We start from the raw sequence: 56,802 nt of genomic DNA, 5'->3' as shown, positions 1-56,802 counted from the left end.
TCGATGACCGCCTGCTCTACATACACGCTAAAGCCCTCATGCGGACGAAGATGCGGAGCGGGATCCGTCTCCAGCCGCGCCGCTCGCGCCCGAGCGAGCGCGTTCCGCAACTGCGTCTCCGCGGAGCGCCACCGGGCCGCCAACTCCGAACGCGCCTCATCCCAGCGCCCTTCGACCACGGCCTCGATCTCGCGCACGACTCGCGGCTCAAGCAGTCGCCGCGCCTCCCCAAGAAACTGGCTAAACGTCCAGGGCGGCGCCGCCGAAAGCGTCAGCGCGGGCAGGCTGGCGACGAAATAGTAGAAGCTCATGCCGCGCTGGATCCCTGGCCCCTTTGGGCGGTCCCTTCTTTCGCCACGCTGTACACGATGTCGGCCAGATGGGGGCGCAGGAAGTTCGCGAGTGCCTCCGCGATCGCCTCCTGTGTAAAGTTGTGAGTTACCCGCCCATCGGCCAGTTGTACCTTAAATCCGCGGAAGATCCGCTCATCGCCCCGGATAACAAGGCCTTGTTTCAACATTTCGTTATACCGGGCGCGGAAAAAATGGATCAGCCGCGCTTGATCGGTCGGGTTCAGCATCAGCTCGATGCGCCGCTCGCGATCTGTCCGCCCCACGTAGGCCTCGGCGAGCTTCACGAGCATTTCCTGGACGGTCTCATAGGTCAGCGCCTGCTCGGCTGCTTCGGCCGCGAGATTGGAAATGATGTTTTCCACGCCCTGCCCCACGGCAATCAGCAAATCGCGGGCGGCTTGGCGCAGGGTCTGGATCGACCGCTCGGTGAACTGACGCGCATCCTTTTCCGCCTGTTCAAGTCGGGCTCGGGCCTTTGCCTCGGCCTCCGAGACGATTTGGGCCGCTTGCTGCCGTGCCCGGGCGATAAGTTCCGACGCCTGCTTTTCGCCGGCGTCGACAGCTTCCTTCTGGATTCGCTCAAGTAGGTGTTGAAGTTCTTCCGCCATGTCCGCCTCGCGAACCGCGATCACAGCGCCAGCCGTCCGGGCGCGGTATCCGTCGGAAAATACCAGATCAAAAACTATCCCAATTTCCCCATAGATTCAACGTGGAATTCTTTGATCGGGATCGCACTGCCGCATATCCGACCCAATCCGCTTCGATGCAACAGCTTTTCAAGATGAGTCCTTTTCGATTACCTTGGTTACATGTTTTCCTCTCGCGTTCATTCGCGCGGGCCATTCCGCGGGATGCGGCGCCGCATGAGCCTGCTGCTGCTGATTGTCGGATCGATGGCGCTCATTTTCGGGCTCTTCTTCCTCGGCATTTCCCCGCTGACTCAGCCGTCCCAGCGCAGCGGGCTCATCGCCTATGGTGGATGGATGGCATCCGCGGGCGTCCTCTTTCTGGCCGCGCGTTTCACGCTGTTCATTCTGCCGGACTGGATCCGGCGGCGAAATTCGCCAAGCTATCGCCGGCGCCGCGAAATGTACGCACGACAGGGCCCTCGACCCGCTCCCGATTCGGCCAGGAAAACAGCCCGTGCAGGAGCCGCTCTGCTTTGGGCCCTGGCGCTCACCGGAATCCTTTCTGCGCTGCTGATCCAGGCCCACGCGGCTGCCCGTGAACAGGCGGCGCGCACCCGGGCCGCCCTCGATCGGACCGCGCTCCGGCAGGCCGCTGCGGAAGCCGTCCGGCTGGCGGTCCAGCGCCTCGCCGACGACGAAGACCTCGCGGCCGACCACCCGTCCGAACCGTGGGCCCTTCCCACCGAATACGAGACGCCGCTCGGCGTCTCCATTCGGTGCGTGATTCGAGATGAACAATCGAGGATCGATCTCAACAATGCGGCTGCGCCCTTTGCGCCGGGCCACCGGTCGCCCTCTGACATCCTCGCCGACCTGCTGATGCAGTGCGGTGATTTTTCGCCATCGCTCCGCGTGGGTGCCCTGCGCGACTTTGTCGACGAAGATCGAGACGGGCCGCGGGAAACCTCTTTTTACCGCCGGTCTGAAGAATCCTGGTCCAATCCCGATCGGGTTTTATACGGCTTCCGAGAACTCCTTCATGTCGTCGGATGGACAGAAGACTTTGTTGCGCCCGCCGCAAGGGTCTCGGTCGGGCGCAGCTTCGATGCCCTTCTGGCCGACCATGTGACCGTGATTGCTGTTCCTCGCGACCGTCCGATTCCGATCAACATCAACACGGCGACCCGTGAAGCCTTGCGCGCCGTGCTCGGTTTCGAGCAGGATCATCTCGCGGATCTGATTATGACGCTGCGATCGATTCGGCCCATTCGGTCGACCGATTCGCTTATGGTGGCCGCGAGCCCCGAGACGTTTGACCGCCTGCAGCCGCACCTGGACGTTCGCAGCCGATACTTTCGAATCCGCGTGCGAGCCGAAAAGGCTGGACGCCGTCACGATGTGGAGGCACTGGCCATCCGCGGCGACGAGGGGCACATTCGTATTGCGCAATGGGTGGAGGACGAATGGGCGATTTGATGCCCCGCTGCCGGCGCGAATGGGGCGTTGATCTGTCGGGTGGACGGCTAATTGCCGTGCAGGCGGCGGGCGTTCGGTCGGGCCGCTCTTCGGATCTGCCGCCAAACGCCCTGTTAGCCGCGCCGCTTCCCGCCTATGCGGGTATTGTCCAGCGCCTCTCTGTTCGAATGCCATCGCGACGGAAGGCGCGCGCCGTGATGCCTTCGGTGCTGGATGTGGAGCTGCCTTTCCCGATCGAGACCTGCACCTGCGTGTTTTTTGACTGGCAGCGGACGGAGGACGGAGGCCAGTCGGCACTCGCGGTTGCCGCGCGGAATGAAGACCTCGCCGCCTGGCTTGAGCGGTGTCGGGCGGCGGGGATCGACCCGATTGTCTTGGAGCATGAGGGAGTCGCGCTTTGGCGCGCCAGCGAGGACCTCTTCCCGCCGAGCGCCCGTCAGGACCGATTTATTGTTTATCTGGGCGCCGACCGCATTGCGTTGGCTCGCGGAAATAGGGCCGGATTGGCGGCCGCAACCGGTCTTCGTATGGGTGCGGAAGACCTCGCGCCGAACTCGCCCGCGATCCATCGACTGGCCGTTTGGCGTGGTGAGCAAGGCGCCGCAGGCGAGGGAGGTACGCCTCATATCATCTGGTGCGGGCCCGCCGCTGCTACGGAGTCGGCCCGGGCGGCCATTCGTGCAGCTTTGTTTCCGGGAATCGCCCCGAGGGAAATCTGCGCGCCGGAACCCGAGTCGTTTCTGGCGCGTGCGTTGGCCGAAGGTTGGCGGAGGGGGTCCTCATCGGTGACCAATTTGCGGCGCGGCTCGCTGGCGCATCCGGAATGGCAGCGACGGGAGCGAGTCGCCGGGCTGCGCGCAGCCGCGGCGTTCGCTGCATCGGCGTTCTTATTTGCCGCCGTGGGTCATGCCGGCTCATGGGCGGTCGCTCGCGAACGCGACGCCTGGCAAACCCGCCTGCTGGCGGAGGCCCGCCAGCTCGCCGGAACGGACCGGCTCCCCCGAGGCCAGGAGGCCTTCGCCGCGCTGCGAGCAGCCGAACGCGATGCAGCCGGATGGGCGGCCTTCGCTCGGTATCGGGAGGCCAGCGCATCAGCCATCCTGTTTCGAGCCGTTACGGCGGCAGCATCCCTCGGCATCCACTTGGAAGATGCCGCAGCCGCCGGTCGGGCAATCACTCTTCGGGGCAGCCTCGCGGATTGGAATGACGGCGATCGACTCGCTGCTGCCCTTGCCAATATGGGCCTTCGTCCAAGCCTCGAGCGTCGCGATGCCGGCGCCGATGAACGGATCCATTTCATCCTGCGCGCCGAGCCGTGAAGATCCATCGTCAACCGGTACTGCTGGCCGCCATCGTGGCGGCATTCGCGATTCTACTCACAGGCTACGGGGCGCGCTCCCTTGTTCAGATGCGGGCACTCGTCCAGCAAACCGAGCGCCGTCAACAGGACTGGCTCCGCCTGCGGGAATTCGCCGCCCGGAGAGAATCGGAGCGGGCCGCCTGCGAGGAAATCATCCGGCGAGGACCGGCCCCGCCGCTGCCGGAATGGTTCCGCGATCGATATCCGTCCTGGCGGGCGGAATGGCAGGAACTCGACCCCGTGCGAATCGAGGGCGACAAGGTTTTGCGACGGATTCGGGGCGTGTTCCAAGCGGTGCCGCTTGCGGAGCTCGCCGAAGCTCTCGCCGCGTTGCAGGGGGAAACTTCGAGCTGGCGCGCGGTGGAGATCGAGGTGGCCGCTTCGGATGCCCCCGGTCGGGGACGCGCGTCAATCACATGGGAGGCGCCGGCGCGGTCGGCGCAGACGACGCCATGAGCGGTCTGGCTGAGTTATTGAAGCGGCGCGAGCTCCTGGCGAACCTCACCGCGCGCGAACTGAAGTTACGATACCGAGGATCCGCTCTTGGCGTGTTCTGGAGTCTGTTGATTCCGCTGTTCATGGCGCTCATTTACGTGGTGTTCCTCCGCCTACTCGGCGGGCGCGGCGTTCCGCTGGCGGATGTGATCATCGGCGTATTTGCCTGGCAGTTTACCGTCCAATGCGTCAACTCTGGGCTCACCAGCATCACGGGGAATGCGAATCTCGTCAAAAAGGTCGCCTTCCCGCGGTTGATTCTTCCCGTTTCATCGACTCTCGCCAACGCGGCCAGCTATCTAATCGGCCTGGCCGTGCAGATCCCGCTTGTCGCCATTCTTTCCCATATCGACGGCAAGACGTTCGACGCTGCCGTCGTGTTCTGGCCCGCAGTCTTCGGCATCCATCTGCTGTTCAACCTTTCGCTGGCGTTTTTGCTGTCGGCGCTCAATGTATACATGCGCGACATCCAGCATCTGGTCGGCCTTGCCCTGAGCGCGTGGTTCTTTGTAAGTCCGGTGATGTACAACCTCGACCTTGTCCTTCGCCACGCGGGCGAGCATCCGTGGATCCCGCAGCTCTTTATGCTAAACCCGATGGCGGTCATTTTGACGGGTTATCGCGCGTGCTTGTTCGGCGGCGTCGATTTCCCCTGGTCGCTTTCTAGCTCTGCCTCGCTGCTTTTAGTGCTGCTGCTGTTTGCCGTCTCGTACCGAGCCTTTCAGAAACTTCAAAAGGACTTCGCCGACCTGTTGTGAACGCGCCTCCCGCCATCGAAGTGGAGAACCTAGGAAAGCGCTACCGCATGCGCGGCGTGGCGCGCGCCTCGATCCGCGACCTGCTGGTGAGGGGCTGGCGCCAGGCGGGGCCCGAGGGATTTTGGGCGTTGCGCGACGTCACCTTTTCCGTTCCGAAGGGGGCAAGCATCGGCGTCGTGGGGCCGAACGGCTCGGGAAAAAGTTCGCTGCTCGGGCTCATCGCAGGGACGATCACGCCGACCACCGGCACGGTCCGAACTCGTGGGACCCTTTCGTCACTACTCGAATTGGGCGCCGGTTTCCACCCCGACCTCACGGGACGGGAAAACGTCTTCCTGAACGCAGCCGTCCTGGGCATCCCGCGGGAGGACATCGCACGGCGGATGGACCACATTATCGAGTTCGCGGGCTTGCGCGATTTCATCGACATGCCCGTCAAAAACTACTCGAGCGGGATGTACGTGCGTCTCGGCTTTGCCGTCGCCGTGGAAACGGATCCCGACATCCTACTGGTGGACGAGGTCCTCGCGGTCGGCGACCTCGCCTTCCAGATGAAGTGTTTTGACCGGATCAGAGACTTCCAACGACGCGGCAAGACGATCCTGCTGGTCTCACACGACCTCGTCGCTGTCGAAAATTTTTGCGATGACGTGAAGCTGATCCACCAGGGCCGTCTCGTCGCCCAAGGCAATCCAAACGAGGTGATCCTCTCCTACCTCAAGACCTACATGGCGCGAATCGGACACCTGAACGTTGAGGAGCACGGCACGCGCGAGGTGGAATTTGTGCGCGTGCGCCTGCTCAACGAGGAGGGCGTCGAAACCTCAACGTTCACGACCGGCCGCGCGATGCGGGTCGAGATCACCTACCATGCGAAGCGGCGGGTCGAAAATGCGGTCTTCGGCTTTTCGCTGAAGACCGGCAATGGGTTTTTCCTCTACGGGACGAACACGCAAATTATGAACGTCGCCGTGCCGCCGCTCGAGGGCGAGGGCACGGTGTGGCTCACGTTGAAGCCGCTCTCCTTGATGGCAGGCAAGTACTTCCTGTCGCTGGCTGTGCATTCGTGGGACCATGCCGTTCAGTACCACCGCCGTGAGGATTGGTATCCCTTCGCGGTGCAGAATGAGTCTTCGGCCCATGGCATTTTCCAGTTGCCGTGTGAGTGGACCATCAAGCCCTCCTACTGACATGAAACCGTATCTTGAACGGCGCGCCGGATGAGACCGCTGCGGCGAATTGTCTTCTGGCTGTTTGTGATCGCCTACGTGGCGGCCACGCCGGTCGCGATCCTGTATGCGCTGGGATACATTTGGAAGCCTGGCTCGGATGTGGGACTCGTAAAGACGGGGCTTATTGCGCTCGCATCCACTCCGGAAGACGCGACGATTTTTCTCGGCGGCAGGCGGTACACGCGGCCAACGCCGGCCACGATCCGTGACCTCCTTCCCGGCGCCTATGAGATCAGACTGTCCCATCCAGGCTATGAGGACTGGGGGTTTCGTGCCCTTGTGCGTCCGGAACGCGCGACGGTGCTGGACCGAATTCTCCTGCTGCCTTCACGGCGCGCCCTGCGAGCCGTTGCAGACGGCCCATGGGACGACCTGCACGCCGCAGCTCAGGGCAGGGACCTCTTGCTGCGTCGGGGCACGGCGTGGTTCGTGCTCGACGCGCGTGATCCTTCATCCCCGCCACGCGAAATCACGAACCTTCTCCCCGGACCCCCGGACGAAGTCGCACTCGATCGACAAAACCGATTGGAGTTTTTTGTGCGGATCAAAGAGCGCGTTTTTCGGATCGATCTTGAGGAAAACGCGATTTATCCCGACGTAGCTCCGCCAGCCCGCCGCATCGGAACCCACCGCGGCCGTCTCGTTATCGAAACCCCGGATGGCACCCGGTTACGGCTAAATCGCCGGGGCGAGGCGATTGCCGAGCCACCGATTCCGCCGAATTTCTTTGGCCGCGGCCACAGCCCCCTTGCGCCTGATGCGGACGAGGCTCGCTGGCTCTTTGCCGATGGTCGGCGTCTCGGCATCGTCGAGCGCATCGAAGACGCGGACGAGGAGCTCCCCCGGTGGAACGAGCGGATCCTGCACCAACACTCCTCTCCGATCCAACGCGCAGGGTGGGCCCATGACGATTCCCATGTTCTCTTCTCCTCCCGCGGCGCGCTCTGGCTGCTCGCGCTCGATCGAGGCGGAGCGGGGCCCCCGCGAGTCGTCTGCGAGATTTCCCGAAGTGGAGCCTTTCATTTTGATGAGGCGTCCGGCCGCATCTTTGCCATCGATCCCAGTGGCCGGCTCGGGGAACTCAACCTGGTCCCCCCGCGCCTGCTGATCCCGCTGCCCGTCCGCGGAGAGGACATCCCATGAAAATCATTTACTCCCGGCACAACCTCGACAGGCGGGACGCGCGCCTCCAGCGCGCTTTTGAAATTCTGCCGGGGGCAATGAGCTGGACGCTCCTGCTCGGCATGGCGGGTCTTGCGATCTTCGCCCAGCAGACCGCGGCGGCGATCGTCATCGCATTCAATTTCTACTGGTTTCTCAGGATCACACATTCGACGATCTTTCTGCTCTTTTCGTTCGCGCTGCTGCGCGCTGAACAGCAGGCCGACTGGCTAGCGCGACTCCGGTCTCTTCGGACCGGCTCGCCTCCTCCGGAGCATCCCCTGTCGCGTTGGCTTTTCGATGAGCGACGTCGCTACTGGCAGGCTCGTGGAGAACGTCCGCTCGATCCGGAGGACGTGCGGCACGTCGTTATCATTCCGATTGCCAAGGAGGGCGCAGATGTCGTGGAACCTGGTCTGCGCAGTCTTGCGGCCCAGTCCATCGGCGCATCCCAACTCCTCGTCCTGTTGGCCGTGGAAGAGCGCGCGCCCGAATCCGTGCGCAAGGAGGTCGAGGAGATGGCGAGGCGCTTGCGGGGCGTGCTGCCGGACCTTCATGTAGTCATTCATCCGGACGGGATCCCGGGCGAAGCCCGGGTGAAAGGCGCAAATGCCACCTATGCCGCGCGCCGGGCGGCCTCGATTCTTCGGGAGCGGGGCATCCCGTTCCACCGCGCGACCGTGTCCTGCTTCGATGCCGACACGGTCGTGCCGCCCCACTATTTTGCCTGCCTGACCTATCATTTCTGCATCGAGCCGAACCGCTCGCGGGCCAGCTTCCAGCCGATTCCCGTGTATCACAACAACATCTGGCTCGTCCCCGGATTCGCGCGAGTGCTCGAGGTCGGCTCGTCCTTTTTCCAACTCATCGAAGCAACAAACCCGGACACGCTCGTGACGTTCTCAAGCCACAGTATGAGCTTTCAGGCGCTTCATGAGGTCGGCTACTGGCCGGTTGACATGATCTCGGACGACAGCGCCATCTACTGGAAGGCCTATTTGCACTTCGACGGCGATTACCGCGTCGTGCCCATGTTCATCACGGTGTCCATGGACGTGGTGACCGACACCGGCTGGGCGCGCACCCTCCACGGCCTCTATAAACAGAAGCGCCGATGGGCGTGGGGCGTCGAAAACGTTCCGATGATTCTCCGTGGCTTTTTGAAAAAGTCCGCGATCCCGCTGCGCGACCGCTTCTGGCACACTGTCAAAATGCTCGAGGCCCACCTTGCATGGACGACCTGGGGCTTCATGCTGACCGTGTTCAATTGGCTGCCCGCGGTGGCCGCGGGTCGCGAATTCTCCCATTCCGTGATGTATTACACGGCGCCGCGAATCAGCGCCCTGATTTTCAACCTGGCCGGCATTGCGCTGCTGACAACGATCGTTCTGAGCCAGTTGTTGCTTCCCCCGCCGCCGTCAAAACGGCCCATTCTGGTGCGCCTACAGCATGCCCTGGAATGGCTCCTGGTCCCAGTGATCACCGTGCTGTTCAGTTCCATTCCCGCGCTGGACGCGCAAACGAGACTGATGATCGGCAAGCGAATGGAATTCTGGGTGGCGGGCAAAAGCGGCGCGGCGTCGGAGACGGTCGCGGGGACACAAATCCCGGTTACGAATGAGCCGTCTGTCGAATCCGACCCTTCCCCGCGCAGGTAACCCCTCCCGTCACGATTCGAAATCTCGTCAGCCGTTTCATCATGATGGCGGCAAGAGCCCCCGCAACGCACAACACGCTCGTGTGCGCTTCGGGCACGATTTCCAAACGATTGATGAAAATGCGGTACGACTCCGCAGACGATGAAAAATTGGTTCCGAAAGTTCGCCCGACTAAAAAGGATTCCGGTGCATTGCTGAGCGATCCGCTCCAAGAGTAGGTTCCCCCGCCGATCATCGTGACCGTCGCCAGGTAATTCGTGGGCCCAACCATGGAGAAGGTAAATTGGCCCCCTTCATCGCTCACTGGAATCCCGGTATCGGAGCCATCGTTGAGAGCGTCGGAAAACAGATACGTCAACGAATTGCTCGCTCGATAGAAGACGAAATAATATTCGTCGAGCGCGGAGTTGCCCAACCCAATACCCTGGCCGGTTTCTTCCGAGGGGTCGTCGAACCCCGTATCAAACGCAACATTAAGGGATTGGCCCGGCTGAAGGGGCCCGCCCGTGAAGGGGCGATAAGCGACCATGAACAATCCAAGTTCCGAGGCTAGTCCCCACGCCACGCCGGCCGTGTCAATATCTCCGTCCGCGTTCGAATCGCCGTCGCCATTGACCGTTGAGGATTGCACAAACGTGAGCGTATTCGTGCCCGCATAGGGGATCACCCACGGGGCGAATCCATAGCCGCCGTTCGCCCCGTTCGTCCATCCCCCGCTATACGCCGGGTCGGACGCGTCGTCATAGGCTAGATTCGCTGCTAAGCAGCAGCTCGCTCCGAGGAGGATACCGAAAATCCATTTCATAGAGTTCCCACCCACTTCTATTAGAGTTTCTGCTTTTCCCTTAGACAAGTGAAAATATCCATTGTAGAGCGAGAGGGGCTGTCTGTCGGATTCAGGACCGCTATTCGACCCGCTCAATGTCCGCCCCAAGCTCCCGCAGTCGTTCGTCGGCGCGCTCATAACCGCGATCAATGACCTGCGCGTTGTCGATGACGCTCTCCCCGCGGGCGCAGAGAGCAGCGATCAGCATCGCCATGCCCGCCCGAATGTCCGGCGAACTCATGTGGATTCCGTTCAGGCGAGCCGGACCCTCCACGACGACGCGGTGCGGATCACACTGGACAATGCGGGCGCCCATCTCAATGAGCCGATCCACAAAATACATCCGGCTCTCGAAGAGCTTTTCGAAGAAAAGAATGCTGCCACGCGCCTGCGTGGCGAGGACGATCGCCACGCTCATCAAGTCGGATGGGAACATGGGCCACACGCCGTCTTCGACCTTAGGAACCGCGCCGCCAAAATCCCGCCTTACGCGGAGGCGGGTTTGGGCGGGCTGATGGACGGCGTGGCCTTCGGCTCGCCAGGTGATGCCTAGGCGCGAAAAGACCCGGCCGATCACAGCCTGAACATCCGTGTCGCCGAAAGGTCGAACCGTCAACTCCCCACCCGTTACGGCGGCAGCGGCCAGGTAACTCCCGGCCTCGATGTAGTCGGGACCGATTTCGTGCTCGGCGCCTCCCAGCCGTTCCACACCCTCGATGCGCAATCGATTTGTGCCCAGACCTTCGATGCGCGCCCCCATTTTCGCCAAAAGGATTCCGAGGTCCTGCACGTGCGGCTCACACGCCGCGTTGAGGACGGTCGTTTCTCCTTCGGCCAGAGCGGCCGCCATCATCAGATTTTCTGTGGCGGTGACACTCGCCTCCTCGAGCAGCACACGCGTCCCGCGCAGACGCCTTGCCACAAATCGGAGGCTGTCGCCGCCCTCGAACTTTGCGCCCAGGGCGCGCAAGGCGGAAAGGTGAGTATCCACGCGCCGCCGCCCAATCACGTCACCGCCCGGCGGCGGAATGGTGGCGCGCCCAGCTCGCGCCAGCAGCGGTCCGGCAAACAGGATGGACGCGCGAACCCGCTTGCACAACGAGCGGTCCAACCGGGTGCGGCGGACACGCCTCGCGCACAGGACAACCGTCCTGCCCTCGACGCGGATATCGACGCCGACGAGCTCTAATAGTTCCAGCATCACATGGACGTCGGCAATCATCGGCACGTTCCGCAGGGTCACAGGCTCGTCGGTCAGCAGGCAGGCTGTCAGCATCGGCAGCGCGGCATTCTTGTTTCCCGCTGGCGCGAGTTCACCGGACAAGCGGCGTCCGCCCCTGATGACGAATCGGCTCACGGTCACTCCGCCTTTACGCGGCTGAAAATGCCCTCGAATGTGAGGGGTTCATCGCGCGCGATATATTCCCAGCCGGTCAGGAAGCCGAGCCGCGCGCCGAAATCGCGGGCCTTGCGGAAGGCTTCAAAAGAATCATCGCGGACCAGATAGACCAGGTAGTGCGCGTTGGTGTTGAGCGAGTTCAGCAGGCGGCGGAAGGGATGGTCGGCCGCGGAATCCTCCGGCGGGGGAAATCCGGGGACGCCGGCGCGCGGAATCAGGGCGATGATGCCCATCATCATAAAACTGTTGTCGAGCCGGTAAAATTTGTTGCCGACATCCATCGTCATCGCTTCCTGAACCTTTTCCGGATCTCCGCTGAGTGCCAGCGACCGGATTTGAACACTCGCGGTCCGGATGACTTCCGAAATTTCATTCCGGTCGATCGGATAAATCTGGTTGGCCCGACACTCGATGAAGACCGGCGTATTCGTTGTCGCCAGGGCGAGCGGAACTGGCCGTACCTTTGGCGTCCGCATCGAAAGGTCGATCACGATTACGAGGACCATGAACAGGGCGACAATGGTCACTGTAATGATGTCACAAAACGAAGTGACGTTGAGTTCAGGATTTTCCCTGCGAGGCCGGCTCGCCACGGTCAATACTCCGTTGATAAAATCCTCAACTCCCTAAGGGCCTGGCGCCAGTCGAGCACGGCATTCGCGTCGAGCACATCGGCGCCACAGACGAGGTCACGGCGAAGGATCTCTTTTTTTAGATGCCGATACACCGGAAGCGCGCCAGGCCGCGCCATCAGAATGATGTATTCCTTACCGTCCGAACCCGCCACCCGCGCGAAAAGCCGCTCGATGGGATTTCCGGGCTGCCGAAGCTCATCGAGCGACACCCACTCGCCGCCGGGGATGATCATCGCCCCATCGGGTCGGCAGTCGATGTAGACGGGCTTGGCCTCGGGGCGCTTTTTTCGCTGATAGGTCGAAAATAGCGAGTCGAAGGTCAGTGCGCGGAACTGCTGGGGGTTTTCGACAATCGGCATCATGACCGTGATCAGAACCAGACAGATCAAGCTCATCATGATCACGAGGGAGTCGAGAAACGGCGTCATCTCGATCTTCACCTCGCGTTTGGGCGGCCTCGGCATGGCGGCGTTTACCCGGCTCGTGCTTCCGTCAGGATGATCTGGCGCGGCTTCGAAAGGCGCCGGATCAGATCGTCCGTTGTCTGCAGGTGCCGCCGGAGATCCGCAAGGGCCGCGCGGAATTCCACGCTTCCCGCGATGTCAGCCATGGCAACTTCGACAGCCCGGGTTGCCTGGAGCAGCGATTCGATGCGCGTGCCGACGTCGATCAACCTCGTCATTTGCTCGGCCAGTCCGCGTGCGGCCTCGTCGGCTCCCTTCGCCGCGAGCGACGTCGCCTCCCGCAGCGACTGCACCGCTCGGCCAAGCTGTTCCGATGCGTCGCCCACCTGTCTGCGGAGGTCGTCGGATACCTCCTTCCAGCGCGCGGCCTCGCGTTCGCTGGCCTGATCGAGCGTGGCCAGGTAACTCTGAACGGCGGCCGCCTGCTGTTCGACCGCACGCGCTCCACTCTGTTCGATGGCCCGCGCCTGGCCTTCAAGCCGATTTGCGACCATCTCGGCGCCCAGGCGGAAGCGCTCGGAGACATCCTGAAGCCGGGCGGCGAGCTGTTCGCCCAACTCGCCGATGCGGACCTCGTAGCGGATCTGGAACTGGCTGTACTTGTCGTTGATCATGTCGCTTGCCCGGGTGATGGCCTGGGCAAACACCTCCTCATACCGTTGTGGACTTGGCAGGCGTCGGAAGCCATCCTCGATCGACGCGATGAGGTCGCGCAGCGGCGCGGAGAGCGCCTCCGCCATATGGCCGATGTCTTCCCGCATGGCAGTGATCGCCTCGACGGGAAACTCCGTTTTGCGGATTGACGGCATCCGCGAGGTCAGCCGCTCTTCGATCAGCGCATCGATCTCGCCGAGAAGCTGCTCCTCGCGGCGCTCGGCTGCCATGCTGGGGAACGCAGCCGCCCCGGCCGTCCACAATCCCACCAGGGTCGTGTAAAACGCCACCGCGAGACCCTGCGTGATCAGGCCGACCTGGAATTTGATGTCCTCCGCGGATACATCGCCGCGTAGAAATTCCGCAAAGCCACCAATGCCATAGCTGACGCCGTAGACCGTGCCCAGAAAGCCCAGCAGCGGCATGGCCCAGATGAAGAGACGATTGGCCCGAAATGACGCGTCCGAAGCGAATACATCCATTTCACTGTTTTCGCGGGCATACTGGCTGGTGCGCTCGAGGTCGCGGGAGTTGATCCACATGGCCAGGACCCGCATCACACGGGTGTAGACCATTCGCTTTTCCCATTTTGGAATTTCGGCGATCTCGTTGTAGACGCCCACCAGTCGCGGCAGATCGGTCATATCCAAGTCGTCCGGCAGCGGAATGTCGCGCAATGCTCGGAATTCGGCCCGAATCTTCACGCGCTTGAGCAGGACTGTCATCGTCGAAAGGCAAAACATGAACATCGTCAACCCTTGGAACACGAGCCGTGAGGTATCGATTTCTGTCCGCCCCATGAACAGGTCCCGAAGAAATGTGTCCTCGAGGGTGTAGATCGCGCCGAGAACGGCAAAATCCATCCCAATCGCCAGAAGGACTACCAATCCCATGTTGACGGAGGTTCCGGGGCGTTCCCCGCTGGGAAATGAAACTTTCGGTTCGCTCATGGTCCCCTCGGCGCGACGTACGAATATCGACTCTTTTTCTCCGCCCCGAAAGGGGCGGCCATCGCGGAAGATCCTAAAAGAGGTTCAAGGGTTCGCAAGGCGGTTTCTCGGACGCGCTTCGGTTCGGCGTGGACGCCGTTGGTCCAAGCCCCGTCAATCCGCGCCGCGCGGGGCGGGCAGGCTCTCGGCGTCCAGTCCGAGCTCTTGCAGCGCCCGAAGGGTCGATGGCCCCACCGCCAGCCACTCGCGCCGCGCCCGCCTCTCGTCGGGGTAGCGCTCGAAATAGGCTCGGACAGTCGAGGTGCTGGTGAAGATCACACGCGTGAAGGGCAGACGCGGCAGAGGCCGCGGCGGTTCGGGCACATTACGGTAGAAGATCACCGGCAGCAGTTCAACGCCCCGTTCACGCAGCGCCTCTTCTCGTTCGGGCAGTGGGGCTGCATCCGAACATGGGTAGAGGTAAACACCGCCCGGCTCAGCGGGCAGCCGGTCGCGCAGGCTGCGAATCCCGCCGTAATGGTCGGCCGCGCCGTCCGCCCGCAATCCGTAGGCCCGCAGGTCCGCGGCCGTCGACGGGCCTACTGCCAGCAGCGTCTTACCGGCCAGCGCGCGCACGTCCGACGCGGATAGCAGCGCCTCCATCACGGCGCGAACCGCGAAGCGCGAGGGAAACAAAATCCCGCGCACACGGGCCAGCGACTCAGTGAGCCGCGCTGCACGCTCCTCCAGCGACAGTGCCTCAAGCCGGATCATCGGCCAGTGGAGGAGCGGCCCGTGCTCAAGGAAATGGTCAGGGTCCGTGCCGGTAAACAACGTGTACCGCGGCGGGGGAAACGCGCGGAGCCCAACAAGGAAGGTCGCCGGCGTATCGATGGATTCCTGAGGCAGGTCCGACAACGCCAGTCGCCGAATCCGCTCATCGTGGTACCCGATCCGCTCCGCAACGAGCACATCGGTCTGATCCGGCCAGCCGGCCTCCCGAAGTTTTTGCGCTACCTCGGCAGCGCTAAGAACGCCCATATAAATGGCCAGCGGCCCGACCTCCGGACCGGTGAAAGGGGCGTCCTCGAATCCGTCCCCCGGGCGGGCCGTGGCGAGCGTGATCCTGGGATTATGCCCGCGGTGCGTGAGGGGCGCGTGCGCGCGGGCCGCCGCCAACTGGGCAGCCGTTGGCGCGGGAACCACATCAAACCGGATATTCCAGTTGGTCAGAAATTCGATTTCCTCGCCGAGGTGGCCATAAATCCCTGGATCTCCGCCATGAAGCCGCACAACCAGCTTCCCGGCTTCCGCCTCGTGAAGCATCCGCCGGTGAATTTCAAACTGGGGCGTGGACGGGCCGCCTCCGGTTTTGCCGACAAAAACTAGGCGGCCGGCATATCGCGACAAAATTTCGTCCGGGACGAGCCGGTCATGCAAAATCACTTCCGCCCGCTCCAAATACCGCTCCGCGCGGTGGGAGATCAGGTCGAATGCGGCCGGGCACCCGACGATCGCGACCAAGCCCGCGGTGCGTCGGACATCCACCGCACGCAACAGCTTCAGAAGATCCTTTCGGTCCTCGCGGACGACAATCGCAAGGCGCCCCTGCTGCGGAACCGGTTCAAATGGAAGGAAGCGGGCAATGCGCGCGGAAAGCCCCAGGCGCTCGAGGGCGCATGCGGCCATGATGACGGCGTCAAACTCACCGCGATCCAGTTGCTGGAGGCGCTGCTCAATCGAGCCCCGAAGCGGTTTGAGAACCGCATGAGGAAACAGTTTGCGCGTTTCGGATTCGCGGCGCGGGCTGCTGGTGCCGATCACCGCAGGATTTTCGGGATCCACGCCGTGCCGGACGACGAGCGCCTCCCGGATGTCCCGGGCGGGCAGCAGCGCTGCCACTGCGAGCCCGGGGACCGGCCGCTGCGGCAGGTCCTTGGCGGAGTGGACTGCGATGTCCGCACGGCCCTCCAAAAGGGCCCGGTCGAGGTCACGTGTGAAAAAGTCGTCTGGAAGTCGGGGATCGGTCAGAGGGGTTTGCAGGTCGCGGTCTCCGGGTGTGTCGAGAGTGGCCCGTTCAATATGTGTCCGCGGGTCGAGCAGCGGGCGAATGGCTTGAAGCGCCTCCTCCGTCTGCACCCGGGCCAGCCGGCTGCCACGCGAGATGACGATCAGACGCGGGGCGTCCACGCCCGGGCTCCGTCCCGAATGATGCGGGCTGCGACCTCGGCCCGCCGCCGGCGATCCTCCGTATTGACCTGGGCCATAGCCTCGATTTCCTGGAGTCCGATGTAGGTAACAGCCGGCAGGGCCGCGACCTCCGGGTGGCAATCGGGCGGCGCGCCAAGGTCCACAATCACTAGCGGACGCGCCGCCTCCGCCAAGTGATGGGGGTATACCAGCGGATGCGGAGCCGCCGTGGCCGTCACGATTCCGCTCACGCCGTGAAACAGATGGGCAATCTCATCGAGCCCCACCCCGAACCCGCCGAGGCGCACGGCAAGCTCGATGGCATTCCGCGGACAGCGGCTGGCAATACGGATCGGGCAGTTTCCTCGCTTCGTCAAGTAGCGGGCGACGGCCCCGGCCAGCGATCCGGCGCCGACCACCGCGACATGCGCGCCCGGCGGGAGACGGTCCAGCAGCGTCCGCGCCGCCAGTCCGCTCAGCGAGGTCATGTTGCTGTCGATCCCGCTGACGCGCCGCGCCTCGCGGGCAAGGGCAATTGCATCCTGGAAAATTCGATCGAGCACCCGAAGCTCGGCGCCGCCGTTTTCGCGGAAGATGCGGTAAGCGGATCGCACCTGCCCGATAATTTCCAGCTCGCCGAGAATTCGGCTCTCCAGCCCGGCCGCGATTCGGGCAAGCCGCTCAAACGCGTCGCGCGAGGACCAGATCTTTGTGAGGCGCACCGTTTCCAGGCAGGGAAACCCGAACCCGAACGTCTCGAGGCGCTGGCAGGTATTTAACACCAACAGCGGATTCGGGCAGCGCTGCAAACGGTTGACGATCTCCTCCCGCGAATGCGGCGCATCAATCTCGAGCTGGCAACCGACGAAGTTCATCCTCGATCAGGGCGCGCAAAAGCGCCTCGTCGTTTCGCAGCACCGCCTCCATAAACGATGGGTGCCGAGCGATACTTTTTAGCACATGGATCCGTCGGTGTCCACTCGGGAGGGACCTCCGCAGGTCGCTCATCAGCCGGCCCGCCATAGCCCAACCCTCCCCGAGTTGACCGGACAGCCATCGCCGGAGCGAAGCGGAGACTGCCGGAGCGTCGCCCCCACTGCTGATGCCCACGATCAGGGGACCCACCGGAACCAGGGACATATAGAACGCGTCGCACAGATCCGGCTTGTCACAGGCGTTAAGGGGCTTACGGTGGCACTCGCACCAGTTGGCGATTCGATGGGCGAACACCGGGTCCCCGCAATCCTCCAGCACGAAGTCGGCATACTCCACATCCCGCTCTAGGCAATGTCGCTCGTGCAAACTGATCCGAAGATCGGCGCGCGCCAGGGCGCGCAGGTCGTCATCCGGCGCCGGGACGCAGACGTGGATCTCTCGCCAGTCGAAGGCCATGGCGTGGCGGACGCGAGTGAGAGTTTCCGGACCTCCACCAGCGATTAGGAGCTTTCGGCAGGTGGTCACCCACGCGATGGGGAAGGCCTTGTAGCGCGTCCGGGGCGGGCGGCTGTCCAACGCATCTGCCGCTTCGCTCATGGATATTCGAGCCGCGTCTCTTCGAGCCAGGCCTGTCGATCGGGGCCGATCATTTTAGATGATGTATTCCGCCTCATCGGTGGCGGGCATTGATTTGGGCGGCTCGAGGATCATCCCGGCCGCAACAGTCGCATTCGTCGCCTCGTCGATCAAAATGAAACTGCCGGTGTACCGGTTTCGCTCGTAGGGGTCGAAACAGATTGGAGACATTGTCCGCAGGCTGATCCGGCCTACGTCATTGAGCCCGAGCTCGGGGGCGGGACGTTGAGCCTGCAGGGTGGTAAAATCAAAACGGGACCGGATTTCGCGCACAATGCACCGGGTAAATCGCGTGGTATGGCGAATGGCGTACTTCCGATTCGGGCGCAGCGGTTCCTCGTGCATCCAGCAGACTCGGGCCTCCAGGTCGGAGGCAACGTACGGCAGGTTGTCGGGATGTGCGAGCATGTCGCCGCGGCTCACGTCGAGGTCGTCGGCGAGCAGGATCTGGACGGACATCGGGGCGAACGCCTCGTCCCGCGGGCCGTCATAGGTGTGGATCCCCGCGATGCGCGAGACCTTTCCGCTGGGCAACACCTTGACCGGGTCGCCGACTTTGAACACGCCGCCCATGATCTGGCCCGCCAGCCCGCGGAAATCATGCCAGCGGTCATCGCGCGGCCGCACGACATACTGCACGGGAAACCGGGGCGAGGTTAGGTCCCAGTCTGTGCCGATGTAAACTTCTTCAAGGTGCCTCAACAGCGGCGGGCCCGAATACCAGGGCATGTTCGCCGAACGCTCCACCACATTGTCGCCCAGCAGCGCGGAAATCGGGATGAAGGCGATGTCTCGGATCTCCAGCCGCGCGGCGAAATCCATGAACTCCTCGCGGATCGCATTAAAGGTCGCCTCTGAGAAACCGACCAGGTCCATTTTGTTCACGCAGACGACAAGGTGCGGGATCCGCAGCATCGACGCGATGTAGGCGTGCCGCCGTGTCTGCTCGACGACCCCAAGACGCGCATCGACCAGAATAATCGCGAGGTTCGCGGTCGACGCGCCAGTGACCATGTTGCGCGTGTACTGGATGTGCCCGGGCGTGTCGGCGACGATAAACTTTCGGCGGGGCGTCGCGAAATAACGGTAGGCGACATCAATCGTGATGCCTTGCTCGCGCTCGGCGCGGAGGCCGTCGGTGAGGTTCGCGAGGTTGATGGTGCCCTCGCCGGTCAAGTCTGCGGACCGCTTGAGCGCCTCCAGCGTGTCCTCAAAAATCAGCTTTGTGTCGTAGAGCAGACGGCCGATCAGCGTGCTTTTGCCGTCGTCGACACTTCCTGAGGTCGAAAACCGAAGCAGCTCGGAATGTTCGTTCAGCGCATGCGTAAACATCTGGCTCCTGCTCCCTCCGCTTCAAAAATAGCCCTCGCGCTTCCGGTCCTCCATCGAGGTTTCGGAGCGCTTGTCATCGGCCCGGCTGCCGCGCTCCGTAACGCGCGCGGCGGCGATCTCGGCAATGATCTCCTTGACGCTCGATGCCCTCGACTCAATACAGCCGGTGCACGAAATGTCGCCGATCGTTCGCACGCGGACGTCGAGCTCGCAGACCTCCTCATTCGGCTTCAGCGTGATCAGGTCGCTGACCGGCAGCCACTGCCCGTCGCGGCGAACCACTTTCCGGCGATGGCTGAAATAGATCGATGGAATCTCGAGGTTCTCACGGTCGATGTACTGCCAGACATCGAGTTCGGTCCAGTTGCTAAGCGGAAACACGCGCATGTGCTCGCCCGGATGAATGCGCGTGTTGTACAGGTTCCACACTTCCGGACGCTGGTTCTTAGGGTCCCATTGCCCGAAGGTGTCGCGAAAGGAAAAAATGCGCTCCTTGGCGCGGGATTTTTCCTCGTCGCGCCGAGCTCCGCCGATCGCGCAATCGAATTTGAACTCCTCGATGGCGGCAAGCAGCGTAGGCGTCTGAAGGCGGTTGCGGCTCGTCTCGCCGGGCGTAGGGCGCGCGATCCCGCGCGCGATCGCGTCCTCCACGGTGCGCACGATGAGTCTTTCGCCCAGCTCGGTGGCGCGGCGGTCGCGGAATTCGAGCAGCTCGGGAAAGTTATGACCCGTGTCAATGTGAAGCAGCGGGAAGGGAAACTTTGCCGGCCGAAAGGCCTTTTCCGCCAGTCGCAGCAGGCAGATCGAATCCTTGCCGCCGGAAAACAGCAACACAGGCCGCTCGAACTCGGCAGCAACCTCCCGCATGATGTAGATCGACTCGGCCTCAAGCGCATCCAAATGTGACAATCGGTATTTCATCGTCATCCCTGTTCCCCTCGTAATCGTCCGGGCGAACCTCTGCGGTTCACCGAGGGCGCAGGTGCAATCCGCACTCTTTGTGCTCGGGATTCTCCCACCACCAACGTCCGGCGCGCGGATCCTCGCCCGGCCGGATCGCGCGCGTGCAAGGTGCGCATCCGATCGACGCGTAACCAACATCGTATAGCGCGTTGTAGGGGATAGAATGTTCGCGGACGTAGGCCCACACCCTGTCCAGTGTCCATGTGGCGAGCGGATTGATCTTCGCGATCCCCCCGTGCGCCTCGTCGCGCTCCACCGGCTCCAGCCCGCTGCGCGTCACGCTCTGCTCCCGGCGCAAACCAGTGATCCATGCATCCAGCCCCGCAAGCGCCCGCTGCAGCGGCTCCACTTTCCGGATGCCGCAACACTCCTTGCGGTTCTCCAAACTTTCCCGAAAAGAAAACAGGCCCTTCTCCCGCTCCAATTTCTCGACAGCCTCGTGGCGGGGAAAGTACCACTCGATTTTCACGCCGTATCGGCGGCGGAGCGCTTCTGCGCATTCATAGGTCTCGGGGTTCAGACGGCCCGTGTCGATTGCAAACACGCGCGCGTCGGTCCGAATCGCCATGAGCATGTCGAGGACGACGGCATCCTCGATGCTGAAGCTGCACGCGAGGGCGATCCGCGGATGATATAGCTCAAGCGCCCTCTCCAGCACCGCGCGGGCGTCGTCGAGGTCCACCCCGGCCCACGCGTCCTGAAAACCGGCCATCTTCATATCGAGTAATTCTGCGCCGCTGCATCCCGGCGCTGCTGCTCCAGCTCGGCCAGGCGCGCAAGGGTGTGACGCCGAAATACAGCGCGGAGCGATTCATCCGCCTCACGCCAAATCGGGGCAAAGACATCCGATTCGGCCTCGCGAATGACGTGAGGCCCCACTTGCTCGCTGTTTGTAAAAAACGGCCCCTCAAATAGGTCCAGGATCTCGCCAATGTGGATCTGTTCGGCCGGCCTCCCCAGAAAGTAGCCGCCCGTTTTGCCGCGCAGCGAATCGGCGAGCCCCGCCAGCTTCAATTGGCGCATGATCGCCTCCAAAAAACGGACGGGAATGTTTTGCGCCGACGCGATCTCGCTGATGGTCAGCGGACCCCGCCCTTCCTGCAGCGCCAGCTCCAACATCGCGCGAAGCGCATAATGGCATCGATTCGAGATCATCGGGCGTATGGGCTAGACGCCGATCCCCTGAAACAGAACCGTCGACAAATACCGCTCGCCGGCATCTGGCAGTACGACCACGATCAGTTTGCCGGCAAACTCATCCTGTCGGGCGAGCCGGTCCGCAACGGCCATTGCGGCGCCGCAGGAGATCCCTGCGAGAATACCTTCTTCAGTCGCCAGTCGCCGCGCCATCTCCACCGCCTCCTCGCTGCTGACCTGCTCAACCCGATCAACCATGTTCAGGTCCAGTGTGTCCGGAATGAATCCTGCACCAATCCCCTGAATCTTGTGCGGCCCGGGCTTGAGCTCCTGATTGTTCAGGCGCTGGGTGATGACCGGACTTTCCCGCGGCTCCACCGCAACCGACAAAATTTGCTTGCCCATCTTCTTCTTGATGAACCGCGACACGCCGGTGATCGTCCCTCCCGTACCGACCCCAGCCACCAGCACGTCAATCTGGCCGTCTGTGTCCTCCCAAATTTCCGGGCCTGTCGTTTTCTCGTGAATGGCCGGATTCGCCGGATTCTTAAATTGCTGAGGAAGGAAATACTTTTCCGGATCGGACATCGCGATTTCTTCCGCCCGCTTCACTGCGCCGCGCATGCCTTCCGGTCCCGGCGTCAAAACGAGGTTCGCCCCAAACGCCGCCAGCACGCGCCGTCGCTCGATGCTCATGGTCTCGGGCATCGTCAGCGTCAGCTTGTAACCCCGCGCCGCAGCAACGTAGGCAAGCGCGATTCCCGTATTCCCGCTGGTGGGCTCAACAATTTCCATGCCCGGCTTCAACACGCCCCGTTCCTCGGCATCCCAAATCATGGATGCGCCGATTCGGCATTTCACGGAATACGCGGGATTCCGGCCCTCGATTTTGGCCACCACGCGCGCCTTCGCACCCTTTGTGATGCGATTGATTTGAACCAACGGCGTGCGCCCAATCGAAAGCGAATTGTCTGCAAAAATTCTTCCCATGACTGGATCTCCTGAATTTCCGACTAAATATATAGAGTTAGTCGGGATTGTCAAGCATTCCACAAAATTTTATCAGACTGCCATAATCAGCATTTGAGATATGGCAGCAAGCTATCTTTCGCCCCCTCCAGCGTCGCAATGAATGGAAGACGGCTGGCTGTCATGAGTCTGTAAAATAGTTCCTCATATACTGGCAGGCATCGATCCCGTTCCGGTGGCGGGAAAACCGATGAGATGGACGATGGTACTGCGAGAATGCGGCGCAAAATCTCTCACGAGGTCGTGTTCGATATCGGGTTGAAGATCGGAAACGAGTTTAGAACGACACAGATACCATTTCCGATACCAAGTCAGATACCGTTTTTCTACGACCGCGTAACGATGGTGAATTTTTAGGCCAGGCCTCTGCGGCTGGACGATCCCGTCGAGGGCCCGCTTCCACGCGGGCCTTTCCCGGACAGGGTGGAACCTGTCCCTCCAAATCGGAACGCAGAGGACGACATCCCGCCACCTGGAAAGTAGGACGGCTCCTCACGCGCCCTTTGTGGAGCGTCCGATTCCACCTGGACCAACGATTTTGGACATGGCGATCCCTGCCCCTTGTCGGCTACCGCAATCACCTAATCGACATCCGGCACGCGGGTGCCCTCGACCCCCGACCAAAGCCCGTTGAGGTTTACCCATGTTCAAGCCATATTCCCCTCCATGGTCACGCCACTCCACCAGGTCGAGCGCGCGCGATACCTGCGCCAAATGCGGCTTCCCGAAATCGGCGAGGAAGGCCAGATCGCGCTCAAGCGGGCGAGTGTGCTCGTGGTGGGTCTCGGCGGCCTGGGTTCCCCGGCCGCATACTACCTGGCGGCGGCCGGCGTGGGACGCATCGGCCTCATGGACCCCGACACCGTCGACGCGTCGAATCTTCATCGGCAAATTCTTTACGGCGAGCGAGACCTCGGCCGCCTCAAGGTCACCGCCGCTCGGGATCGTCTCGCCGATCTTAATCCGCACATCGAACTCGTTGAGCATCCCGAGCGATTCTCCGAGCGAAACGGGATGGAGCTCGCCCGAGCCTACGACATCGTGGTGGACGGCGCCGACAATTTCGAGACGCGGTATCTGGTGAACGACGCGTGTGCGCTGGCGGGCAAACCGAACGTGCATGCCGCCATCCAGCGATTCGAGGGCCGAGTCGCCGTGTTTTGGGCGGCGCATGGCGCCTGCTATCGTTGCCTCCACCCCGAGCCGCCCCCTGCCGGCGCCATACCTTCATGCGCCGAAGCGGGCGTCCTCGGCGTTTTGCCGGGACTGTTGGGCTGCTTACAGGCGATGGAAGCCATCAAGCTTATCCTTCGTCGCGGCGATCCGCTGGTGAACCGGATGCTCATGGTTGACGCGCTCGGGATGCGCATCCGCGAACTTCGCCTGAAAAAAGACCCCGCATGCCCGCTTTGCGGGAACTCGCCGACGATCCGCAGCCTCCAACCGGTCATGCAACCCGTCTGTTTTCCTGCTGTAAAAATTCGGGAGATCGAGCCGCGAGAATTGAAACGGTGGCTCGACGAGGGCCGTCCAGTGAACATCCTCGACGTCCGCGAGGACAGCGAGCGTGCCATTGCGAGGCTTCCTGCTACGCATGAAATCCCGATGCGCGAATGCCTCAATCGAATTACAGAGTTGGACCCGTCCCGCCCCACCGTCGTGTTCTGCAAGTCCGGCGGGCGAAGCGCGATGGTCATCCGGCAACTAATGTCGACAGGATTCCCCGGGGAGCTGTTCAACCTTCGGGGCGGTTGCCTCGCGTGGTCCGAGACGGTCGACCCCTCTGTTCCGAAATATTGAGAACCCTACGGATTGGCCACGCCGTCCGCGTCGCGCCGGGGACCGGCTTGAGGGACATTCGCGGCGTCTACGAAACTCTGCGAATAGGCGCGTGCGCCCGCAAAAAATTGAACCACGGCTCGAGCCCCTCGCCCGTCTTTGCGGAGAGCTCGAAGATCCGAGCCGCGGGCGCAGCGGTCCGAATGTTGGCCAGCGCGAACTCGCGGTCGAAGCCTGCTGCCAGGGCGAGGTCGATCTTGCTCAAAACGACGGCGTCCGCGCTTTGAAAAATTGACGGATATTTGAGCGGTTTATCTTCGCCTTCCGTAACTGAGAGCACCACGACGCGCAGGCGCTCCCCGAGGTCGAAGCTCGCCGGACACACGAGGTTGCCGACGTTTTCGATGAACAGCACATCGACGGGCGCATCGCCCAAATTTTCAAGCGCGTGTTGGACCATGTGCGCGTCTAAATGGCAGACCGTGCCAGTGGTCACCTGCACCGCCGGCGCGCCGGCCGCACGGATCCGCTGAGCATCCCGATCCGTTGCCAGATCGCCCACAATCACGGCCATCCGGAATTCCCCCGACAACGCGCGCACCGTCGCCTCAATGAGCGACGTCTTGCCCGCGCCGGGCGAGGAGACGATGTTGAGCGCCAGCGTGTGACGCGCCTTGAAATAGCCCCGATTCTGCTCGGCCAGTCGTTCGTTTAGCGCCATGAGCGATCGGTGCAACTCGATCGTTCGCGTCTCCGCTTCGTGGTGATGTTCGTGAGCGTGGCCGTGCCCGGCCGTTTCGCCGGCCTCGCCGTGATGGTGACCGTGGGAGACAGCCTGCGAACAACCGCAATGGTCGCACATGTCAATTCACCTCAATTTCCGTAAGCGCCAGCTCGCGTCCGGCCCGCACTTCGCCAGAAGGCGTCCCGCACAGGGGGCATTCATAGCGGAGCGGCGCGGCCTCGAACTCCCGTTGGCATTGAGCACAATAGCATCGCACGGCGATGACCTCCACCTCAAGTCGCGCCCCTTCCGCCCGCGTGCCGGCCGAGATCGCCTCGAAGGCAAATCGAAGCGCCTCCTCGACCACCCCGGAAAGCTCCCCCACCTTCACGCGAAGTCGAACAATCCGCTCTGCCCGTTCTCGCGCCGCAGCCTCCAGGGCGGCCTCCAGAATACCCTGAGCGATGCCCAGCTCGTGCATGTGCCCAATCTCAGCCTCCGAATCTGATTTTTCAACGACAACCCGACGTCAAATCGATCGATCATCCCTTACCGATCGACGCGAGCGTCTAGGGTCGAGCCGGAGATCTATAAAAGGTCTGCCCGAGGCCGGCATCGTTCCCGCGCGCGTCAATGCGCGGCCAATGTCGCCTTGTCTGACCCGCGCGGGGGCTAGCTCGCGCCCACGGCCGATGCCATCGAATGGTAGATGTCGGCCAACGTCTGGTGCAGCGGAAAGATGGGAGACCAGCCCGTTTCGCGCCTAATTTTGTCAGCCATGAGGAGAGGTTGCCGGTCGGTGGGGCGCCAGCGCGCCGGATCGATCTCAATGCGGGGCGATACGCCTGCAATTCGACACAACTCCTCCAAAATCGATCGGACCGGCCCGGCGATTCCGGCCGAAACATTGTACGCTTCTCCGCCTCGCCCCCGCTCCAGCAGCATCCGATACGCGCGCGCCACATCGCGGACATCCATGAACTCGCGCACGCAATCCAGATTGCCCACGCGGATGACGGCAGGCTGGCGGCCCGACGCAATGTCCGCCAACTGCCTTGCGAACGAAGGCGCCATGAACTCGGCGGACTGGCCGGGGCCAATGTGGTTGCATGGCCGTGCGACCATCACGGGCAGATCATAATGCCGGGCATATAGCAGGCCGTTGAGGTCCGAGGCCGCCTTCGAGACGGCGTAAATCGACTGCGGGTCAAGCGGCGCCTGCTCGTCGCGAGGCCGGTCCGGGTCGGCTGCCCCGTAGACCAGCGCGCTCGACACCAGGACGGTTCGGCAGCGGGGCGCGTGTTCTCGCAACGCTTCCAAGAGATTGAGCGCCCCAAGGACATTGACCTCGAACACGTGGTGCGGCTGCGTCCAGCCGGCGGGAACGAACGCGACGCCCGCCAAATGCACGCAACCCTCTGGTTGCAGATCGCGAACCACTTCGGCAACGGCCCGGCGGTCGCAAATGTCGGCAATTCGGTCCGATGAGTCGGCCGCCGGGCAATCCGCCTGCCGGGAAAGGCCGACTGGCTCGTGGCCGGCTGCCGCCAACTCGGCCATCAAATGTCGGCCCACGAATCCCCGCGCGCCGGTCACCAAAATGCGCATGCGGTCACCTCATGCTTCGCTGGATCCGCTCGAGGTCGGCATCCACCATCATGCGGACCAGTTGCTCGAAGGACACCTCCGGCTTCCAGCCGAGTTTCTGCCGCGCCTTAGAAGGGTCGCCGAGCAAGAAATCGACTTCCGCCGGGCGCAAAAATTTGGGGTCGATCACCACATAATCGCGCCAGTTCAGGCCGACATACCCGAAGGCCAGTTCGAGGAACTCGCGCACCGAGTGAGATTCGCCGGTGGCGATGACGTAGTCATCCGGCGAAGGCTGTTGAAGCATCATCCACATGGCTTTCACGTAATCGCCGGCGTAGCCCCAGTCGCGCTTCGCGTCGAGGTTGCCCATCCTCAGCTCCTTTTGCAGCCCCAGTTTGATGCGCGCCACGCCGTCGGTGATTTTGCGCGTGACGAACTCCTTGCCGCGCCGCGGGGACTCGTGATTGAACAAAATTCCAGAGACGGCATAGAGCCCGTAGCTTTCGCGGTAATTCATCGTGATGTAGTGCCCGTACACCTTGGCCACGGCATAAGGGCTCCGCGGGTGAAACGGCGTCTGTTCGTTCTGGGGCGGCTTGGCCGCGCCAAACATTTCGCTGCTGGATGCCTGATAAAATTTCGCGCGGGGGCAGGCAAACCGCATCGCATCGAGCAGACGGGTGACCCCGAGGGCGGTAAATTCGCCGGTCAGCAGCGGCTGGTTCCACGAGGTGTGGACGAAGGATTGTGCCGCGAGGTTGTAAATCTCATCAGGCTGGATCTGCTCCATGAGGTGCAGCAGCGAAATCTCGTCGAGCAAGTCGCCTTGCACCAGGTGGAGCCGGCTCTTGATGTGCTCGATGCGGTCGTGGGTCTCAGTGCTGGAGCGCCGAACGAGACCGTAAACTTCGTACCCCTTCTCAAGCAGAAATTCCGCGAGGTAGGACCCGTCTTGGCCGGTGATGCCGGTGATGAGCGCTTTCATGCCTTCTCCCGTGGTTTCTGGGTTGAATCTCCCCGCGCGCCCCAAACTTGTCGCAAGTGGGCAAGGCCCGCCGCAACCTCCTCGAAGGGCGCCCGGGACGACGGTTCGATGACGTAGATCTTATCGGGCTCGGCAAATCGCGAAAAGCGCGCGAAGTCAATGGACCCGCGCGGCGGCATGACGTGGTCCGTAGCTGGGGGGATAAGGTCGTGGACGTGCATACCCGCAGTGTGCGGCCAGAGCCGCTCCAGCCACCGATAATGGTTGGTGAACCCCAGGTTCTGACGAATTTGCCCGTGCCCGATGTCGTGCCAGTAGGCGATGCGCGGCGTCGGCAGTCGGCGCTTGATCGCCTCGAATTCGAGCTCGGTCGGGAATGCCTCCCAGTTGGGCAGGTTTTCGAGTGCGAGTGTCACGCCCACCTCGTCCAGGGTGGGCACCAGCCGCTCGAGACTCCGCAACAGCAGCTCGAACTGGGCGGGCGCCCGCTTCTCACGCTGCTCCATCAATTTGATTTTCCGGCGCTCATACTCCGGCGTATCCTGCCGGTTCTCCACCGCCAGTTCGAACAAATCGGGGCTCATTGGCGGCATGTCGACATGTCCTGCGTGTGTCACGACCACCCGCGCCCCGACCTCCGCCGCGAATCGGATGGTCGCCATTGTGTTCCGGACGGCCGTGTCTCGCTCGCGCTCATCCCGGGACGCGAGCGACCACAACTCCGGGTGGCCGCGCGGCGCACCGAATGGCACCGGGCAGAAGTTGTGCACGCTATCCACGCGGATGGCGCCGTCCCGCACCATGGCCATTACGCCGGGTACCTGTTCGTGGCGCAGGTCGTACCCCAACTCGACGCGGCGGAATCCGAGCCGGACGATTTCCTCGATCATCGTCTCGCCGCGTCCGTGGCGCGCGGCGTTCCAGTGGGTGGAGAGCGCGAACTCCATTCAGGCGGCAGGCGCGGGCGGACGCAGGCGGATTGGGGCGCGGCGCCGGTTTCCATGCTCTGTAAAAATTCTCAAAACGGCTTCCATAAAATGGAAATTCCGCGCCATGGACATTCGGCGGAGGACGAGGTTCCAAGCGGTCGGGACTGACGCCTCCGCATCGCTTCAGCGCTTATAACAGAACTCCCCGCCGTTGGGGAGGTTGAGAATGAGCCGAAAGGGGTCAGGCGGACGCGCGCATGCGGGCGCGCGCCTCTTTGCGGCGACGGCGCTCGCTGGGCTTTTCATAGTAACGGTGCGAGCGGATCTCACGCATAAGGCCCTCTTTATCGAGCTTCTTCTTCAAGCGTCGAAGAGCCTTGTCGACCGACTCGCCTTTTCGCAATTTCACTTCCGTCACGTTTTGTCCTCACTCCCTTCTGCAGGTTCTGTCCCAATCCGTTGTGTCCCAATTCATGGGGAAAAAGTCCGCCAAGAATATGGACCGCGCCGCCCGCTGTCAAACCCCTGTCGTCGGGATCACGGCCGGCCCACGGAATGGTAAGTGAATCCCTTCGCGCGCACCGTCCGGGGATCGAATACATTCCGGCCATCCACGATCACCGGGCATCGCATCACCGCTTTGAGCTGGTCGAGGTCGATCTGCTTGACCTGTGGCCAGTCGGTCAGGATCAGCAGAAGGTCCGCGCCAGTGGCGCATTCGATGGGGTCCTTGAAGTAGGCCTCGCTGGGAAAGAGCTGCGCGAAGCGATCCCGGGCGATTGGATCCCAGAGCCGGAGCTTCGCGCCCATCTCAATGAGCTGAGGGACGAAGAAGAGGGAGGGCGCCTCGCGGATATCGTCCGTTCCGGGTTTGAACGCGAGGCCAAGGATCGCGATGACCTTGTCCTGGACCACCCACAGTTCGCGCTGGATTTTTTGCAGGACGTGTTCGCGCTGGGTCTTGTTGACCCGCTGGACCTCCTTGAGCAGCTCAAAATTGTAGCCCAAGTGGTCGGCGATTTGGACGAAGGCATCGACGTCCTTCGGGAAACAGGATCCGCCGTAACCGACGCCGGCTTTGAGAAACTGCGGGCCGATCCGCTTGTCCAGACCCATGCCCAGCGCCACCTGCTCGACATCCGCGCCGGCGAGTTCGCAGATCCGCGCGACGGCATTGATGAACGAAATTTTCATCGCGAGGAAGGAGTTCGACGCGTGTTTGGTCAGTTCCGCGCTCGCGGGGTTCATGACCAGCAGGGGGCAGCCGGTGCGGTCGAGGATGGGTTGGTAAATCTCGCGCAGCAGTTTCTCCGCCCGGGCGCTTTCGACGCCGATGACGATCCGGTCCGGATGGAACGCATCCTCGATCGCAGTACCCTCCTTCAAAAATTCCGGGTTGGAGGCGACGTCGAACGGAATGTCGGCCCGGAGGTATTTGGTGACCGTGCGTTTGAGCTGCTCGTGCGTGTTGACGGGCACCGTGCTCTTTTCGACAAGGAGCTTGTAATCCGTCATGTGCTCGGCCACCTGGCGGCCGACCTGCTCAACGTAGGAAAGGTTCGCCGCGCCGCGATAGCCCGGAGGCGTGCCGACGGCGATGAAAATGACCTCTGCAAAATGAGTGCCCTCGGCGATCGACGTGGTGAAATGGAGGCGCCCGGCCGCCACGTTCCGTTTGACCAAATCCTCGAGGCCGACCTCGTAGATCGGCATCTGCAGATGCTTGAGCATGCGGATCTTGTTTTCGTCGTTGTCGACGCAGAGGACGTTGTGGCCCCAATCGGAAAAACAGGCGCCCGTCACCAAGCCGACATATCCGGTGCCCACGACGGTTATATTCATGCGAATCTGAACCTCCGTCCGAAAAGACTCCCAAGCTATCGGCGCGAACTGGCCTTGGCAAGCTTTCGGATGCGCGGTAGCCTTGCGCTATGCAGTGGGCAGGTTGCCGGATGGCGCCCGCGCTGGCTTTGAGGAGAACCTCTTATGCGTTGCCCGAACGGTTTATCGCTGACCATGGTCGCCATTCTCGCCGCCGCGATCGGATGCGCGCGGAGCGAGAAAGACCGGCCACTGGTGGTGGGGATGGAGTTGGCCTATCCTCCATTTGAAATGACGGACACAAACGGCCAGCCAGCCGGGATCAGCGTCGAGATCGCGCGCGCGCTGGCCGAGTACCTCGGCCGACCTCTCCGCATTGAGAACATCCCGTTCGACGGCCTGATCCCCGCGCTCAAAACCGGCAGGATCGACCTGATCCTCTCCTCGATGACGGCCACGGAAGAGCGGGCCCGCTCGATCGATTTCTCGGACCCCTATTTGCAGGTGGGCCTCGCGCTTTTGATCCACGCCGGGTCGGACGTCCGAAGCGTTTCGGACCTGAATGCGCCGGGTCGGCGCGTCGCCGTCAAACTCGGAACGACGGGGGAATTGTATGCCAAAGAGCACCTGCCGCTCGCGGATGTGCACGTGTTGCGCGAGGAGTCCGCCTGCGTGCTAGAGGTGATCCAAGGCAAGGCCGACGCGTTTATTTATGACCAGATGTCCGTCTACAACCATTGGCGGCGGAACCCGGATGCCACGCGCCCGAATCTCGAACCGATCCGACGCGAGTCGTGGGCTATTGGCATTCGCAAAGGAAATGACGCGCTCCGAGACAAGGTCAACGCCTTCCTCGCCGACTTTCGGGCGAAAGGCGGCTTCGAGGATTTGGGCAATCGTTACCTGACCGATATGAAATCGTATTTCATCGGCGAGGGGATTCCGTTTGTCTTCTAGGGCGCGACGGTCGTGGTGGGTTGCGGATCGCCGCGGCGAGGCGCCGTGGGCCGCGCGCGCGGCGCACGTCGTCATCATCCTGATCGCGCTCGCCGCGGGGCTGCACGCGGCCTTTGCGCAGATCGCCTACCACTGGAACTGGAGCGGCGTCTGGGTCTACCGCGGCCAGTTCATTCGCGGTTGGCTCGCCACACTGGCGATTTCCGTCGCCGCGCTCGTCTGCAGCACCCTGATCGGCCTGGCGGCGGCCCTCGCCCGGCGGGCCCGCCTGCTGCTGATCCGCCAGGCCGGTGTGGTCTACGTGGAGCTGATCCGCGGCACGCCGTTGCTTGTGCAGATCCTCGTGTTCTTTTACGTGGTCGCTAATGCCTTCGGCGTACACAATCGCTTTGTGGCGGGCGTCCTGATCCTCTCCGTGTTTGCGGGGGCCTATATCAGCGAAATAATTCGCAGCGGGATCGAGAGCGTCGGCGCCAGCCAATTGGAAAGCGCCCGCGCGATTGGCCTAACTCCGGCGCAGATTTATCGCCATGTGATTTTCCCGCAGGCCATTCGCCAAATGCTTCCGCCGCTGACCGGCCAATTCGTGTCTCTTGTGAAAGATTCTTCGCTGCTCAGCATCATCTCCATCAACGAATTCACCCTCGCAGCGCAACAGGTGAACAGCGCGACCTACAGCACACTCGAGAGCTACATTCCACTGGCGGCCGGTTATCTGCTGGTCACCTGGCCGCTGTCCGCGCTAAGTCGGGCCCTCGAGCATCGTTTCCGCTTTGAGACATGACAGCCGCCCCTTCCTAATGGCGGACACACGTTGCCGGCCATGCGTCTTGAACTTGAGCAGATATCCAAATCGTTTGGCGACCACGTAGCCCTAAGGGACGTATCCCTGGCGGTCGACGGAGTTCGGGCGCTGGTGCTGATCGGCCCCTCGGGCGGCGGGAAATCCACCCTGCTCCGCATTCTGGCCGGGCTTGAATATCCGGACCGCGGCCGCCTAGCGATCGGGGGCAATATCCTGGCCTTCGAGGAATCCGCGCTGCGCGAGCACCGCCGGCAGGTAGGCGTCGTATTTCAGGCGATGAACCTCTTCCCGCATCTAACCGCGCTCGAAAACATCACGCTCCCGTTGGTCCACGTCCACGGCATGGACAGGGACGCGGCACGCGATCTCGCGATGGCCCATCTGCGGCGATTCAGGCTCGAGACCCACGCCCACAAGAAACCCGCCGAGCTGTCGGGGGGCCAGCGCCAGCGCGTGGCGATTGTCCGAGCCGTCGCCATCCGTCCGAAGCTTCTGCTGTTTGACGAACCCACCAGCGCGCTGGATCCGGAAATGACTGCGGAGGTCCTCGACATGATCGGCGAGCTGCGCGCTGAAGGGCGCGATCTGGTCCTCGTGACCCATCATCTAGCGTTTGCTCGCTCGGTCGCCGACCACGCTGTCTTTCTCGCCGACGGCCGAATCGTGGAGCACGCGCCGGGGGATGCTCTCTTTTCCGCTCCTTCGCATTCTGCGGTTGCGCGCTTTCTGGATCGCGTATTGAAATACTAGCGATCCGATGAAAACGCTCTTGTTGGGGTCGACCGGTCTGCTGGGCCGAGAGGTTTTGCTCGAATTCAGTCGACTCGGCGATGTCATCGCTGTCAGCCGGAGTGGGGCACGCGGCTCCATCCCCGTCGACATCCGTGATGCCGATGCGCTCGTCCGCCTCGTCCGAGAGCAGCGGCCTGACGTCGTCCTGCTACTCGCCGCCTACCGTGAACCCGATTTTTGCGAGGAGGATCCGCTGGAAACGCGGCGACTCAACACGGCGCCCGCCCGCGTCCTCCGCGAGAGCCTGCCCACCTCCACGCGCCTTCTCTTTGTCAGCACCGACTATGTGTTTGACGGCGAATCCCCGCCCTATTCGGAGACCAGTCCACGCAACCCCCTCAGCGAGTACGGGCGCAGCAAGGTCGAAGCCGAGGACGCGCTCGCTGACCGTCGTAATACAATCATCCTCCGTGTTCCCCTGCTGGTCGGCGGTGGACCTACCCTTCAGGATTGCGGATTCATCCGGTTGATCATCGAAGACGCTCGCCGCGCCCAGCCCGTGGAGCTCGACAACGTGCTCATCCGCGTGCCCACCTGGACGCGCGATGTTGCGCGAGGAATGAGTTTCCTGATCCAACAAGACGCCGAGGGCGTTTTCCATTTGAGCGGGCCTCGAGGCGCTACGCGCTACGCCTGGTCAGTGGAGATCGCGCGACACCTCCGGCTGCCCTTCGACCACTTTCTGCCTTCCAGCCGCGTTATTCCCCGCAAAGCCCGGCGCCCGCGGGACAGCACGCTGGATGACCGGAAACTTCGCGAGCTCGGCTTTAGTGAGCGGACGGATTTTCCCTCGGTGGTGGACGTCGTGCTCGCCGAGCTCCAGCGCTTGGAATCGCGGGTGTCCTGACCGTCGAGACGGGATGGTCCCCGCGCCCGGCGGCCCCGCCGCTGCGTCATCCGCGCGCGATCTCGCGCAGAATCTCGCCTTTGGCGCTGACGATCGTCAGCCGGATGGGCATTTGGCCGAGCGCATGCGTCGAGCAACTCAGGCATGGGTCATAGCAGCGGATCACCGCCTCGATACGATTCAGCGCTCCCTCCCGAACGTCCGAACCGTTGACGAAATGCCGTGCCGCCTGCGTGATGCCCTTGTTCATCGCCAGATTGTTGTTGCCCGTTGCGACGATGAGGTTGGCCCAGGTGATCAGTCCCTGTTCGTTGATCTTGTAGTGATGGAACAGCGTGCCGCGCGGGGCTTCGGAGACGCCGACTCCCTCAAATTTGTTGGGGTTGGCAACGGCGCGCACATGGGTGTTCAGAATGTCTGCCGAATTGCACAACTCGCCGATCCGCTCCAGCGCAAATAGGATCTCGATCAGGCGCGCGTGGTGATAGTAGAACGAACTAAGCACGGCGCCGCCCGGCCTCAACGCGCGGAAATCTTGTAATTCTCTGTCCGCGAGGGGGGTCCCGCACGCATCGCAGATATTCAGACGCGCGAGCGGCCCCACGCGGTACATGCCGCCAGGGAAACCGAACGGCTTGAAGTAGGGAGCCTTTAGATAGCTGTCGCCGAGACTCGCCTCGCCGATGTGGCGATGATAGGCGGTAGGCTCGAGCTTGTCGGCGATGATCTTGCGGTCTGCATCGACCACGCGTAGGAAGCCATCGTAGTGCTCGAGATTGCCCTCGGGGGTGACGAGACCAAGGAAAAGCGACGGGAAATTGGCAAAGTGCTCGATCTCTTCTTTGAACTTTTGCTGCTCATTTTTCCAGAAATCGAGCGTGCGGCGCACGATCTCGATTCCCTTCGGCAAGTCTTCGAGGATTTTGTCGCGGGTCTCGGGCTTGAGCGGGGCGTTCACGCCACCCGGGACGGTCCACGCTGCATGAATTCGCTTGCCGCCGAGCCATTCGATGATCTGCTGGCCATACTTTCGGAGCCAGATCCCGTCCTTTGCGATTTCGGGGTATCGAGACGCTACACCGAAAATGTGCCGCTGAGCCGGGTCTGAATCGAAGCCGAGCAGGAAATCGGGCGAACTGAGGTGGAAGAAACTCAGCGCATGCGACTGGGTAATCTGGGCGTAATTGAGCAGACGGCGCAGCTTGGCGGCGGTCGGCGGAATTTTGACCGCCATCAGGTCGTCGCACGCCTTCGAGGCGGCGAGCAGATGGCTGACAGGGCAGATCCCGCAAATGCGCGCGGTGATGGCTGGCATTTCCGTGTAGGGTCGGCCCTCGGTGAATTTTTCGAAGCCGCGGAACTGCGTCACATGGAAATGCGCGTCGGCGACCTGATTCTGGTCGTCCAGGTACACCGTGATCTTGGAATGGCCTTCGATCCGAGTAACCGGATCGATAACGATGGTCCTTGCCATGGTGGCTCTCCTTTCCCCGAACTTATCCAAACTTCCCTATTTTCATCGGATCGGGCATGCGGCCCGCGATCAACTCCGACAGCACGTAGAAGATGATGTCCGCGTTCGGCGGGCAGCCGGGCAGGTGAACGTCTACATGGATCACCTCGTGCACCGGCCGGGCCCGCGCGAGAAGGGCCGGAACCACGCTCCTTGGCACCTGCTTCTGGGTATCCGCGGTCTCCACGTAGGCCCGATTGTACACTTCGTCGACGTCAAACATATTCCGCATCGATGGGACATTTCCGGTCACGGCGCAGTCGCCGAAGGCCATAACCAGCTTAGAATTCTTGCGAAACGCGAGGGCCTTGTGGAGATCCTCTTCGCTGGACACGGCTCCCTCGATCAGCGTCAGGTCGATGTTTGGCGGCACGTCTTTCGCATCCATGATCGGGCTGCTCACCAGTTCGATCTTGTCCGCGAGCTCGAGGAGCCGCTCATCCATATCCAAAAATGACATATGGCAGCCGGAACAGCCGTCGAGCCACACCGTAGCCAATCGGATCTTGTTGCTCATGGTCTGGCCTCCCTCATCAGCGTCAGGTACGGCAGAAATTGTAGCCGCTTCTTCATCTCGGCGGCCGCGCGGCCCTTTTCGGTGAGCGTGCCAGTCGGGCAGACGTGGACGCACTTGCCGCACGAGGTGCAGGTTTCGGAGCTTCCCCACGGCTGGTTCATGTCGGTGATAACGCGGCATTCAATGCCGCGACCCATGAAATCCCACGTATGCGCGCCCTCAATCTCATCGCAGACCCGGACACATCGCCCGCACAGCACGCATCGGTTGTGGTCGACAGCGAACCGCGGGTGCGTGGCGTCCACGCCCAGTCGGGGATATCGATACGGGACGCGGACATGGTTCATTCCGACTCGGCGCGCCAGGTCCTGCAGTTCGCAATGGTTGTTGCTCACGCAAACGGCGCAGACATGATTGCGCTCAGCAAACAGGAGCTCCACGATCGTCCGTCGATACTCCTGCAGGCGGGGCGTCTGGGTCGTCACCTCCATGCCCTCGGCAGCCCGGGTGACGCAGGCTGGCAGAAGTTTGGGCACGCCCTTAACCTCCACTAGGCACATCCGGCAGGCGCCCACGGGGGTGAGTCCCTGCAGGTAGCATAGCGTGGGGATCGCGATACCATTTTCCCGCGCGACTTCGAGAATCGTCTGCCCGGCCACCGCGCTGACGTCCTTACCATCGATTGACAGGGTGAGAATAGATTCGCTCATGCGTGAACCTCCGCAGGGGCTTTGATTTTGCAGACGCCGGCCGGGCACCGTTTGTCGACAATGTGGGCGAGGTACTCGTCTCGGAAATATTTCAGCGTCGAGAGCACCGGGTTGGGCGCCGTCTGGCCGAGCCCACAAAGGCTAGTGTTTTTTACGACATCGCACAGCCGCTCGAGCAGCGCCAGGTCGTCGAGAGTCGCCTCTCCGTTGCAGATTTTCGTCAGGATTCCGTGCATCTGGTCGGTGCCGGCGCGGCACGGAACGCACTTACCGCAGGATTCCGCCTTGCAGAAATCCATGAAGAATTTGGCGACATCGACCATGCAGGAGGTTTCGTCCATCACGATCATGCCGCCTGACCCCATAATGGATCCGACCCTGGCTAGCGAATCATAATCCACCGGCATGTCTAGATACTGCTCTGGGATACAGCCGCCAGACGGTCCGCCGGTCTGAACCGCCTTGAATTTTTTCCCGTCCGGGATACCCCCGCCGATATCGAAGATGATCTCGCGCAACGTGATGCCCATCGGCACCTCGATGAGGCCCGTATTCTTTACACGGCCGGCAAGGGCAAAGACCTTTGTGCCCTTGCTTTTCTCGGTGCCGATAGCGGCATACCAAGCGCCGCCATGCCGCAGGATCGGCGGGATGTTCGCGAAGGTCTCCACGTTATTGATCAGCGTGGGATATCCCCAAAGCCCGGATTCCGCGGGGAACGGCGGGCGCGGGCGCGGCTGTCCGCGCTTGCCCTCGATGGATGCGATCAGGGCCGTTTCCTCGCCGCAGACGAAGGCGCCGGCCCCCAACCGAACCTCCATGTTGAATGAGAAACTCGTGCCGAGGATGCCATCGCCAAGCAGCCCCGCTTTTTGCGCCTGTTTGATGGCGTTTTGCATCCGCTTGACCGCGAGGGGATATTCGGCGCGGATGTAGGCATAGCCGTGCTGCGCGCCGACCGCGTAGGCCGCGATGATCATGCCCTCGATCACGCGGTGCGGATCGCTTTCGAGCACGGCGCGGTCCATAAACGCACCCGGGTCGCCCTCGTCACCGTTGCAAATGACGTACTTTTTCGCGCCCTTGGACTTCGCGACGGTGCTCCATTTCAAGCCCGTGGGATACCCGCCGCCCCCGCGGCCGCGCAAACCGCTCGTGGTGACTTCGGCAATCACATCGGCCGGCGTCATGTCCGTCAGCGCACGAATCAGACCCTCGTAACCTTTGGCTGCCAGATAATCTTCCAAGTTTTCAGGATCGATGACGCCCGCGTTTTCGAGGACAATTTTCTTTTGAGCCCTGAAAAAGGGCACGTCGGTGGGGCATTCGAGGCGCTTGAGCGGGGCACCCTCCAAAGCGTCCAGCAGCTCGCCCGCGTCCTCCGGCTTCACCCGCTGGTACAACAGCCCCGAGGGTTCGACGAGGACGAGCGGGCCCTCGGCGCAGAGCCCTAGACAGCCGACGCCGCGCACCTGCACGCCGTCGAGCTTTCGCGCCTCAATCTGTTGTTTGATTGCCTTGAACACGCTGTCGCCGGCACAGGACTGGCATCCCGCCGCTAGGCACACATTCAACCGGCAACGGGGTTGCTTGAGCTGCGCGCGGCGCTTTTCCGCCAACTCGCGAAGTTCTTCCGGGGTCATGTTTTCACCACCTTTTCCAGATGCTCGAGGGTTTGTGCCGGGGTGACTTTGCCCAGGATATTGCCGTCCACGACCACCGCCGCGGCGAGGCCACACGACCCGATGCAGCGGGCCGTGAGGACCGATAGCGCATCGTCCCGCGTGGTCTCCCCGGGTTTGACGCCGTAGGTTTTCTCAATCTCATCCAAAATGTTTTGAGCGCCTTTGATGTAGCATGCCGTACCCATGCAGACGACGCAGGTGTGGCGCCCCTTCGGCTTCAGCGTAAAGAAATGGTAGAACGTGGCGACGCCGAAGACTTTGCTGAGAGGCAGCCGCAACGAACGCGCCACGAATTTGAGGCCCGGCTCGTCCAGGTAGCCAAAACACTCCTGCATGGTGTGCAGCGCTTCGATCAGCGCATCCGGCCGATATCCGTGCTTGCGCATCGTGTTGTCGACCAGGCGCCATCGCTTGTCGGCGCTCGGCGGTTCGATTTTTGGAGGGGCGATCGGCATCGTCATTCTCCTTCACACGGTTTCATATAGTTGCTTGCGCATTCCGTGGATGCGCTGCAGCATCACCTCGGAAAACCGACGGTACATTTTCGCCGCAAGGGCGACGTCGCCCTCGATTCGGGCGCGCAGCTTCGCGGCGTCAATCGCGACGGCCACGGTCTTCTCGAGCGCCCGAGCGTCGAGGTTCCACGTATAGGGCGGAAGCATCCATGACCATCCCACCGTGTCGCCGTCCGCCAGGGTCTGGATGATGATTGCCCCTTTCTCGCCCTGCGGCGGCACTTCAATGGCCACACGCCCGCGCACAATCAGAAACAGGTGGTCAGCGGGTTTGCCTGCACGGAGCAGGAACTGGCCCGGCTCATACTCGCGCGCGGAGGAGGACCCGATGATCCAGTCTACGGTTTCAGCGTCCAGCCCCGCGAAGAGCGGTTGTTTCATCACGAATTCACGAATGTGCAGCATGTTCGTTGAGCCTCCTCATGGGGTTTATCGGTGTAGGTGCCCGCTAGTCTGCCCTCCGTTTCATCCCTGCCAGTCCGTCCTGTCCACGGTGGTCCTGAAATTAGCCTCCACCAACTTCGGCGGCTCGATATCGCCCAGTTTCTCCAAATCCCTTTTTTCCGGTTTGCCCACATAAAGAATGCCCTGGGCCGGACACTTCTCGATCGCGACATCGACCCCGACGAAATGCTCCGGGTCATAGTGATCGTAGTCGACCCGCGCGAGGTTGTCAGTCACGATGAACAAGCCGCTGGCCTTCGAGCAGGCCTTGCACCCGAGGCAGCCGACCTTGCACACCGCGCGAACATCTTTGCCGAAATCCTTGTTCGAACACGCGACCGCGAGCATCCGTTCGCGCTTGAACGGAACCATTGTGATAATGTTGCGCGGGCAAACGCGGGCGCAGGCGCCGCAGCCCGTGCATTTTTCGTAATCGACCGTCGCCAGGCCATCGACCACGTGAATGGCGTCGTATTCACACGCGCGCTCGCAATCGCCGAAGCCGAGACAGCCATAGGTGCAACCTTGCACGCCGTTAACGAGGTTGGCCGCTGCGCAGGTGGATTCGCCGCTATAGTTTCCCATCTGGAGTTTGTCTCCCGTGTGCGCGCGGCAGTGGACGATCGGTCGGAAAGGCCAGGTCTCCCCTAACTCGACGCCGAGAATCTCGGCAATCGCCTGGGCCACGCTGGGACCCCCTACTGTGCATTTGTCCGGCCCGATCCTGCCGGCCACCACGGCCTCCGCATACAACTGGCAGCCCGTGCATCCGCATCCTCCGCAGTTGGCGCCCGGCAGCACGGCGTTGACCCGTTCAATCCGCGGGTCCACCTCGACGTGGAAAATACGGCTCGCCCAACCGAGGACCCAGCCTGCCGCGACGCCGAGGCCCATCATGGTCCCTCCCGCAAGGGCCATGGTGGCGAGATCCATCATGGCGAAGCCTCCACGCGGCCCTTCGGCAGCACCGCCTCAGGCCCGCCCTCGCCCAGCTTGATCAGATTCCGGTCGACGCCTGTGAATCCCAGAAAGGCGAGCGCCAGGATTCCCGCTGTAATGAGCGTAATGGCCGGGCCCCGCAACGGAGCCGGCACGTCGCACGTGTCCAGTTCTTGCCGGATCCCCGCCATGAGCACAATGGCCAGCATGAAGCCCAGGCCGGACGAAATCGCATGGATCAGTGTGCGGTCGAGCCCCCAGGGCGCTCCCGCGTCCACTGACAGATTCTTCATCACCTCGAGACATACAAACAGGATCAAGCAATTGGTCGTGATTAGTGGCAGGAAGACCCCAAAGGCCCGGTAGAGTCCCGGGAAAAACTTGCGGACGTACATCTCGACCAGCTGAACCGTTGCGGCGATCACGAAGATATAGACCAGATAGCTCAGCACGCTGAGGTTCACCGTGCCCGCGAACGCCGGGTTAGCGAGCTTCACAAGCCACGTCGCCAGGGGCGCCCCCGGAGACAACACGAAGTAGGTCAACAGCCAGCTTAAGGCCGCCGCAATGGAGACCACGAAGGTCACTGCGCATCCCATCCCAAATGCGGTGTCGACGCGCCTCGAGACGCCGATGAAGGGGCAAATTCCGACGAAGTAGTGCAACACCATATTGTTGATGAGCACCATCGTCACCGCCGTTATGAAGATGGACTGAAGATAACTCATGTCGCCTGCCGCGCCCTTTGCCTTCGGATCGCCTGGATCCAGTTTATCGCTCCCATCAGCACGCCAAGCGTGAGGAAAGCTCCCGGCGGAAGGATCATCACCACCCATTCGTCCCAGAGGGCTGGCGAGGTGTCCGGAATGACCCGCCAGCCGAGCCATCGACCGAACCACGTACCGAATCCAAGAATCTCTCGGACGGTCGCAATGCCCGCGAGCCCCAGCCCGAAACCGAGCGACTGCCCGAGGGCGTCCGCCGCGGCCGCCAGCGGGCCCTGTTTCGACCCGCAGACCTCGATCCGCGCGATGATCACACAATTGACGATGATCAACGGGATGTACGGACCGAGCTGCTTGCTCATGTCGTAGAGATAGGCGGCCAAGAGGCGGTCCGCGATGGTGACGAACGTCGCGATCGTCAGCGTGAAGACCAGGATTCGAAGGTGCGGCTTCAGGAGCCCCCGGATCAGGCTGATCAAGACATTTGAGCAAACGAGCACGAAGAGCACGGCCCCCGCCATGGTTATGGCCCCTTCCATGGTGTTCGTCACCGCGAGGGACGGACACATCCCGAGCACCTGGCGATAGACCGGATTTTCCGGCAGAATGCCGTTGAGGAAACGTTCGCGAGGATCGGGCAGGGATCGGCTCATAGTCCCGGCGCCTCCTTTCTCCATTGCGCCAGGGCGGTATTGACGATCGAAACCACCGCTTCGGACGAGATCGTCGCGCCGGTAACCCCGTCCACCTGCTCCGGCCGCGTCGCGCCGGACTTGGTCACGCGCAACGGCACGCGCGCGGGCTTGCCGGCAAATTGCGCTCGCCATTTCTCTTTCGTAATGAAATCGCCGAGCCCGGGGGTTTCCTTCTGATCCACAATGTAGAGGCCGGTGATCCGCTCGCCCGCGGCGTCCACGCCCACCAGCAGCTCGATGCGGTCGGCGAAACCCTGGCCTGAGGCGACGAGGACGCGGCCCACTTCTCGGCGCTCTGCGTCCAGCGCGCGGAAGGTGCGAAGCCCGCCGATCGTTTCCGCCACGCCGGAGACGGCGCCCGGAACGAGCGCGGGGATTTGCCCAAGGGTGTCCGCCAGTTTGTTTGCCTCCACCTTCGGCTGGAGGGCCGCCTGGACACCGGCCAGCGCCGCTCCGAACAGCAGGCACAGCGCGATCACCAGCCAGGCCTCGCGGACATATCGCATCATGACGACTTCCTTTCGGGCATGGGTCCGCCAAGCGGGGTGGGCACGGTCCAGCGGTTGATCAGCGGCGTGAAGGCATTCATGACCAGCACCGCAAACATCACGCCTTCGGGATAGCCCGTCAGCTTGCGGATGACGATCACCAGCAGCCCAATGCCCGCGCCAAAAATGGCCTTTCCCAAGGGGGTGAGGGGGCTGGTCACCGGGTCCGTCGCGATAAAGAACGCGCCAAACACGAGGGCGCCCCCACTGAGTTCATGCAGGACTGTCCAGCCGCCGCTGACTCCGAGCGCCTGGATAACGCCCGCGCCTAGCGCCGCCGCGCCGAGCATGGCGGCGGGGATCTCCCACGACGCCGATCGGCGAAGGCATAGGTACACACCGCCTACGAGGCTCGCCAAGGCGCTCGAGGTTCCATACGCGTTCTCCCCCACCCCGGCGAACAATGAGACAAGTGGCGCGATGAACCCCTCCGCCTTGAACGCCGACAGCGGGGTCGCCAGGCTCACGCCATCGACGGACGGCACGTAGGCCGATGCGCCCAACGCCGACGGGAACGCGACGATGGCAAAGGCGCGTCCCACCATCGCCGGATTGAAAATGTTCTGGCCCAGCCCGCCGTAGGCCATTTTCCCAAGACCGATAGCGACGAGCGACGCGCTGAACACGATGTGCCACGGCGTATTGGGCGGGAAGGACAGGCCGAGGATCAATCCCGTCAGCAGCGCCGAGCCGTCGCGCAGGGTCGCGCGCCGCCCCCGCATCCGTTGGAACAACCACTCCGCGCCCATGCAGCAGGCCGCCGCAAACAGCAGCTTGTAAAACGAGGCGTGTCCGCTCATCGCGATTTCCACCACGGCCACCGGCAGGATCGCGCCGATCACATCGAACATCATCCTCTGCGTCGTCAGCGATCCACTGTGTAGATGTGGCCCGGGCGCCACCACCAGGTTCGGCGGCGCCGTTCCAACGGGCACGTTTGTTCCCAGCTCGCTCATCGCTGACCGATCTCCCGAGTCACACGCCTTCCGCCATCACCTTGCCCATGCGGATGAGCTGCACCAGCGGGATTCCCGCCGGGCACACGTAGGCGCAGCAGCCGCATTCGCAGCACACGCGCAGATGGTAGCGTTTCGCTGTCTCCCAATCCCTGTGGCGCGAGGCGAGCGCGATCTTGGTCGGTACCAGGCGGAGCGGGCAGACGTCCACACATCGACCGCAGCGCACGCAGGCGGTTTCCTCGGCGCGCCGCACCTCCGGGGTGGTCAGGCAGACGATCCCGCTCGTCCCCTTGGTAACGGGCACATCCAGCGAATGGAGCGCGAAGCCCATCATGGGCCCGCCGGCCAGAACCCGCGCCGCATCGGGCTTCAATCCGCCGCAAAAGGCGATCAACTCTGAAATCGGCGTGCCGATCGGGGCGAGAATGTTCTTCGGCGACGCAATGCCCGCGCCCGTCACCGAGACCACTCTGTGCGTGAGCGGCCGGTCGCGCAGAACGGCCGCAGCCAGCGCGGTGGCAGTACCGACGTTGATGACGACGACGCCCACGTCCAGCGGCAGACCACCATTGGGCACGGCTCGGCCGAGCACTGTCGGGATCAACTGCTTCTCGCCTCCCATCGGATATTTCGTGGGTACCGCCACAACGCGGATGCCGTGTTCGGCGGCAACGCGATTGAGCGTCTCAATCGCGCGAGGTTTATTGTCCTCGACGGCGATCACGATCCGCGCCGCGCCGGCGGCGCGAGCGGCGAGGAGCGCGCCGGCCACAATTGCGTCGGGAGCTTCGACCATCAGCCGGTAATCCGAGGTCAGGTACGGCTCGCACTCGCACCCGTTGACCAGCAGGGTGTCAACCGGCCGCTTTTCGTTGCGTGTCAACTTCACATGGGTCGGGAAGGCCGCGCCTCCCTCTCCGACCAGTCCGGACGCGCGGCACTTGCGCGTTATCTCGGCGGGATCGAGCTGCCCGATCCGCTCGAACGGCCAGGGGCCGCTGAGAAGGATCGCCTTAAGTTGCGCGGCATCCGTCTGGTCGGGGCCGGCCTTGATTGGTTGCGTCTTGACATGCCGACCGTTCGGCAGCGTGGTCACGCCGCCAAGTTGCGCGACGCCGTTGACCGGAGAATGGATCGGCGCCGAGACAAACGCCTCTGCGTCCGCGATTACGTCGCCCCACTTGACCTCCTGGCGAAACCGGACCTTGCTGACACACGGCGCACCGGCGTGCTGATGCAAGGGCAGATGGACCACGGCGGGCGTCGGCAGCACCTCAATCGGGTGGTCCGCTGCCAGATGCTTGTTTTCCGGCGGATGAACACCCCCTGCGAATGGCCGAATCGCGGGCGCCTCTGGAAGCGGTGCGATCATCGGTTGCCCCGCCGTCGGTCCGTCAGTAGGCAAAGCGTGGCTCGCGCGGCTACCACGCCCGCGGCAAATCCCGCAAGCGCACCGATGACCTGACGCACCCCTCCCCCGCCGGCCCGGACCGCTCCAAAGGCGGCGCCGACCAACGGTCCGATGAAGACCAGCGCGGCCAAGGCCGCCAGCCGAACTCCCGCCGGCGCATCCGGGGCAGTTTCGATCGTGGAACGGGCGGCGCAGTGCGCACAACCGTTGCTGCAGCCTGCAGCGTTGACGGAAGGCGCGGTCATCCGCGGCCTCCCGGCCTATTCCTCAACGGAAATGCAGGACACAGGACAGTTCGCCGCGCATTCGCGGACGGTGTCCTCCTTGCCGGCCGGAACCACGTCCACAATCACCTTGGCGATATTGTCCTCGCCAAGCTTGAAGACCTCGGGGCAGGTGTCGCTGCAGACCGCGCACCCCGTGCAGGCACTTTCGTCAATTTTTACTTTCATGGTGTTCTCCTCCGTGATCGGCCCCGGTATCGAGGCGCAAAGTGTATTCACCTCGCGGCGCGCAACACCGCCTTGTAGCTCTCCAGCGTCTTGATGTAGTTCGCGCGTTCGAACGCGGACGGATCCTCCACGTGCTGCTGGCTCATGCAGCCCTTCATCTGCTGGATGGACTCGTATTCGTGGACCTCCATCCAATTTTTCAGGTCCCAGAGCATCTGGCCGACATGCGCCAGTCCGTGCTGCAGCAGGGCAGACGTCGTGAAGACAGCGTCGGCTCCGGCCATCACGTATTTGACGATCTCAATGGCGCTGTGGACGCCGCGGGTCGCGCCCAGCGACGCGCGAAGCTTCCCGTACAAGATGGCAATCCAGAGAAGGGGAAGCCGAATCTCATACGGATTGCTCAGGCTGAGCTGCGGCTTGACCTCGAGGTCCTCGATGTTGAAATCCGGCTGGTAAAACCGGTTAAACAACACCAGCGCATCCGCGCCCGCCTCATCAAGCTGCTTGGCAAAATTTGCCATGGAACTGAAGAACGGGCTGAGCTTCACGGCAACCGGGATCGTCACTGAGGCCTTGACCGCCTTGACGATGTCCAGATAGCGGCGCTCGACCTCGACACCCGTCATATTCATATCCGTAGGCGTCCAGTAAATGTTGAGCTCAAGAGCGTCGGCGCCGGCCTGCTGGATCTCCCTGGCAAACCGGACCCACCCCTCGTTCGTGACGCCGTTCAGGCTACCGATGATCGGAATCTGGCACGAGGCCTTCGCCTTCGCGATGATCTCCAGGTAGCGGTCGGGCTTGACGGCATAATCGTCCAGCTTGGGGAAATATGAAAGCGACTCGGCAAAACTGTCCGACCCCGCGTGGAGGGCGTAATCGAGCACGGCCGCCTCCTGCCGCAGTTGTTCCTCGAAGATCGAGAACATTACCACGGCGGACACGCCGGCGTCTTCGAGCCGCTTGATTTTCTCCGGTGATTCCGAGAGCGGCGACGCGGAGGCCGCCAGCGGATGCTTCAGCTCCAGCCCCATGTACGTGGTGCGCAGGTCCATCGTCGTCCTCCTTTCACGCCCCGGCCGTCGCCGGTTGGCGCGCCGCGAGTTCCGCATGCAGTTTCCAGCGCATGTTCACATCTTCCTGCGCCAGTTTCAGCAACCGCGCCGCCTCCTCGGGATGGCTGTGGGCTAGCATGCGATACCGGACCTCGTTGTAGGCGTAATCCTTGAAGGGAACCGACGGCGGTTTGGAATCGAGTTGGAAGGGATTCTGGCCCTTGGCCGCGAGTTCGGGGTTGTAGCGGTAGAGCGGCCAGTAGCCCGAGTCCACCGCCAGTTTCTGCTGCTTGAAGCCGAGCGCCATGTCGATGCCGTGTGCAATGCAGTGGCTATAGGCGATGATCAGCGACGGCCCGTCATAGGCTTCGGCCTCCAATAGCGCGCGCAGCGTCTGCCGTGGATTCGCTCCGAGCGCCACGCGGGCGACATAGACGTGACCGTACGAAATCGCGAGGAGGCCGAGATCTTTTTTGCCGGTCTTCTTGCCCGCCGCGGCGAATTTGGCGACGGCGCCGCGCGGGGTCGCCTTCGACATCTGGCCGCCGGTGTTCGAATACACCTCCGTGTCCATGACCAGAATGTTGACATCGCGGTTAGACGCCAGGACGTGGTCCAACCCGCCGTACCCGATGTCGTAGGCCCAGCCGTCCCCGCCCATAATCCACACGCTGCGGCGGACCAGGTTGTCCGCAATCGCAAGGAGCCGCCGGGCCTCGGGCCGGTCCATTTCTGCGAGCCGCCGTTTGAGCTCCTCTACGCGCGCGCGCTGTGCGATCAGCTCCTCGCGCGTCCGTTGCGGAGCGGTGAGGATCTCCCGCACCAGCGTATCGCCGAGCGCACCGCCGAGTTCCGTGAGCAATTCGCGGGCGAATTCGGCGTGCTTGTCGAACGTCAATCGGAACCCGAACCCGAATTCCGCATTATCCTCGAAGAGTGAGTTGGACCAGGCCGGGCCGCGGCCGTCGGCGTTGGTGGTCCAAGGCGTCGTCGGCAGGTTGCCGCCATAGATGGAGGAACAGCCGGTGGCATTCGCGACGATCATCCGGTCGCCGAACATCTGGCTGATGATTTTGACATAGGGCGTCTCCCCGCAACCCGTGCAGGCGCCCGAAAACTCGAACAGTGGATCAAGGTACTGGAGGTCTTTGGCCAGCGTTAGATCGAGCTTGGCCGGTACGCCGTCCCGCAGGCTCTCGAAGAAGGCCTCGTTGGCGCGCTCGCGCTCCAGAATCGGGAGCTTGTCGCGCATGTTGATCGCTCGGAGCGAGGCGTTTTCCTTGCTTTTTGCGGGGCAGACGCTGACGCAGAGCGTGCAGCCCGTGCAGTCCTCCACATAGATGTGAAGCAGGTAGCGCATGTCCGGCGCCGCGCCGGTCCCGCGCAGCGGAGCAGATTTGAATCCGGCCGGCGCGCCGCTAAGCGCTGAAGCGGGGACCATCTTTGCCCGGATGCAACTGTGGGGACAAACCAGCGCGCACATACCGCACTGAGTGCACAAGTCCGGCTCCCAGACGGGCACGCTCAATGAAATGTTGCGCTTCTCCCATTTGGTCGTGCCTGTCGGGTAGGTGCCGTCGCAGGGGAGTTTGCTGACCGGAATTTCGTCGCCACGGCCCTCCATCATCAGCGCCTCGACCTCGCGCACGAACGCCGGAGCTTTCGGCGAAACGGTCGGCGGCAGGGACGCGAGGTTGGTCACTCGATCCGGAACCCGGACTTCGAATAGGTTTGCGAGGGTTTTGTCGACCGCCTCAAAGTTCTTCTGAACGACGTCCTCACCTTTCTTTCCGTATGTCTTACGGATGGCTTTTTTGATTTGCTCGATCGCCTCCTCGCGGGGCAATACGCCAGAAATCGCGAAGAAGCATGTCTGCATGATGGTGTTGATGCGGGAACCCATCCCTGTCTCGCGGGCCACCCGGTACGCGTCGATGACATAGAATTTCATCTTCTTCTCGAGGATTTGGCGCTGAACGCGGCCGGGGAGGCGATCCCACACCTCTTCGGGTCCGAATGGGCTGTTGAGCAGAAAGACGCAGCCCGGCGCCGCCTGTTTCAGCACATCGACCTTTTCGAGGAAGTGGAATTGGTGGCAGCCGATAAAATTGGCGGACTGGATCAGATACGTGGACCGTATCGGCCTCGGACCGAATCGGAGGTGCGACACAGTCTGTGACCCCGATTTCTTAGAGTCATAGACGAAATAGCCCTGCGCGTAAAAATTCGTCTCCTCGCCGATGATCTTGATCGAATTTTTGTTCGCTCCCACCGTGCCGTCGGCGCCCAGACCGAAGAACATCGCGCGCACCACATCGTCCGGCTCGATGATGAACGATCGGTCGTATTCTAGGCTGGTGTGAGAGACGTCGTCATGGATGCCGACAGTGAAGTGATTCTTGGGTTTGTCCTTCTTTAATTCGTCGAATACCGCCTTAACCATGGCGGGCGTGAATTCCTTGGAGGACAACCCATAGCGGCCGCCGATGACGCGCGGCATCGAACCCATGGGAAGCGCACCGGCCGTCGACCCCTCCACGAGGGCGGTGAGCACATCCTGGTAGAGCGGCTCGCCCGCGGACCCGGGTTCCTTCGTGCGATCCAACACGGCGATTGAACGGACCGTTGACGGCAAGGCTGACAGGAAGTGTCCCGTGGAAAAGGGCCGAAAGAGGCGGACGCGCACGTAACCGATTTTCTCGCCCCGAGACGTCAGATACTCGACGGTTTCGTGGGCCGTTTCCGCGCCGGAGCCCATCAGCACGATCACGCGTTCTGCATCCGGTGCGCCGTAATACTCGAAGAGCTTGTAAGACCGCCCGACGATCCGCTCAAATTTGCGCATCGTTTTTTCAACGATGCCGGGCGTCGCCGCGTAGAAGGGATTTACCGTTTCTCGCCCCTGAAAATAGACATCCGGATTCTGGGCCGTGCCCCGAACCACCGGATGATCCGGACTCAACGCGCGTTTCCGATGAGCAATGACGAGGTCCTCGTCGATCATCGCGCGAATCTCGTCCTCGGTCAGCAACACCACCTTGTTGACCTCGTGCGACGTCCGGAAGCCGTCAAAGAAGTGCAAAAACGGCACGCGCGACTCGAGGCTGGCCGCCTGCGCGATAAGCGCCATGTCCATGCATTCCTGCACGGACGCCGAGCAAATCATCGCGAATCCCGTCTGGCGCACGGCCATCACATCCTGGTGGTCGCCGAAAATGGAGAGCCCTTGGGCTGCAATCGCACGGGCAGATACGTGGAAGACGGTCGGCGTCAGTTCGCCGGCAATCTTGTACATGTTCGGGATCATCAACAGCAGCCCCTGCGACGCCGTGAAGGTTGTCGCGAGCGCCCCGGTCTGCAGCGCCCCGTGAATCGATCCCGCTGCCCCGCCTTCGCTCTGCATTTCCACCACGAGCGGGACCGTTCCCCAGATGTTCTTTCGGCCCTCGCTCGACCACTGGTCAGCGAGTTCTCCCATGTTGGAGGACGGCGTGATGGGGTAAATCGCGCAAACTTCCGCGGTTGCATAGGCCGCGTGAGTCGTCGACTCGTTCCCATCGATGATCGCGAACTCTTTGCTCATCAGGTCCTCCTTTCGTACGCGGGTGGTATCGCCCGCGGGTATTTCCCTGAAAAATGAGGTGCCGGCGCTGCGCGCCTAGGAGGAGTGCCTGGGGGGGAGCGGCGAGGGATCGCCGCTATAGGACGCGCGTACGCCGGCACCAAACTGCCAAATTTACCATTCACCCCGCGACTTCGTCAGCCGCCGTACTCCTCCGTATATGTCATCCATCGTTTTCTGTCCTGCGGCGCTCCTCCATTGCGTGTTATTCACTGGACTGACCTTTACGAAAATCCAAGAGCCCGCGCTATCGGGCAAAACCCGAATTTCGCATCGGGGTTTGCCCGATGAACGCGGCGGGTTCGCCCATCCGCGATGACGATGGAGCCGACGCACCCAACGAACCGGTGCCACCGACCCTAAAAAACGAGGTGCGGCTCCGCGCAATAGACAAGTCCGCCGCATCGACAAGTCGACGTCGGATGACAGGTTAAAGAATGCTTCCAGCAACGAATCAAGATGGAAGAGCGCGAGGAGCGTAGCGTGATGGCTGATGTAATCGAGATGATCGACCGGTGATCTGAGCCGGTCCAATTCCGTAAACCGCTAAAGAATCTCCACCATCACATCCAGCAGCACGACCTGCGGATTGGACCGGATAAATTCGCTCACATCCGCCAGCCGCTGTTCGACGGTTTCTTTTTCGGCCGCAACCGTCACCACCGCCAGCACGCAGGATTGCCAAAGGTCCTGATGGTCCACCTCCGCCACGCTCACATTCATCTTGTTGAGCATGCGGTCCTTAAGGCTCCGCAGGACCATCCGCTTGTCCTTGAGCGAACGCGCCTCCGGGATACTAAGTTTGGCCTGCAGACAACCGATGGTCATGGACCGGGCGCCTCCAGCATCGCGCGCAAGTGGCCGGCGGCCATCTCGGCAATCCGGCGCTGCCCTTCCGCGTTAGGGTGGATTCCATCCTCAAGGTTGAGTTCCGGCACGCCGCCCACTCCTTCCAGCATGAACGGCCACAGCCGAACTCCATTCCGCTCGGCGACCCGCGGGAACACGGCGTCGAATGCGGCCGCATACTCCGGACCCATGTTGGGCGGCGCGCGCATACCGGCGAGCAGGATCCGGATCTCCGGATTTGCGTGCCGCGCCAGCTCGATGATCCTCTGCAAATTCCGCTCCAGCTCGCCCACCGCAAGACCCCGCAGCGCGTCGTTGGCGCCCAGCGCCAGAACCAGAATATCGTAGCGCTCCTTCATTAGCCACTCCATTCGGCGGATGCCGCCCGCCGTCGTGTCGCCGCTCAAACCGGCATTGACGAGCTCAATGTCGAACCCCTGCGCACGCAACATCGTTTCCGCAAGCGCAGGCCATGCTTCGTTCGGAGACAAGCCGTATCCGGCCGTCAGACTGTCGCCCAGGCAGAGGACGCGAATCGGTTCGGCAGCCGCCACCGCCCCAAGCAGTGCGGCCAGAGCAACGACGCGAGCAATCACGGCTTCAACAAACACAGCCTCTTGGAGAAATTCAAGGCAATGCTACAGCGAAGCTGGCCATGCATGCATGGCGGCCGATGAAAGATGATTTCCAGAGTTGACGCCTCTGTTGTGCTACGAAGTGTGCGGCAGGCCAAACCCGACTCTCTCAGAGAAGGCCGAGTTCACCACTCCAGAAGCGCTGCGCCGGGCGATTCCATTTCGAAGACGGCCAGCCAATTGCCATCGCACTGCTCGATGCGCACGTCGGATGCCGGGGCTGATCGCAGGTCGTTGGCCGAGCGCAGCTCCGCGATTTGTTCGCGAGAAGGATAAGGGGGCGATCCCATTTCTCGATATAACGCGAGAATATTGTTTTCCTCCGATCCGATTCGGGTAAGCCGCGGCGAAGAGGTCGTCGTCGCGTCCAGTTGAACCTGCACTTTAAGGCGGCTCGGCGTTGTCTCTTCCGCAAAGGCGTAGGCCAGCACCTGTCGACGAGCGCCCAGCTTCGTCACGATGGCATGCTGGAGGCGCTCCTCGCCATCGCCTTGAACAGCCACGCGCTCGTCGCCTAATCGGCAAAGCAGCATATGCGCCATGTAAACCGGCTTCCGTAGGCCGTGGAGCGACAACATGCCGTAGTGGCCCGCAAACTCGCTGCGCTGATAGCCAAGCTGGTTGTAGATGTCGCTCAAACACCACCAGGCAAAGTAATCGGCCTGATCGCAGACCTCGGCCATCGTCTTGATGCACCAGGCCGCCTCCACCGGCGACTCGCGCAAAGGGTCTGTTGGATGCCAGGTACGGCCCCACTCGTTCCAGTGAACCTCTCCCGCGAAGCCGAGCTTCGTCACCAGCTTTCTCACCCCGCGAATGACACGGGAGGAGAAATGAGGGCTTTTGACCGAGCGTTCTTCCTGTGGGCCGTCGAACGGCGAAAGCGCGCCGCTTTCACCGTCGTTGTTGTACACATGCGTGATCAAGTAATCAGGCGGACAGTTTGCACCCTTGGCGAAGGTCACAAATTCTTCAATCCACTCGCCGCGGGCGGTGCTCGGCCCGCCGACCCTTAATGACCCGTCGACGGACTTGATTGCTTCGTAGGTCAGTTTCCAAAGTCTCCAAAAATCCGCCTGCTCGCCGTCGAAGAATGCGCGCAAATTCGGCTCGTTCCACACTTCAAAATACCACTGGCGCACTTCCTCAAGACCGTAGCGATCCACCGCGTGCTGGACGGCCTCCCGGACTAATTTTTGCCAAAGCGCCCAGTCCTTGGGTAAACCAACTCGGCCGCGGGTCTCGAAAACGGATGCATTGGTCGAGGCCAGCGCGCTCGGCACGAACGTAGTGGTGAACATCGGCCGCAGACCGATGTCGAGCAGTGAATCCATGACGTAGTCGATGATTTGAAAATTTAATTCGGGCGGGCGGACCTTTTCCCGCCAGCTGGCAGGATCTACAGTGTAAAACCGCAGTTCGTCGTCAAACATGCCAACGGCGCGGACATGGCGGGCGCCGATTTCCTTCACGGCCATCGCCAGCTGCTCCTGCATGTCGCGCCGAACAAACCAGCGAAATTGATCCACATTCAAAAGTCCTGCCCAGGAATGGCGAAGAGGACGAGCAGGCTTCTGCCACTCGGGTGCTATCCGCAGTTCTTTCAAGGTTTACCTCCCTGTCAAAAACACACGTTCACTACTGTCACAGGGCCCCGCCACTCTTTTCAGAAAGGCCCCGGCGCTTGTGTAAAAAGCGTGGATCGATTCCAAACATAAACAAGGACAAACTTACCTATAGCACGACGCGTGCAGCAGACGGGAGGGGACGGAGGGCGCCCTCTTGCCGCCAGACGGGCCTATCTACAGAGGGCTCTCCACGTTCCGTATCAAACATTCCACAATGGTTCATAGGGACCAACGCGGGAGACTACGCTCAACTGTGAGGCGCTCAACCGTACTTCAGACGTGGAGCACCCACTGAGACGATCATGGATACCGCGCGGCGTGCACCAAAAAGTCTTCGCCGCGCTTTTCAGATCAGTCGATGCACGCGCCTTTAGTCTGAAAGAAGGCGTTCGACGTACCAATAGTCGCATATGCCGCTGAAAATCTTGCTAGCGAGGGAACAATTTGGTAGCACAAGAGACGGAAAATAACGCGGGGTCACATGCGACCGTTCGCTCAGGGCGCGCGTGTAAATAGTCAGATACGTGCACGGTATACAAATTCTCTCATATTCATTTCCATGGGCGCCGCTACGTAACATGCCTTGGCCTGATGACGATCCAACGGATCCAGATGATCTTCGGTGTCAAACGACAAATGGATCAAATAAGATATGAACACTAAGCAAAGCGACAGTGGGAGTTAAGAACTGCATACTAATGATAGTCTTTTGCATATAATTGACTAGTAATTCTGTACGACGAATTCGAAAATCATCTCGAAGGGAAATTAAATACGCGGGGCAGAGATAACAAGGGGTGGACGCGAATTGTATACCCTCTAAATAACAAAAGGAGGTTCTTCAGATGAACTCATATATGAGAACACTAAGCTTTTATCTAATCTTTCTGTCAATCACATGCGGCGCAGTTATTCGTACTGCGAGTCAACCAAACTTTTCGCACGGTTATAATAAATCGCGGTTGCAGCGGTTGTATAGTGATATATTGGCTCGAGCAGGTTACAGACCCGTTGTGGATAAGTCTGGCAATCTACAATTCAACCGAGACGGTATTACATATTTAATTATGGGAGATGAAGAAAATTTGAATGCAGTTAGCATTGTGATGCCAAATATTGCCTCTATCAGTGACGAGGACGACCGTATACGCGTTTTGAGGGCCGCAGATGTGGCGAATGCCCGGACATGGGGAACAAGAATATTCACATTTGCGGACAGTGTACACGTTTGTAGCGACTTGTTTGTTGATAGCCCAGATGAGTTAGCGGCTTATCTGGAAAAGGTCATAATGTGCCTGCGATTTAGTTCAGATCAGTTTTTTTCAGCGTTGAATGAGCTGAATTCAACCGATATCCAGGGAGTTTATGGCGTTACGTCCGATCAAAGCGAAGCAGAGGAATTTGAGCTGCCGACTGAAATGGTTACGCCAGGTGAGAACCCCCTGCAGGAAGAAAGCGAGGATCTGACGGAGCTCATGGGCGTGCCGCAACCCGGAGCTCATCCGGAAAATCTAATGCAGATGTTACGATCGATGGGCATGATTCGTGATATGCATTGCCCGGTTTGCGGGACAGATTACGAGTGGATTGTTGGTATAATAAAACCTGGCCGGCGACCCGGCGAATGTCCTAATTGCCGCTGGGCTCCGCAGTAAGAAGACAGGCCCCGCAGGCCATGTGCCAGTTCAATGTCTCATAGAAATGTTCAGGTCCAGACGCACGGTCGTGCGCTCCATGTTGCATCTTGGATCTTGCAGCGGGCTGCTGGCACGGGGAATTGGGCTCACACCTGTTACGAGGTTGGTCGTTCGGGCTCGAGACCTTCCACGCGTACTTTAGCGAGCGCGTCTCCGGGAGGCCGAATTTGGCCTTCAAACAACGGATGCTTACGGACCGGGCGCCTCCAGCATCGCGCGCAGGAGGCCGGCGGCCATCTCGGCCATACGGCGCTAACCTTTCGCGTTCGGCGTGATTCCATCCTCAAGGTTGAACTCCAGCAAGCCTCCCGCCCCTTCCAGTACTAATAGCAGTAGCCGGACGTCTTTCCGCTCGGCGGCCTGCTGGAACACGGCGTCAAATGCGAGCGTATAGTCCGGTTCCACGGGTGACGGCGCGCACTCTTTCCCGATGGCTGATGGAAAACCAAGCGTACCAGTGTACGTTTGGACGCGTGAACTCATCCATCGTCTTGCGGGCGGAACGCCTGCGTAAGGAATTTCCATCCAACGGCCGGACACTGGTGGTGTTGGACGACGCATCCCTCGAGCTGGCCGCGGGCGATACCTGCGCGCTCGTCGGACCGTCGGGCAGCGGCAAAACGACGCTGCTCGGCATCTGTGCCGGCCTTGATGTGCCGACCAGCGGTCGGGTCGAGTTGCTCGGCCGCGATCTTTTCTCCCTGAGCGAGGAGGAACGCGCCCGCCTGCGCCTCGAACAGACCGGCTTTGTGTTCCAATCGTTCCACCTGATTCCCACGCTCACCGCTTTCGAGAACGTGGCGCTGCCCCTGGAAATCCGCGGCCTGCGGGATGCAGAGGATCGCGCCGCTTTCTGGCTGGAGCGCGTCGGACTGAAAGACCGCATGCGGCATACGCCGCCGCGGCTGTCCGGCGGAGAACAGCAACGTGTTGCGATAGCGCGCGCCTTCGCCGGAAATCCACGTTTGCTCTTTGCGGACGAACCAACGGGCAACCTCGACGCGGTGACCGGCGGACGGATCATCGACCTTCTGTTTGAACTGAACAGCTCCGCACACGCCACGCTTCTGCTCGTCACCCATGATCCGGAAATCGCAACCCGCTGCCGCCGAGTAATTCGACTGAAGGCAGGTCGCATCGAATCTATGGAAACGGCATGAGGCCGCTGAGGGAGACCATACGCCTGATCACCCTTGCGATCCGCGTCGCCAGTCGCGATCTGCGCGCCCAATCGTCTGGATTCGTGTGGTACGCGTTGGCGCTGGGGCTCGGCATGGGGGCCATGATGGCGATCTCCTCATTTCGGGATCACATGGCAGACGCATACCGCGCTCGAGCCAAAGCGCTTCTCGGCGCCGACCTGGCGATTCGGACCCGACGCGCTCTGTCAGAAACCGCTCGCTCCGTCCTGGCCCAGGTTCCCGGGCGATTCGCCGATGAGGTCCAGTTCCGAACGATGGCCTGGTTTCCCGAATCGGAACGCGCGAGGTTTGTGCAGGTCCGCGCGATCGGTCCCGGATATCCATTTTTTGGCGCAATCGAGACCGAGCCTCCCGACGCGGCCCATACTCTCCACGAAGGGCCCCATGCCCTGGTGGAGGAAAATGCATTGATCCAATCTGGCGGAGGGATCGGCAGCCGCGTCCGTGTGGGTTCCCGCGAATTCATCGTCTCAGGCATCCTTCGACGGGCGCCGGGTGAATCGCCGTCGGAGGCGCTAATTGCGCCCCGGATTTACATCGCGCACGACCGTACCGGTGAGACCGGGCTTCTCCAGCCGGGCAGCATTGTATCGTACCGCCGCTACTTCGCGCTTCCGAGCGGCTCGGATCCGGAGGCGTGGGCCGACCGGCTGCGGAACGAACTGGCCGCCGAGCGCCCGGAGGTGGAAACGGCAGCCTCACGCGCGCGTGCGCTATTGGGCGCGTCCGATCCGATCGCTCGATATCTTGGTCTCGTGGGGTTTGCGGCCTTGCTACTAGGATCGGCCGGCTCCGCGGCAGCCGCACGTTTGTATCTGACGCGGCGAATTCAGACGCTCGCGATGATCAAGTGCATCGGTGCGCCCGTCGGGTTCGCGGAGGCGGTATTTGTGGCCCAGATTCTAGCGCTGTGCGCCACAGGCGTGCTTGCGGGCGTCTTTCTGTCCTTGGTGGTACTGCCGGCCATTTCCACCTGGATGCAAGGCGTGTTGGCGGTCGAGGTCAATGCCTCGCTGCGGCCCGGCGCTGTCGCAGAGGCCGGGGCAGCCGGCGCGATTTTTTGCATGGGATTCGCTGCCCTGCCGCTCGATTCAGTGCGACGCCTATCACCTGCCCAAGCCCTGCGACACGGCTTCGAACTGGCGCCCATCCGCGCGTCCGCACCAGCCCGTTTCATCACAGCTCTCGGGCTGGCCGCTGCCGCCGCCCTGTTCACCGTGTGGCAAACAGGTTCTTGGGCGCGCGGGCTCGGCATCGCCTCTGCCGCTGCCGCAGGCTGCATCGCGCTTGGTCTCGTTGCGCGCGCCCTGCGAGTCGGTGCGCGGAGTTTATCAGGCCGGCTGAAGTGGACCGCAGCGCGACATGCCCTTGCAGGAATGGATCGCCCTTATTCGTCCGCCGGTCTGCTAATGATCGTCCTTGGCGCGGGAAGCGCACTGCTCGCACTGCTGCTTGTGGCGGAACATTCGCTGCGACGCGTATTGTCGGTGTACCGTGAGCCGGACCAGCCCACCATC

57 protein-coding genes (1 of these 57 cut by a window edge) are annotated in these 56,802 nt (G+C 62.0%); 15 read left to right on the top strand and 42 right to left on the bottom strand.

Translation table 11 applies throughout. The features are described 5' to 3' along the window. Both NZ740_02295 and NZ740_02290 read right to left on the bottom strand, forming a co-directional pair. Nucleotides 1–311: the 5' portion of a DUF2764 domain-containing protein gene (locus NZ740_02295; GenBank protein ID MCS6770839.1), read on the bottom strand. 229 nt of this gene lie to the left of the window's left edge; 311 of the gene's 540 nt are visible here — the first part of the coding sequence; its start codon is at nucleotides 309–311; its stop codon lies beyond the left edge, outside the window. Further along, nucleotides 308–985: an ATPase gene (locus NZ740_02290; GenBank protein MCS6770838.1), complete on the bottom strand. Its 678-nt coding sequence runs from the start codon at nucleotides 983–985 to the stop codon at nucleotides 308–310. The genes NZ740_02295 and NZ740_02290 overlap by 4 nt, the downstream gene beginning before the upstream one ends. 231 nt (nucleotides 986–1,216) lie before the next feature. Here NZ740_02290 and NZ740_02285 point away from each other — a divergent pair, with 231 nt between their 5' ends. From NZ740_02285 to NZ740_02255, 7 genes are read left to right on the top strand one after another with little or no spacing between them, the layout of a single operon-like run. Then, complete coding sequence (locus NZ740_02285) at nucleotides 1,217–2,458, top strand: general secretion pathway protein GspK (GenBank protein ID MCS6770837.1); 1,242 nt, start codon at nucleotides 1,217–1,219, stop codon at nucleotides 2,456–2,458. Next, nucleotides 2,446–3,777, top strand: coding sequence for a hypothetical protein (locus tag NZ740_02280; GenBank protein MCS6770836.1), 1,332 nt, complete (start codon nucleotides 2,446–2,448; stop codon nucleotides 3,775–3,777). The genes NZ740_02285 and NZ740_02280 overlap by 13 nt, the downstream gene beginning before the upstream one ends. Then, the gene (locus tag NZ740_02275) at nucleotides 3,774–4,274 is read left to right on the top strand and encodes a hypothetical protein (GenBank protein MCS6770835.1); all 501 of its coding nucleotides are present in this window, start codon (nucleotides 3,774–3,776) and stop codon (nucleotides 4,272–4,274) included. Before NZ740_02280 ends, NZ740_02275 begins: the two co-directional genes overlap by 4 nt. Then, nucleotides 4,271–5,071 (top strand): ABC transporter permease, encoded by an 801-nt coding sequence (locus NZ740_02270; protein ID MCS6770834.1) that lies wholly within the window; start codon nucleotides 4,271–4,273, stop codon nucleotides 5,069–5,071. The genes NZ740_02275 and NZ740_02270 overlap by 4 nt, the downstream gene beginning before the upstream one ends. Continuing rightward, entirely contained in the window at nucleotides 5,068–6,261 is a 1,194-nt protein-coding gene (locus NZ740_02265) for an ABC transporter ATP-binding protein (GenBank protein ID MCS6770833.1), read from the top strand. The genes NZ740_02270 and NZ740_02265 overlap by 4 nt, the downstream gene beginning before the upstream one ends. Nucleotides 6,262–6,291: 30 nt before the next feature. After that, nucleotides 6,292–7,446 (top strand): PEGA domain-containing protein, encoded by a 1,155-nt coding sequence (locus tag NZ740_02260; GenBank protein ID MCS6770832.1) that lies wholly within the window; start codon nucleotides 6,292–6,294, stop codon nucleotides 7,444–7,446. Then, entirely contained in the window at nucleotides 7,443–9,122 is a 1,680-nt protein-coding gene (locus NZ740_02255) for a glycosyltransferase family 2 protein (protein MCS6770831.1), read from the top strand. Before NZ740_02260 ends, NZ740_02255 begins: the two co-directional genes overlap by 4 nt. Here the strand turns inward: NZ740_02255 and NZ740_02250 are convergent. From NZ740_02250 to cysK, 13 genes are all read right to left on the bottom strand, one after another. Beyond that, nucleotides 9,076–9,927, bottom strand: a complete 852-nt coding sequence (locus tag NZ740_02250) for a hypothetical protein (GenBank protein ID MCS6770830.1) — start codon at nucleotides 9,925–9,927, stop codon at nucleotides 9,076–9,078. The two genes, NZ740_02255 and NZ740_02250, sit on opposite strands and share 47 nt — an antisense overlap. 100 nt (nucleotides 9,928–10,027) lie before the next feature. Further along, nucleotides 10,028–11,311, bottom strand: coding sequence for a UDP-N-acetylglucosamine 1-carboxyvinyltransferase (gene murA / locus NZ740_02245; GenBank protein MCS6770829.1), 1,284 nt, complete (start codon nucleotides 11,309–11,311; stop codon nucleotides 10,028–10,030). Continuing rightward, on the bottom strand, nucleotides 11,308–11,940 hold the full coding sequence (locus NZ740_02240; protein ID MCS6770828.1) for a hypothetical protein: 633 nt from the start codon (nucleotides 11,938–11,940) through the stop codon (nucleotides 11,308–11,310). The genes murA and NZ740_02240 overlap by 4 nt, the downstream gene beginning before the upstream one ends. 2 nt (nucleotides 11,941–11,942) lie before the next feature. Further along, the gene (locus NZ740_02235) at nucleotides 11,943–12,446 is read right to left on the bottom strand and encodes a hypothetical protein (protein MCS6770827.1); all 504 of its coding nucleotides are present in this window, start codon (nucleotides 12,444–12,446) and stop codon (nucleotides 11,943–11,945) included. An 8-nt stretch (nucleotides 12,447–12,454) separates the two neighbouring features. Then, on the bottom strand, nucleotides 12,455–14,050 hold the full coding sequence (locus NZ740_02230) for a MotA/TolQ/ExbB proton channel family protein (GenBank protein ID MCS6770826.1): 1,596 nt from the start codon (nucleotides 14,048–14,050) through the stop codon (nucleotides 12,455–12,457). Between the two features lie 153 nt (nucleotides 14,051–14,203). Further along, nucleotides 14,204–16,219, bottom strand: a complete 2,016-nt coding sequence (gene hemC, locus NZ740_02225) for a hydroxymethylbilane synthase (GenBank protein MCS6770825.1) — start codon at nucleotides 16,217–16,219, stop codon at nucleotides 14,204–14,206. Continuing rightward, a complete protein-coding gene (locus tag NZ740_02220; GenBank protein MCS6770824.1) occupies nucleotides 16,201–17,094 on the bottom strand; it encodes a hypothetical protein in 894 nt (297 codons plus the stop codon). Before NZ740_02220 ends, hemC begins: the two co-directional genes overlap by 19 nt. Further along, nucleotides 17,063–17,752, bottom strand: coding sequence for a hypothetical protein (locus NZ740_02215; protein ID MCS6770823.1), 690 nt, complete (start codon nucleotides 17,750–17,752; stop codon nucleotides 17,063–17,065). Before NZ740_02215 ends, NZ740_02220 begins: the two co-directional genes overlap by 32 nt. A 54-nt stretch (nucleotides 17,753–17,806) precedes the next feature. After that, nucleotides 17,807–19,123, bottom strand: a complete 1,317-nt coding sequence (locus NZ740_02210; GenBank protein ID MCS6770822.1) for a GTP-binding protein — start codon at nucleotides 19,121–19,123, stop codon at nucleotides 17,807–17,809. 21 nt (nucleotides 19,124–19,144) lie between these two features. Further along, on the bottom strand, nucleotides 19,145–20,044 hold the full coding sequence (gene cysD / locus NZ740_02205) for a sulfate adenylyltransferase subunit CysD (protein ID MCS6770821.1): 900 nt from the start codon (nucleotides 20,042–20,044) through the stop codon (nucleotides 19,145–19,147). Nucleotides 20,045–20,090: 46 nt separating this feature from the next. Beyond that, nucleotides 20,091–20,804: a phosphoadenylyl-sulfate reductase gene (locus NZ740_02200; GenBank protein ID MCS6770820.1), complete on the bottom strand. Its 714-nt coding sequence runs from the start codon at nucleotides 20,802–20,804 to the stop codon at nucleotides 20,091–20,093. Next, entirely contained in the window at nucleotides 20,801–21,241 is a 441-nt protein-coding gene (locus tag NZ740_02195) for an Rrf2 family transcriptional regulator (GenBank protein ID MCS6770819.1), read from the bottom strand. Before NZ740_02195 ends, NZ740_02200 begins: the two co-directional genes overlap by 4 nt. Before the next feature lie 12 nt (nucleotides 21,242–21,253). Next, complete coding sequence (gene cysK / locus NZ740_02190; protein MCS6770818.1) at nucleotides 21,254–22,213, bottom strand: cysteine synthase A; 960 nt, start codon at nucleotides 22,211–22,213, stop codon at nucleotides 21,254–21,256. Nucleotides 22,214–22,918: 705 nt separating this feature from the next. Here cysK and moeB point away from each other — a divergent pair. Then, nucleotides 22,919–24,052, top strand: a complete 1,134-nt coding sequence (gene moeB, locus NZ740_02185; GenBank protein ID MCS6770817.1) for a molybdopterin-synthase adenylyltransferase MoeB — start codon at nucleotides 22,919–22,921, stop codon at nucleotides 24,050–24,052. A 67-nt stretch (nucleotides 24,053–24,119) separates the two neighbouring features. Here the strand turns inward: moeB and hypB are convergent, their stop codons facing one another. The 7 genes from hypB to NZ740_02150 all read right to left on the bottom strand — a co-directional run bounded on the left by hypB (nucleotide 24,120) and on the right by NZ740_02150 (nucleotide 30,101). Continuing rightward, nucleotides 24,120–24,893 (bottom strand): hydrogenase nickel incorporation protein HypB, encoded by a 774-nt coding sequence (hypB, locus tag NZ740_02180; protein MCS6770816.1) that lies wholly within the window; start codon nucleotides 24,891–24,893, stop codon nucleotides 24,120–24,122. 1 nt (nucleotide 24,894) lies between these two features. Next, on the bottom strand, nucleotides 24,895–25,236 hold the full coding sequence (hypA, locus tag NZ740_02175; protein ID MCS6770815.1) for a hydrogenase maturation nickel metallochaperone HypA: 342 nt from the start codon (nucleotides 25,234–25,236) through the stop codon (nucleotides 24,895–24,897). Between the two features lie 191 nt (nucleotides 25,237–25,427). Continuing rightward, nucleotides 25,428–26,363 (bottom strand): GDP-mannose 4,6-dehydratase, encoded by a 936-nt coding sequence (locus NZ740_02170; GenBank protein ID MCS6770814.1) that lies wholly within the window; start codon nucleotides 26,361–26,363, stop codon nucleotides 25,428–25,430. A gap of 4 nt (nucleotides 26,364–26,367) precedes the next feature. Continuing rightward, entirely contained in the window at nucleotides 26,368–27,330 is a 963-nt protein-coding gene (gene gmd, locus NZ740_02165) for a GDP-mannose 4,6-dehydratase (protein ID MCS6770813.1), read from the bottom strand. Further along, a complete protein-coding gene (locus tag NZ740_02160) occupies nucleotides 27,327–28,277 on the bottom strand; it encodes a sugar phosphate isomerase/epimerase (GenBank protein MCS6770812.1) in 951 nt (316 codons plus the stop codon). The genes gmd and NZ740_02160 overlap by 4 nt, the downstream gene beginning before the upstream one ends. A gap of 223 nt (nucleotides 28,278–28,500) precedes the next feature. Further along, a complete protein-coding gene (gene rpsU, locus NZ740_02155) occupies nucleotides 28,501–28,677 on the bottom strand; it encodes a 30S ribosomal protein S21 (GenBank protein ID MCS6770811.1) in 177 nt (58 codons plus the stop codon). A gap of 119 nt (nucleotides 28,678–28,796) precedes the next feature. After that, complete coding sequence (locus NZ740_02150; GenBank protein ID MCS6770810.1) at nucleotides 28,797–30,101, bottom strand: UDP-glucose/GDP-mannose dehydrogenase family protein; 1,305 nt, start codon at nucleotides 30,099–30,101, stop codon at nucleotides 28,797–28,799. 144 nt (nucleotides 30,102–30,245) lie between these two features. Here NZ740_02150 and NZ740_02145 point away from each other — a divergent pair, with 144 nt between their 5' ends. The 4 genes from NZ740_02145 (at nucleotide 30,246) to NZ740_02130 (ending at nucleotide 33,481) form a co-directional block, all read left to right on the top strand. Further along, nucleotides 30,246–31,037 carry a transporter substrate-binding domain-containing protein gene (locus NZ740_02145; protein MCS6770809.1) on the top strand — a complete coding sequence of 264 codons (792 nt, stop codon included), beginning with the start codon at nucleotides 30,246–30,248 and terminating at the stop codon, nucleotides 31,035–31,037. 73 nt (nucleotides 31,038–31,110) lie between these two features. Beyond that, nucleotides 31,111–31,821: an amino acid ABC transporter permease gene (locus tag NZ740_02140; GenBank protein ID MCS6770808.1), complete on the top strand. Its 711-nt coding sequence runs from the start codon at nucleotides 31,111–31,113 to the stop codon at nucleotides 31,819–31,821. Nucleotides 31,822–31,860: 39 nt separating this feature from the next. Beyond that, nucleotides 31,861–32,592: an amino acid ABC transporter ATP-binding protein gene (locus NZ740_02135; protein MCS6770807.1), complete on the top strand. Its 732-nt coding sequence runs from the start codon at nucleotides 31,861–31,863 to the stop codon at nucleotides 32,590–32,592. Between the two features lie 7 nt (nucleotides 32,593–32,599). Continuing rightward, on the top strand, nucleotides 32,600–33,481 hold the full coding sequence (locus NZ740_02130; GenBank protein ID MCS6770806.1) for an SDR family oxidoreductase: 882 nt from the start codon (nucleotides 32,600–32,602) through the stop codon (nucleotides 33,479–33,481). Nucleotides 33,482–33,527: 46 nt separating this feature from the next. On the opposite strand, the gene NZ740_02125 is transcribed toward NZ740_02130, so the two are convergent. The 19 genes from NZ740_02125 to NZ740_02035 all read right to left on the bottom strand — a co-directional run bounded on the left by NZ740_02125 (nucleotide 33,528) and on the right by NZ740_02035 (nucleotide 52,365). Continuing rightward, nucleotides 33,528–34,955, bottom strand: coding sequence for a Ni/Fe hydrogenase subunit alpha (locus NZ740_02125; protein MCS6770805.1), 1,428 nt, complete (start codon nucleotides 34,953–34,955; stop codon nucleotides 33,528–33,530). A gap of 22 nt (nucleotides 34,956–34,977) precedes the next feature. After that, complete coding sequence (locus tag NZ740_02120; protein ID MCS6770804.1) at nucleotides 34,978–35,511, bottom strand: NADP oxidoreductase; 534 nt, start codon at nucleotides 35,509–35,511, stop codon at nucleotides 34,978–34,980. Beyond that, nucleotides 35,508–36,221: a bidirectional hydrogenase complex protein HoxU gene (hoxU, locus tag NZ740_02115; protein ID MCS6770803.1), complete on the bottom strand. Its 714-nt coding sequence runs from the start codon at nucleotides 36,219–36,221 to the stop codon at nucleotides 35,508–35,510. Before hoxU ends, NZ740_02120 begins: the two co-directional genes overlap by 4 nt. After that, nucleotides 36,218–37,864 (bottom strand): NADH-quinone oxidoreductase subunit NuoF, encoded by a 1,647-nt coding sequence (gene nuoF / locus NZ740_02110; protein MCS6770802.1) that lies wholly within the window; start codon nucleotides 37,862–37,864, stop codon nucleotides 36,218–36,220. The genes hoxU and nuoF overlap by 4 nt, the downstream gene beginning before the upstream one ends. Continuing rightward, on the bottom strand, nucleotides 37,861–38,367 hold the full coding sequence (gene hoxE / locus NZ740_02105; GenBank protein MCS6770801.1) for a bidirectional hydrogenase complex protein HoxE: 507 nt from the start codon (nucleotides 38,365–38,367) through the stop codon (nucleotides 37,861–37,863). Before hoxE ends, nuoF begins: the two co-directional genes overlap by 4 nt. A gap of 6 nt (nucleotides 38,368–38,373) precedes the next feature. Further along, complete coding sequence (locus NZ740_02100; protein MCS6770800.1) at nucleotides 38,374–38,826, bottom strand: cyclic nucleotide-binding domain-containing protein; 453 nt, start codon at nucleotides 38,824–38,826, stop codon at nucleotides 38,374–38,376. Nucleotides 38,827–38,886: 60 nt separating this feature from the next. Next, nucleotides 38,887–39,801 carry an RnfABCDGE type electron transport complex subunit B gene (locus NZ740_02095; protein MCS6770799.1) on the bottom strand — a complete coding sequence of 305 codons (915 nt, stop codon included), beginning with the start codon at nucleotides 39,799–39,801 and terminating at the stop codon, nucleotides 38,887–38,889. Further along, a complete protein-coding gene (locus NZ740_02090) occupies nucleotides 39,798–40,532 on the bottom strand; it encodes an RnfA-Nqr electron transport subunit (GenBank protein MCS6770798.1) in 735 nt (244 codons plus the stop codon). Before NZ740_02090 ends, NZ740_02095 begins: the two co-directional genes overlap by 4 nt. Continuing rightward, entirely contained in the window at nucleotides 40,529–41,182 is a 654-nt protein-coding gene (gene rsxE / locus NZ740_02085) for an electron transport complex subunit RsxE (GenBank protein MCS6770797.1), read from the bottom strand. The genes NZ740_02090 and rsxE overlap by 4 nt, the downstream gene beginning before the upstream one ends. Next, nucleotides 41,179–41,733 (bottom strand): FMN-binding protein, encoded by a 555-nt coding sequence (locus NZ740_02080; GenBank protein ID MCS6770796.1) that lies wholly within the window; start codon nucleotides 41,731–41,733, stop codon nucleotides 41,179–41,181. Before NZ740_02080 ends, rsxE begins: the two co-directional genes overlap by 4 nt. Continuing rightward, nucleotides 41,730–42,728 carry an RnfABCDGE type electron transport complex subunit D gene (locus NZ740_02075; GenBank protein ID MCS6770795.1) on the bottom strand — a complete coding sequence of 333 codons (999 nt, stop codon included), beginning with the start codon at nucleotides 42,726–42,728 and terminating at the stop codon, nucleotides 41,730–41,732. Before NZ740_02075 ends, NZ740_02080 begins: the two co-directional genes overlap by 4 nt. Nucleotides 42,729–42,747: 19 nt before the next feature. Further along, entirely contained in the window at nucleotides 42,748–44,103 is a 1,356-nt protein-coding gene (rsxC, locus tag NZ740_02070; GenBank protein MCS6770794.1) for an electron transport complex subunit RsxC, read from the bottom strand. Continuing rightward, nucleotides 44,100–44,387, bottom strand: a complete 288-nt coding sequence (locus NZ740_02065; GenBank protein MCS6770793.1) for a hypothetical protein — start codon at nucleotides 44,385–44,387, stop codon at nucleotides 44,100–44,102. The genes rsxC and NZ740_02065 overlap by 4 nt, the downstream gene beginning before the upstream one ends. A gap of 15 nt (nucleotides 44,388–44,402) precedes the next feature. Further along, nucleotides 44,403–44,594 carry a ferredoxin gene (locus tag NZ740_02060; GenBank protein MCS6770792.1) on the bottom strand — a complete coding sequence of 64 codons (192 nt, stop codon included), beginning with the start codon at nucleotides 44,592–44,594 and terminating at the stop codon, nucleotides 44,403–44,405. A gap of 47 nt (nucleotides 44,595–44,641) precedes the next feature. After that, nucleotides 44,642–45,652, bottom strand: coding sequence for a dihydroorotate dehydrogenase-like protein (locus NZ740_02055; protein ID MCS6770791.1), 1,011 nt, complete (start codon nucleotides 45,650–45,652; stop codon nucleotides 44,642–44,644). A gap of 13 nt (nucleotides 45,653–45,665) precedes the next feature. Then, nucleotides 45,666–49,235 carry a pyruvate:ferredoxin (flavodoxin) oxidoreductase gene (gene nifJ / locus NZ740_02050; GenBank protein MCS6770790.1) on the bottom strand — a complete coding sequence of 1,190 codons (3,570 nt, stop codon included), beginning with the start codon at nucleotides 49,233–49,235 and terminating at the stop codon, nucleotides 45,666–45,668. Between the two features lie 585 nt (nucleotides 49,236–49,820). Further along, nucleotides 49,821–50,102: a DUF503 domain-containing protein gene (locus NZ740_02045; protein ID MCS6770789.1), complete on the bottom strand. Its 282-nt coding sequence runs from the start codon at nucleotides 50,100–50,102 to the stop codon at nucleotides 49,821–49,823. Then, nucleotides 50,099–50,719: an arylesterase gene (locus tag NZ740_02040; protein ID MCS6770788.1), complete on the bottom strand. Its 621-nt coding sequence runs from the start codon at nucleotides 50,717–50,719 to the stop codon at nucleotides 50,099–50,101. Before NZ740_02040 ends, NZ740_02045 begins: the two co-directional genes overlap by 4 nt. Nucleotides 50,720–50,883: 164 nt before the next feature. Next, nucleotides 50,884–52,365, bottom strand: a complete 1,482-nt coding sequence (locus NZ740_02035; GenBank protein ID MCS6770787.1) for a hypothetical protein — start codon at nucleotides 52,363–52,365, stop codon at nucleotides 50,884–50,886. Between the two features lie 1,034 nt (nucleotides 52,366–53,399). On the opposite strand from NZ740_02035, the gene NZ740_02030 reads away from it, so the two are divergent. Next, the gene (locus NZ740_02030) at nucleotides 53,400–54,041 is read left to right on the top strand and encodes a hypothetical protein (protein MCS6770786.1); all 642 of its coding nucleotides are present in this window, start codon (nucleotides 53,400–53,402) and stop codon (nucleotides 54,039–54,041) included. A 294-nt stretch (nucleotides 54,042–54,335) separates the two neighbouring features. Here the strand turns inward: NZ740_02030 and NZ740_02025 are convergent, their stop codons facing one another. Then, a complete protein-coding gene (locus NZ740_02025; protein MCS6770785.1) occupies nucleotides 54,336–54,566 on the bottom strand; it encodes a hypothetical protein in 231 nt (76 codons plus the stop codon). A 2-nt stretch (nucleotides 54,567–54,568) separates the two neighbouring features. Between NZ740_02025 and NZ740_02020 the strand changes: the two genes are divergently transcribed. Together NZ740_02020 and NZ740_02015 are read left to right on the top strand one after the other, a co-directional pair. Further along, nucleotides 54,569–55,243, top strand: coding sequence for an ABC transporter ATP-binding protein (locus NZ740_02020; GenBank protein MCS6770784.1), 675 nt, complete (start codon nucleotides 54,569–54,571; stop codon nucleotides 55,241–55,243). Continuing rightward, a partial coding sequence (locus NZ740_02015; protein ID MCS6770783.1) for an ABC transporter permease occupies nucleotides 55,240–56,802 on the top strand: 1,563 nt, incomplete at its 3' end. The genes NZ740_02020 and NZ740_02015, both read left to right, overlap by 4 nt.

This window comes from Kiritimatiellia bacterium (assembly GCA_025054615.1).
GTDB lineage: Bacteria > Verrucomicrobiota > Kiritimatiellia > CAIVKH01 > CAIVKH01 > JANWZO01.
The sequence above is the reverse complement of the archived record's forward strand: the minus strand, read 5'-3'. Positions and strand labels throughout refer to the sequence as shown.

Bases quoted from the DNA above. Each gene is read 5' to 3' on its own strand.
- NZ740_02065 (MCS6770793.1), bottom strand. From the start codon at position 44,387: ATGACCGCGCCTTCCGTCAACGCTGCAGGCTGCAGCAACGGTTGTGCG.
- NZ740_02250 (MCS6770830.1), bottom strand. From the start codon at position 9,927: ATGAAATGGATTTTCGGTATCCTCCTCGGAGCGAGCTGCTGCTTAGCA.
- NZ740_02090 (MCS6770798.1), bottom strand. From the start codon at position 40,532: ATGAGTTATCTTCAGTCCATCTTCATAACGGCGGTGACGATGGTGCTC.
- NZ740_02125 (MCS6770805.1), bottom strand. From the start codon at position 34,955: ATGGCAAGGACCATCGTTATCGATCCGGTTACTCGGATCGAAGGCCAT.
- NZ740_02025 (MCS6770785.1), bottom strand. From the start codon at position 54,566: ATGAGTTCACGCGTCCAAACGTACACTGGTACGCTTGGTTTTCCATCA.
- rsxC (MCS6770794.1), bottom strand. From the start codon at position 44,103: ATGATCGCACCGCTTCCAGAGGCGCCCGCGATTCGGCCATTCGCAGGG.
- NZ740_02135 (MCS6770807.1), top strand. From the start codon at position 31,861: ATGCGTCTTGAACTTGAGCAGATATCCAAATCGTTTGGCGACCACGTA.
- NZ740_02150 (MCS6770810.1), bottom strand. From the start codon at position 30,101: ATGAATATAACCGTCGTGGGCACCGGATATGTCGGCTTGGTGACGGGC.
- NZ740_02200 (MCS6770820.1), bottom strand. From the start codon at position 20,804: ATGAAGATGGCCGGTTTTCAGGACGCGTGGGCCGGGGTGGACCTCGAC.
- NZ740_02060 (MCS6770792.1), bottom strand. From the start codon at position 44,594: ATGAAAGTAAAAATTGACGAAAGTGCCTGCACGGGGTGCGCGGTCTGC.
- NZ740_02075 (MCS6770795.1), bottom strand. From the start codon at position 42,728: ATGAGCGAGCTGGGAACAAACGTGCCCGTTGGAACGGCGCCGCCGAAC.
- NZ740_02195 (MCS6770819.1), bottom strand. From the start codon at position 21,241: ATGATCTCGAATCGATGCCATTATGCGCTTCGCGCGATGTTGGAGCTG.
- NZ740_02220 (MCS6770824.1), bottom strand. From the start codon at position 17,094: ATGAACTTCGTCGGTTGCCAGCTCGAGATTGATGCGCCGCATTCGCGG.
- nifJ (MCS6770790.1), bottom strand. From the start codon at position 49,235: ATGAGCAAAGAGTTCGCGATCATCGATGGGAACGAGTCGACGACTCAC.
- NZ740_02080 (MCS6770796.1), bottom strand. From the start codon at position 41,733: ATGATGCGATATGTCCGCGAGGCCTGGCTGGTGATCGCGCTGTGCCTG.
- NZ740_02215 (MCS6770823.1), bottom strand. From the start codon at position 17,752: ATGAGCGAAGCGGCAGATGCGTTGGACAGCCGCCCGCCCCGGACGCGC.
- NZ740_02280 (MCS6770836.1), top strand. From the start codon at position 2,446: ATGGGCGATTTGATGCCCCGCTGCCGGCGCGAATGGGGCGTTGATCTG.
- NZ740_02160 (MCS6770812.1), bottom strand. From the start codon at position 28,277: ATGGAGTTCGCGCTCTCCACCCACTGGAACGCCGCGCGCCACGGACGC.
- cysD (MCS6770821.1), bottom strand. From the start codon at position 20,044: ATGAAATACCGATTGTCACATTTGGATGCGCTTGAGGCCGAGTCGATC.
- NZ740_02210 (MCS6770822.1), bottom strand. From the start codon at position 19,123: ATGTTTACGCATGCGCTGAACGAACATTCCGAGCTGCTTCGGTTTTCG.
- NZ740_02285 (MCS6770837.1), top strand. From the start codon at position 1,217: ATGAGCCTGCTGCTGCTGATTGTCGGATCGATGGCGCTCATTTTCGGG.
- cysK (MCS6770818.1), bottom strand. From the start codon at position 22,213: ATGGGAAGAATTTTTGCAGACAATTCGCTTTCGATTGGGCGCACGCCG.
- moeB (MCS6770817.1), top strand. From the start codon at position 22,919: ATGGTCACGCCACTCCACCAGGTCGAGCGCGCGCGATACCTGCGCCAA.
- NZ740_02235 (MCS6770827.1), bottom strand. From the start codon at position 12,446: ATGCCGAGGCCGCCCAAACGCGAGGTGAAGATCGAGATGACGCCGTTT.
- nuoF (MCS6770802.1), bottom strand. From the start codon at position 37,864: ATGACCCCGGAAGAACTTCGCGAGTTGGCGGAAAAGCGCCGCGCGCAG.
- NZ740_02260 (MCS6770832.1), top strand. From the start codon at position 6,292: ATGAGACCGCTGCGGCGAATTGTCTTCTGGCTGTTTGTGATCGCCTAC.
- NZ740_02120 (MCS6770804.1), bottom strand. From the start codon at position 35,511: ATGAGCAACAAGATCCGATTGGCTACGGTGTGGCTCGACGGCTGTTCC.
- hoxU (MCS6770803.1), bottom strand. From the start codon at position 36,221: ATGAGCGAATCTATTCTCACCCTGTCAATCGATGGTAAGGACGTCAGC.
- hypB (MCS6770816.1), bottom strand. From the start codon at position 24,893: ATGTGCGACCATTGCGGTTGTTCGCAGGCTGTCTCCCACGGTCACCAT.
- NZ740_02055 (MCS6770791.1), bottom strand. From the start codon at position 45,652: ATGGACCTGCGCACCACGTACATGGGGCTGGAGCTGAAGCATCCGCTG.
- NZ740_02100 (MCS6770800.1), bottom strand. From the start codon at position 38,826: ATGCTGCACATTCGTGAATTCGTGATGAAACAACCGCTCTTCGCGGGG.
- NZ740_02255 (MCS6770831.1), top strand. From the start codon at position 7,443: ATGAAAATCATTTACTCCCGGCACAACCTCGACAGGCGGGACGCGCGC.
- hypA (MCS6770815.1), bottom strand. From the start codon at position 25,236: ATGCACGAGCTGGGCATCGCTCAGGGTATTCTGGAGGCCGCCCTGGAG.
- NZ740_02045 (MCS6770789.1), bottom strand. From the start codon at position 50,102: ATGACCATCGGTTGTCTGCAGGCCAAACTTAGTATCCCGGAGGCGCGT.
- rsxE (MCS6770797.1), bottom strand. From the start codon at position 41,182: ATGAGCCGATCCCTGCCCGATCCTCGCGAACGTTTCCTCAACGGCATT.
- NZ740_02130 (MCS6770806.1), top strand. From the start codon at position 32,600: ATGAAAACGCTCTTGTTGGGGTCGACCGGTCTGCTGGGCCGAGAGGTT.
- NZ740_02145 (MCS6770809.1), top strand. From the start codon at position 30,246: ATGCGTTGCCCGAACGGTTTATCGCTGACCATGGTCGCCATTCTCGCC.
- NZ740_02095 (MCS6770799.1), bottom strand. From the start codon at position 39,801: ATGATGGATCTCGCCACCATGGCCCTTGCGGGAGGGACCATGATGGGC.
- NZ740_02170 (MCS6770814.1), bottom strand. From the start codon at position 26,363: ATGCGCATTTTGGTGACCGGCGCGCGGGGATTCGTGGGCCGACATTTG.
- NZ740_02230 (MCS6770826.1), bottom strand. From the start codon at position 14,050: ATGAGCGAACCGAAAGTTTCATTTCCCAGCGGGGAACGCCCCGGAACC.
- hoxE (MCS6770801.1), bottom strand. From the start codon at position 38,367: ATGACGATGCCGATCGCCCCTCCAAAAATCGAACCGCCGAGCGCCGAC.
- gmd (MCS6770813.1), bottom strand. From the start codon at position 27,330: ATGAAAGCGCTCATCACCGGCATCACCGGCCAAGACGGGTCCTACCTC.
- NZ740_02270 (MCS6770834.1), top strand. From the start codon at position 4,271: ATGAGCGGTCTGGCTGAGTTATTGAAGCGGCGCGAGCTCCTGGCGAAC.